At 67.7% G+C, this 55,770-nt stretch carries 51 protein-coding genes (2 of these 51 cut by a window edge); 30 read left to right on the top strand and 21 right to left on the bottom strand.

Features of this window, described 5'->3' with window-relative positions:
• From KUV62_RS11325 to KUV62_RS11365, 9 genes are all read right to left on the bottom strand, one after another.
• Positions 1 to 621, bottom strand: the 5' end (the start) of a protein-coding gene (locus KUV62_RS11325; protein WP_222603797.1) for a nitrate reductase. It extends 2,010 nt beyond the left edge of the window; only the first 621 of its 2,631 coding nucleotides appear in the window; its start codon is at positions 619 to 621; the stop codon falls past the left edge of the window.
• Positions 621 to 953, bottom strand: a complete 333-nt coding sequence (gene nirD / locus KUV62_RS11330) for a nitrite reductase small subunit NirD (protein WP_222603798.1) — start codon at positions 951 to 953, stop codon at positions 621 to 623. The genes KUV62_RS11325 and nirD overlap by 1 nt, the downstream gene beginning before the upstream one ends.
• 103 nt (positions 954 to 1,056) lie before the next feature.
• The gene (nirB, locus tag KUV62_RS11335; protein WP_222603799.1) at positions 1,057 to 3,489 is read right to left on the bottom strand and encodes a nitrite reductase large subunit NirB; all 2,433 of its coding nucleotides are present in this window, start codon (positions 3,487 to 3,489) and stop codon (positions 1,057 to 1,059) included.
• Positions 3,490 to 3,503: 14 nt separating this feature from the next.
• Positions 3,504 to 4,445: a GAF domain-containing protein gene (locus tag KUV62_RS11340; RefSeq protein ID WP_222603800.1), complete on the bottom strand. Its 942-nt coding sequence runs from the start codon at positions 4,443 to 4,445 to the stop codon at positions 3,504 to 3,506.
• Between the two features lie 67 nt (positions 4,446 to 4,512).
• Positions 4,513 to 6,207, bottom strand: a complete 1,695-nt coding sequence (locus KUV62_RS11345) for an ABC transporter ATP-binding protein (RefSeq protein WP_222603801.1) — start codon at positions 6,205 to 6,207, stop codon at positions 4,513 to 4,515.
• A 64-nt stretch (positions 6,208 to 6,271) separates the two neighbouring features.
• Positions 6,272 to 7,354 (bottom strand): ABC transporter permease, encoded by a 1,083-nt coding sequence (locus KUV62_RS11350; RefSeq protein WP_222603802.1) that lies wholly within the window; start codon positions 7,352 to 7,354, stop codon positions 6,272 to 6,274.
• Positions 7,355 to 7,552: 198 nt separating this feature from the next.
• Positions 7,553 to 8,914: a CmpA/NrtA family ABC transporter substrate-binding protein gene (locus KUV62_RS11355; protein WP_222603803.1), complete on the bottom strand. Its 1,362-nt coding sequence runs from the start codon at positions 8,912 to 8,914 to the stop codon at positions 7,553 to 7,555.
• A 281-nt stretch (positions 8,915 to 9,195) separates the two neighbouring features.
• Positions 9,196 to 10,371 (bottom strand): ABC transporter substrate-binding protein, encoded by a 1,176-nt coding sequence (locus tag KUV62_RS11360; protein WP_222603804.1) that lies wholly within the window; start codon positions 10,369 to 10,371, stop codon positions 9,196 to 9,198.
• On the bottom strand, positions 10,368 to 10,952 hold the full coding sequence (locus KUV62_RS11365; RefSeq protein WP_222603805.1) for an ANTAR domain-containing response regulator: 585 nt from the start codon (positions 10,950 to 10,952) through the stop codon (positions 10,368 to 10,370). The genes KUV62_RS11360 and KUV62_RS11365 overlap by 4 nt, the downstream gene beginning before the upstream one ends.
• A 191-nt stretch (positions 10,953 to 11,143) precedes the next feature.
• Between KUV62_RS11365 and KUV62_RS11370 the strand changes: the two genes are divergently transcribed.
• A complete protein-coding gene (locus KUV62_RS11370) occupies positions 11,144 to 12,166 on the top strand; it encodes an Atu2307/SP_0267 family LLM class monooxygenase (protein ID WP_222603806.1) in 1,023 nt (340 codons plus the stop codon).
• Positions 12,167 to 12,311: 145 nt separating this feature from the next.
• Here the strand turns inward: KUV62_RS11370 and KUV62_RS11375 are convergent, their stop codons facing one another.
• Positions 12,312 to 13,373 (bottom strand): dipeptidase, encoded by a 1,062-nt coding sequence (locus tag KUV62_RS11375; protein WP_222603807.1) that lies wholly within the window; start codon positions 13,371 to 13,373, stop codon positions 12,312 to 12,314.
• A gap of 96 nt (positions 13,374 to 13,469) precedes the next feature.
• Positions 13,470 to 14,891, bottom strand: coding sequence for a hypothetical protein (locus KUV62_RS11380; RefSeq protein ID WP_222603808.1), 1,422 nt, complete (start codon positions 14,889 to 14,891; stop codon positions 13,470 to 13,472).
• A gap of 278 nt (positions 14,892 to 15,169) precedes the next feature.
• On the opposite strand from KUV62_RS11380, the gene phnC reads away from it, so the two are divergent.
• From phnC to KUV62_RS11410, 6 genes are all read left to right on the top strand, one after another.
• Positions 15,170 to 15,988: a phosphonate ABC transporter ATP-binding protein gene (phnC, locus tag KUV62_RS11385; protein ID WP_222603809.1), complete on the top strand. Its 819-nt coding sequence runs from the start codon at positions 15,170 to 15,172 to the stop codon at positions 15,986 to 15,988.
• A 57-nt stretch (positions 15,989 to 16,045) separates the two neighbouring features.
• Complete coding sequence (phnD, locus tag KUV62_RS11390) at positions 16,046 to 16,945, top strand: phosphonate ABC transporter substrate-binding protein (protein WP_222603810.1); 900 nt, start codon at positions 16,046 to 16,048, stop codon at positions 16,943 to 16,945.
• Between the two features lie 145 nt (positions 16,946 to 17,090).
• Positions 17,091 to 17,951, top strand: a complete 861-nt coding sequence (gene phnE, locus KUV62_RS11395; protein WP_222603811.1) for a phosphonate ABC transporter, permease protein PhnE — start codon at positions 17,091 to 17,093, stop codon at positions 17,949 to 17,951.
• Positions 17,951 to 19,270, top strand: coding sequence for a phosphonate ABC transporter, permease protein PhnE (phnE, locus tag KUV62_RS11400; protein WP_222603812.1), 1,320 nt, complete (start codon positions 17,951 to 17,953; stop codon positions 19,268 to 19,270). Before phnE (KUV62_RS11395) ends, phnE (KUV62_RS11400) begins: the two co-directional genes overlap by 1 nt.
• Position 19,271: 1 nt before the next feature.
• Complete coding sequence (locus tag KUV62_RS11405) at positions 19,272 to 19,883, top strand: DapH/DapD/GlmU-related protein (protein WP_222603813.1); 612 nt, start codon at positions 19,272 to 19,274, stop codon at positions 19,881 to 19,883.
• A gap of 148 nt (positions 19,884 to 20,031) precedes the next feature.
• Positions 20,032 to 20,925 (top strand): SHOCT domain-containing protein, encoded by an 894-nt coding sequence (locus tag KUV62_RS11410; RefSeq protein WP_222603814.1) that lies wholly within the window; start codon positions 20,032 to 20,034, stop codon positions 20,923 to 20,925.
• A gap of 84 nt (positions 20,926 to 21,009) precedes the next feature.
• Here the strand turns inward: KUV62_RS11410 and KUV62_RS11415 are convergent, their stop codons facing one another.
• The gene (locus tag KUV62_RS11415) at positions 21,010 to 22,191 is read right to left on the bottom strand and encodes an alpha-D-ribose 1-methylphosphonate 5-triphosphate diphosphatase (RefSeq protein ID WP_222603815.1); all 1,182 of its coding nucleotides are present in this window, start codon (positions 22,189 to 22,191) and stop codon (positions 21,010 to 21,012) included.
• A 47-nt stretch (positions 22,192 to 22,238) separates the two neighbouring features.
• Positions 22,239 to 22,994 (bottom strand): phosphonate metabolism transcriptional regulator PhnF, encoded by a 756-nt coding sequence (gene phnF, locus KUV62_RS11420; RefSeq protein ID WP_222603816.1) that lies wholly within the window; start codon positions 22,992 to 22,994, stop codon positions 22,239 to 22,241.
• A 113-nt stretch (positions 22,995 to 23,107) separates the two neighbouring features.
• On the opposite strand from phnF, the gene phnG reads away from it, so the two are divergent.
• The 7 genes from phnG (at position 23,108) to phnN (ending at position 28,161) form a co-directional block, all read left to right on the top strand.
• On the top strand, positions 23,108 to 23,563 hold the full coding sequence (gene phnG / locus KUV62_RS11425; RefSeq protein WP_222603817.1) for a phosphonate C-P lyase system protein PhnG: 456 nt from the start codon (positions 23,108 to 23,110) through the stop codon (positions 23,561 to 23,563).
• Positions 23,563 to 24,132 (top strand): phosphonate C-P lyase system protein PhnH, encoded by a 570-nt coding sequence (phnH, locus tag KUV62_RS11430; RefSeq protein ID WP_222603818.1) that lies wholly within the window; start codon positions 23,563 to 23,565, stop codon positions 24,130 to 24,132. Before phnG ends, phnH begins: the two co-directional genes overlap by 1 nt.
• On the top strand, positions 24,132 to 25,217 hold the full coding sequence (locus KUV62_RS11435) for a carbon-phosphorus lyase complex subunit PhnI (RefSeq protein WP_222603819.1): 1,086 nt from the start codon (positions 24,132 to 24,134) through the stop codon (positions 25,215 to 25,217). Before phnH ends, KUV62_RS11435 begins: the two co-directional genes overlap by 1 nt.
• On the top strand, positions 25,214 to 26,092 hold the full coding sequence (locus KUV62_RS11440; protein WP_222603820.1) for an alpha-D-ribose 1-methylphosphonate 5-phosphate C-P-lyase PhnJ: 879 nt from the start codon (positions 25,214 to 25,216) through the stop codon (positions 26,090 to 26,092). The genes KUV62_RS11435 and KUV62_RS11440 overlap by 4 nt, the downstream gene beginning before the upstream one ends.
• The gene (gene phnK / locus KUV62_RS11445; RefSeq protein ID WP_222603821.1) at positions 26,089 to 26,859 is read left to right on the top strand and encodes a phosphonate C-P lyase system protein PhnK; all 771 of its coding nucleotides are present in this window, start codon (positions 26,089 to 26,091) and stop codon (positions 26,857 to 26,859) included. Before KUV62_RS11440 ends, phnK begins: the two co-directional genes overlap by 4 nt.
• A 79-nt stretch (positions 26,860 to 26,938) precedes the next feature.
• Positions 26,939 to 27,622: a phosphonate C-P lyase system protein PhnL gene (phnL, locus tag KUV62_RS11450; protein ID WP_222603922.1), complete on the top strand. Its 684-nt coding sequence runs from the start codon at positions 26,939 to 26,941 to the stop codon at positions 27,620 to 27,622.
• Positions 27,619 to 28,161, top strand: a complete 543-nt coding sequence (gene phnN / locus KUV62_RS11455) for a phosphonate metabolism protein/1,5-bisphosphokinase (PRPP-forming) PhnN (RefSeq protein ID WP_222603822.1) — start codon at positions 27,619 to 27,621, stop codon at positions 28,159 to 28,161. Before phnL ends, phnN begins: the two co-directional genes overlap by 4 nt.
• On the opposite strand, the gene KUV62_RS11460 is transcribed toward phnN, so the two are convergent.
• Complete coding sequence (locus tag KUV62_RS11460) at positions 28,143 to 28,826, bottom strand: DUF1045 domain-containing protein (protein ID WP_261395574.1); 684 nt, start codon at positions 28,824 to 28,826, stop codon at positions 28,143 to 28,145. The two genes, phnN and KUV62_RS11460, sit on opposite strands and share 19 nt — an antisense overlap.
• A 56-nt stretch (positions 28,827 to 28,882) precedes the next feature.
• Between KUV62_RS11460 and KUV62_RS11465 the strand changes: the two genes are divergently transcribed.
• From KUV62_RS11465 to msrB, 3 genes are all read left to right on the top strand, one after another.
• A complete protein-coding gene (locus KUV62_RS11465) occupies positions 28,883 to 30,058 on the top strand; it encodes an alpha-D-ribose 1-methylphosphonate 5-triphosphate diphosphatase (RefSeq protein ID WP_222603824.1) in 1,176 nt (391 codons plus the stop codon).
• Between the two features lie 440 nt (positions 30,059 to 30,498).
• Positions 30,499 to 31,053, top strand: coding sequence for a fasciclin domain-containing protein (locus KUV62_RS11470; RefSeq protein ID WP_222603825.1), 555 nt, complete (start codon positions 30,499 to 30,501; stop codon positions 31,051 to 31,053).
• A 272-nt stretch (positions 31,054 to 31,325) separates the two neighbouring features.
• On the top strand, positions 31,326 to 31,790 hold the full coding sequence (gene msrB / locus KUV62_RS11475) for a peptide-methionine (R)-S-oxide reductase MsrB (protein WP_222603826.1): 465 nt from the start codon (positions 31,326 to 31,328) through the stop codon (positions 31,788 to 31,790).
• A gap of 305 nt (positions 31,791 to 32,095) precedes the next feature.
• On the opposite strand, the gene KUV62_RS11480 is transcribed toward msrB, so the two are convergent.
• Positions 32,096 to 32,725, bottom strand: a complete 630-nt coding sequence (locus KUV62_RS11480; protein WP_222603827.1) for a DnaJ domain-containing protein — start codon at positions 32,723 to 32,725, stop codon at positions 32,096 to 32,098.
• 74 nt (positions 32,726 to 32,799) lie between these two features.
• On the opposite strand from KUV62_RS11480, the gene KUV62_RS11485 reads away from it, so the two are divergent.
• Positions 32,800 to 33,057: a BolA family protein gene (locus KUV62_RS11485; protein WP_222603828.1), complete on the top strand. Its 258-nt coding sequence runs from the start codon at positions 32,800 to 32,802 to the stop codon at positions 33,055 to 33,057.
• A gap of 9 nt (positions 33,058 to 33,066) precedes the next feature.
• Here the strand turns inward: KUV62_RS11485 and KUV62_RS11490 are convergent, their stop codons facing one another.
• The 3 genes from KUV62_RS11490 to KUV62_RS11500 form a co-directional block, all read right to left on the bottom strand.
• Positions 33,067 to 33,567, bottom strand: coding sequence for a DUF4177 domain-containing protein (locus tag KUV62_RS11490; protein ID WP_222603829.1), 501 nt, complete (start codon positions 33,565 to 33,567; stop codon positions 33,067 to 33,069).
• Between the two features lie 478 nt (positions 33,568 to 34,045).
• Positions 34,046 to 34,210: a hypothetical protein gene (locus KUV62_RS11495; RefSeq protein WP_222603830.1), complete on the bottom strand. Its 165-nt coding sequence runs from the start codon at positions 34,208 to 34,210 to the stop codon at positions 34,046 to 34,048.
• A gap of 15 nt (positions 34,211 to 34,225) precedes the next feature.
• On the bottom strand, positions 34,226 to 35,581 hold the full coding sequence (locus KUV62_RS11500) for an ammonium transporter (protein ID WP_222603831.1): 1,356 nt from the start codon (positions 35,579 to 35,581) through the stop codon (positions 34,226 to 34,228).
• A gap of 315 nt (positions 35,582 to 35,896) precedes the next feature.
• Between KUV62_RS11500 and KUV62_RS11505 the strand changes: the two genes are divergently transcribed.
• Together KUV62_RS11505 and KUV62_RS11510 are read left to right on the top strand one after the other, a co-directional pair.
• On the top strand, positions 35,897 to 37,366 hold the full coding sequence (locus tag KUV62_RS11505; protein WP_261395576.1) for a glutamine synthetase family protein: 1,470 nt from the start codon (positions 35,897 to 35,899) through the stop codon (positions 37,364 to 37,366).
• Complete coding sequence (locus KUV62_RS11510; RefSeq protein ID WP_222603833.1) at positions 37,363 to 38,565, top strand: cytochrome P450; 1,203 nt, start codon at positions 37,363 to 37,365, stop codon at positions 38,563 to 38,565. The genes KUV62_RS11505 and KUV62_RS11510 overlap by 4 nt, the downstream gene beginning before the upstream one ends.
• A 320-nt stretch (positions 38,566 to 38,885) precedes the next feature.
• Here KUV62_RS11510 and KUV62_RS11515 read toward each other — a convergent pair whose 3' ends face one another.
• From KUV62_RS11515 to KUV62_RS11525, 3 genes are read right to left on the bottom strand one after another with little or no spacing between them, the layout of a single operon-like run.
• Complete coding sequence (locus tag KUV62_RS11515; protein ID WP_222603834.1) at positions 38,886 to 39,038, bottom strand: hypothetical protein; 153 nt, start codon at positions 39,036 to 39,038, stop codon at positions 38,886 to 38,888.
• Positions 39,035 to 40,576 carry a GMC family oxidoreductase gene (locus tag KUV62_RS11520; protein WP_222603835.1) on the bottom strand — a complete coding sequence of 514 codons (1,542 nt, stop codon included), beginning with the start codon at positions 40,574 to 40,576 and terminating at the stop codon, positions 39,035 to 39,037. The genes KUV62_RS11515 and KUV62_RS11520 overlap by 4 nt, the downstream gene beginning before the upstream one ends.
• The gene (locus tag KUV62_RS11525; RefSeq protein ID WP_222603836.1) at positions 40,573 to 41,592 is read right to left on the bottom strand and encodes an alpha/beta fold hydrolase; all 1,020 of its coding nucleotides are present in this window, start codon (positions 41,590 to 41,592) and stop codon (positions 40,573 to 40,575) included. The genes KUV62_RS11520 and KUV62_RS11525 overlap by 4 nt, the downstream gene beginning before the upstream one ends.
• A gap of 245 nt (positions 41,593 to 41,837) precedes the next feature.
• Here KUV62_RS11525 and KUV62_RS11530 point away from each other — a divergent pair, with 245 nt between their 5' ends.
• The 10 genes from KUV62_RS11530 to glnT form a co-directional block, all read left to right on the top strand.
• Complete coding sequence (locus KUV62_RS11530; RefSeq protein WP_222603837.1) at positions 41,838 to 43,187, top strand: flavin-containing monooxygenase; 1,350 nt, start codon at positions 41,838 to 41,840, stop codon at positions 43,185 to 43,187.
• Positions 43,188 to 43,190: 3 nt separating this feature from the next.
• Positions 43,191 to 45,554 (top strand): DUF1989 domain-containing protein, encoded by a 2,364-nt coding sequence (locus KUV62_RS11535; protein ID WP_222603838.1) that lies wholly within the window; start codon positions 43,191 to 43,193, stop codon positions 45,552 to 45,554.
• Positions 45,551 to 46,429, top strand: coding sequence for a choline/ethanolamine kinase family protein (locus KUV62_RS11540; protein WP_222603839.1), 879 nt, complete (start codon positions 45,551 to 45,553; stop codon positions 46,427 to 46,429). The genes KUV62_RS11535 and KUV62_RS11540 overlap by 4 nt, the downstream gene beginning before the upstream one ends.
• The gene (locus KUV62_RS11545) at positions 46,426 to 48,861 is read left to right on the top strand and encodes an FAD-dependent oxidoreductase (protein ID WP_222603840.1); all 2,436 of its coding nucleotides are present in this window, start codon (positions 46,426 to 46,428) and stop codon (positions 48,859 to 48,861) included. The genes KUV62_RS11540 and KUV62_RS11545 overlap by 4 nt, the downstream gene beginning before the upstream one ends.
• A gap of 77 nt (positions 48,862 to 48,938) precedes the next feature.
• Positions 48,939 to 50,090: an iron-containing alcohol dehydrogenase gene (locus tag KUV62_RS11550; RefSeq protein WP_222603841.1), complete on the top strand. Its 1,152-nt coding sequence runs from the start codon at positions 48,939 to 48,941 to the stop codon at positions 50,088 to 50,090.
• Between the two features lie 138 nt (positions 50,091 to 50,228).
• The gene (locus KUV62_RS11555) at positions 50,229 to 50,867 is read left to right on the top strand and encodes a helix-turn-helix domain-containing protein (protein WP_222603842.1); all 639 of its coding nucleotides are present in this window, start codon (positions 50,229 to 50,231) and stop codon (positions 50,865 to 50,867) included.
• A gap of 515 nt (positions 50,868 to 51,382) precedes the next feature.
• Positions 51,383 to 52,270: a class II glutamine amidotransferase gene (locus KUV62_RS11560; protein ID WP_222603843.1), complete on the top strand. Its 888-nt coding sequence runs from the start codon at positions 51,383 to 51,385 to the stop codon at positions 52,268 to 52,270.
• A 51-nt stretch (positions 52,271 to 52,321) separates the two neighbouring features.
• The gene (locus KUV62_RS11565) at positions 52,322 to 52,987 is read left to right on the top strand and encodes a protein GlxC (RefSeq protein ID WP_410000855.1); all 666 of its coding nucleotides are present in this window, start codon (positions 52,322 to 52,324) and stop codon (positions 52,985 to 52,987) included.
• A gap of 10 nt (positions 52,988 to 52,997) precedes the next feature.
• Positions 52,998 to 54,323: an FMN-binding glutamate synthase family protein gene (locus KUV62_RS11570; RefSeq protein WP_222603844.1), complete on the top strand. Its 1,326-nt coding sequence runs from the start codon at positions 52,998 to 53,000 to the stop codon at positions 54,321 to 54,323.
• A 190-nt stretch (positions 54,324 to 54,513) separates the two neighbouring features.
• Positions 54,514 to 55,770: the 5' portion of a type III glutamate--ammonia ligase gene (gene glnT / locus KUV62_RS11575; RefSeq protein WP_222603845.1), read on the top strand. The gene runs 60 nt beyond the window's last position; 1,257 of the gene's 1,317 nt are visible here — the first part of the coding sequence; it begins with the start codon at positions 54,514 to 54,516; the stop codon falls past the right edge of the window.

Genomic DNA, 55,770 nt, shown 5'->3' on the forward strand with positions numbered 1-55,770 from the left:
GCCGTCGCAGGAGGCGGTGCGGCGCGGGTCGATGACGACGAGCTTGGTGCCGCGCCTTTTGCGGGCCGCGAGGATGCGCTGGTAGAGCACCGGGTGACACCAGGCGAGGTTGGAGCCCACCAGCACGATCAGGTCGGCCTCCTCGAGATCCTCGTAGGTGCCGGGCACGGTGTCGGTGCCGAAGGCGCGGCGGTGGCCGGCCACCGAAGACGCCATGCAGAGCCGCGAATTGGTGTCGATATTGGCGGCGCCGATATAGCCTTTCATCAGCTTGTTGGCGACGTAGTAATCCTCGGTCAGCAACTGGCCGGAGACGTAGAAGCCGACGCTCTCCGGGCCGTGCTGCGCGATGGTCTCGGAAAAGCGCCGGGCGACGAGATCGAGCGCCTCGTCCCAGCCCGCCTCGCGGCCGTGGATGCGGGGGGCGAGCAGGCGGCCGTCCAGCCCCACGGTCTCGCCAAGGGCCGAGCCCTTGGAACAGAGCTTGCCGAAATTCGCAGGGTGCTCCGGGTCGCCCCGGACCTCGAGCCCGCCCTGACCATCGGCCAGCAGGCGCACGCCGCAGCCAACGCCGCAATAGGGGCAGGTCGAACAGATCTCGGGGGCGCCCTGGTCCTTCATCACGCCGCACTCCGCGTCGAGACCGCCTCGCCGTCGAGCAGGATGCGCCCGTCCTCGAGCCGCACCGGGTAGGTGGTGATGCGGCCCTCGTCGGCGCCCTGCGCCTCGCCGGTGTTGAGGTCGAAGACCCAGTTGTGCAGCGGGCAGGTGACCTTCTGGCCATGCACGATGCCCTCCGACAGCGGCCCCTGCCTGTGCGGGCAGGTATTGGAGGCGGCGAAGACCTCGGCCTCGTCGGTGCGGAAGATCGCCACGCAGCCGACCTCCGTCTTGACCAGCCGGGCGCCGCGCAGCGGCACGTCGTCGATATGTCCGATGTCGATCCAGCTCATGTCCCTGGCTCCGCTTGGGGGGTGGGGTGGCAGCCCCGGAGGGCCCGGGACTGCCGGTCTTGGGGATGCTCCGGGGTGGGCCCGGAGCCGGAGGCGGCGGCGATCACTCCGCCGCTTTCAGGGTGAGATCGGCCAGAGGCTGGAAGCGGCGCGCCGCCTCCGGCTCGGCCCGTTCGGCCCAGGGATCCTTCTGGTAGACGCTCTGCGAGATGTCGAAGCGTTCGACCAGAGCCTGGCGCTCGGCATCGTCGGCAAGCACCTCCTTGACCCAGTCGAGCCCGACCTTGGCGACCCACTTGTAGGGCCGGTCGAGATACTTGGCGTGCTCGCGGTAGAGCTGGATGAAGGCGGTGGTCCATTCGATGGCCTCCTCCTCGGTCCGCACGTCGACGAGGCGCTCGGTCTCCTTCACGTCCATGCCGGCGGCACCGGCGACGCTGACCTGATAGCCGCTGTCGACGCAGATGATGCCGACATCCTTGCAGGTCGCCTCGGCGCAGTTGCGCGGGCAGCCCGAGACCGCCAGCTTGACCTTGTGCGGCGTCCACGAACCCCAGAGCTTCTTCTCGAGCTTGATGCCGAGCCCGGTGCTGTCCTGCGTGCCGAAGCGGCACCAGTCGGAGCCCACGCAGGTCTTCACCGTGCGCAGACCCTTGGTATAGGCGTGGCCCGAGACCATGCCGGCCTCGTTAAGATCGTACCAGATCGCCGGCAGGTCTTCCTTCTTGACGCCGAGCAGGTCGATGCGCTGGCCGCCGGTGACCTTGACGGTGGCGCCGTATTTCTCCGCCGCCTGCGCAATGGCGATGAGCTCCTGCGGGGAGGTCATGCCGCCCCACATGCGCGGCATCACGCTATAGGTGCCGTCCTTCTGGATATTGGCGTGGTTGCGCTCGTTGACGAAGCGGCTCTGCGGATCGTCGGTATAGTCGAGCGGCCAGTCCGCCAGCAGGTAGAAGTTGATCGCCGGACGGCAGACATGGCAGCCGTTGCGGCTCTTCCAGCCGAGCTCCTGCCAGACCGCCTCCTGCGATTTCAGTTCCTGCGCCTTGATCAGGCGGCGCACGTCCTCATGGGGCAGATCGGTGCAGCCGCAGACCGGCTGCGCCGTGGGCAGCACGAACTCGTCGCCCAGCGTGACCGACAGCACCTGCTCGACGAGCCCGGTGCAGGTGCCGCAGGAAGCGCTGGCCTTGGTGGTGGCCTTGATCGCGCCGAGATCGGTCGCGCCGGCCTCGATGGCGGCCACGATATCGCCCTTGCATACGCCGTTGCAGCCGCAGATCTCCGCCTCAGGCGGCAATGCTGCAACGGCTGACAGAGGGTCCACGGAGGCCCCCCCCTGGTAGGACGGCCCGAAGATCAGCGTCTCGCGCATCTCCGAGATGTCGGTGCCGTCCTTGATCAGCCCGAAGAACCAGTTGCCGTCGGCGGTGTCGCCGTACATCACCGCGCCAACAAGCTTGTCCTCCTCGATGACGAGGCGCTTGTAGATACCGCGGGCGGGATCGCGGTAGACGATGTCCTCGCGGCCCGGGCCGTCTGCGAAATCGCCCGCAGAGAACAGGTCGCAGCCGGTGACCTTGAGCTTGGTCGAGAGCTCGCGCATGGCGAAGGTCTCTTCCTGCCCGAGCAGGGTCTTGGCGAGCACCTTGGCCTGATCGTAGAGCGGGGCGACGAGGCCGAAGAGGTTGCCCTCGAACTCGACGCATTCACCCACGGCGTAGACGTCGGGCGTCTCGGTGCGCATCTGCGCGTCGACCTTGATGGCGCGGCCGCAGGCGATGCCGCTGTTCTGCGCCAGCTTCACCGCCGGGCGGATGCCCACCGCCATGCAGACGATGTCGCAGGGCAGCTCGGTGCCATCGGCGAGGTTGACCTGCTCGGCCTTGCCATTGCCGACGATCTCCTTGGTCGAGGCTTCGAGCAGCACGGTGATGCCGCGGCGCTCGAGATCCTTCTTCAGCAGGTAGCCCGCCGCCGGATCGAGCTGGCGCTCCATCAGGTGCGAGGCGATGTGCAGCACGGTCACCTCCATGCCGCGCAGGCGCAGCGCCGCCGCCGCCTCGAGCCCGAGCAGGCCGCCGCCGATGACCACCGCCCTGGCGCCCGGCTTGGCCGCGGCCTCGGTCATTGCGGTGGTGTCTTCGAGATCGCGGAAGGCGACGACGCCGGGCAGATCGTGTCCGGGGCAGGGGATGATGAAGGCCGAGGAGCCGGTGCCGAAGACCAGCTTGTCATAGGCCACTTCGCCCTTCTCGCCGACCACCACCTTGCGCGCGGTATCGACGCTCAGGACCTTTTCGCCGAAGCGGCAGGTGACCTTGTTGGTGGCGTACCAGTCGTCGTCGTGGGTGACGATTTCCTCAAAGCTCTTTTCGCCCGAAAGCACCGGCGAGAGCATGATGCGGTTGTAGTTGCCGCGCGGCTCGGCGTTGAAGAGCGTGATCTCGAAGGCGCCGGGATCGGCGTCGATGAGCTGTTCGAGCAGCCGGCCTGAGGCCATGCCTGCTCCGATGACGACGAGTTTCTGCATCTCTGTGCCTCCTCTCAGACGTACCAGGCGACGATGTGGGCGATCTCGCCCGCGTCGTAGATCGGCAGGGCGACGAGGGTGTCGTAGCCCTCGGTCAGGCCCGGCTTGCCGGTGACGATCAGCGGCAGGCCGGTGGCGAGCACCTTGCCGATATTGCCCTGATTGATGTGCACCCGGCGCGGCGGCTCTTCGTTGTCATCGGTCCAGAGCGGGCCCTCGCGCTCGCAGATGCCGTCGGTGCGCACGGCGGCCACCTCGCGGCCGACCTTCACCGGGCGCGAGTCCCAGATCTCGAAGCGGCGGGCGATCGGCGTGCCGCGTGCCGAGAGCAGGGTGAGCACGAAGGTCTTGTCCTGCGGCACCGGGATCGGCAGGCCAAGGCCGGTGGTGAGCCCGGCCTTGCCGGCGCTGTCGGCGCGGATGAAGCGGTAGCCCGAGCCCAGATCGCGGAACAGCATCGGCGTGTTGGCCGACCAGACGCCGCCCGGCAGGCCCTGTCCGCGCGGGAAATGCGTGTGCTGGGAGACCCACTCGAAATGCCGCGCGGCGCCGTAGTAGCCATCGTCGAGCATCAGGAAGCCGTCGGCCTCGTGCCAAACCTCGATGGCACCGGTGCGGTTCTCGTCATCGCCGCAGAGCACCACGAGAACTGCCTTGAGCTTGGCGTCGTTGAACACCGGGATCGCCACGGCCGAGGTCAGACCGGCCTCGGCGGCAGCCTCGATGCGCTTGAAATACGAGCCGTCGAAGCCCTTGAGCACCACCGGGCGCTCCTCGGCCCAGGCCTTGCCCGGCAGGCCCTCGCCCTTGCCGAAGCTCATCGCGCGGGTGGCCTCCTCGAAGGCGGAAAGCTCGCCGTAATTGCCCGTGGCGAGGACCAGGCGGTCCCCCTCGGGCACCCAGATCTCGGTGACCTGAATGAAGGTCTTCACGGCGGCGTCAAGAACGGTGTCCATGATCGTGCCCCTTGTGCTCTAGGGTTGCATCTGTCGCGCTCCGGCATCAGGCCGGGGCGCCTGCCTTTCAGGCGGCTTTCTTCTTCGCAGGCTTGGGCTCGGACTTTCCGTGCTTGCCGTGCTCGTACTCCTCGAGGAAGTTCAGCACCTGCTCGCGGTAGAGGTAGTAATCCGGGTGCTCGAGCAGCGCCTTGCGGGTGCGCGGGCGGGGCAGGTCGACATCGACGATCTTGCCGATGGTGGCCTGCGGGCCGTTGGTCATCATCACCACGCGGTCGGCCAGCAGGATCGCCTCGTCGACATCGTGGGTGACGCAGATCGCGGTCACCTTGGTGCGCGACCAGACCTCCATCAGCACCTCCTGCAGCTCCCAGCGGGTCAGGCTGTCGAGCATGCCGAAGGGCTCGTCGAGCAGCAGCAGCTTGGGCGAGAGGGCGAAGGCGCGGGCGATGCCGACGCGCTGCTTCATGCCGTTCGACATCTCCGCCGCGCCCTTGTCCATCGCATCGGCGAGGCCGACGCGCTCGAGATAGTATTCGACCACCTCCTGGCGCTCGGCCTGGGAGGCCTTGGGATAGACCTTGTCGACGCCGATGGCGCAGTTCTCGCGGGCGGTGAGCCAGGGAAAGAGGTTGGGCGACTGGAACACCACCGCGCGCTCGGGATCGGCGCCCTCGACATGGCGGCCATCGAGACGGATGCCGCCCTTGGAGATGCTGTTGAGGCCGGCGGCCATGGTCAGCACGGTGGACTTGCCGCAGCCCGAATGGCCGATCAGCGAGATGAACTCGCCCTTGTTGACCTTGAGGTTGAAGTCCTCGACCACGGTGAGCGGGCCCTTGGGGGTGGGGTAGATCTTGTGCAGCTGCGAGAAGTCGAGGAAGCGCTCCTCGATCATGCCTTCCTGCGCCTTGGCGACCGCCGCCGGCACATCCGCCGCGATGCCGTGGATCGGGGTCACGTCGGGCAGGTTGCGGCTGCCCTCGGTCTTGGCCTCGATGCCCACGTCCATCAGGTAGGTGGTGACCTCGGCGCGCAGGCGCTTGAAGGTCTCGTCATGGTTCATCTCGCCGCGATCGCGCGGGCGCGGGATGGTCACCGGGAACTCGGTGCCGAGCGTGCCGTCGGGGTTCAGCGCGATGATGCGGTCGGCCAGCATGATGGCCTCGTCGACATCGTTGGTGATCAGCACGCAGGTCTTCTTGTCCTGCTCCCAGATCTGCTCGATCTCGTCGGCGAGATTGGCACGGGTCAACGCGTCGAGCGCCGAGAGCGGCTCGTCGAGCAGCAGCACCTCGGGGCTCATTGCCAGCGCCCGGGCGACGTTGACGCGCTGGCGCATGCCGCCCGAGAGCTCCGCCGGGCGGCGGGTGGTGGCATGGGAGAGGCCGACCATCTTGACGTATTTGGCGACGGTGGCTTCCTTCTCGGCCTTCGGCATCTTCGGGAAGACACTGTCGAGCGCGAGCTGGACGTTGCCGTTGACCGTGAGCCACGGCATCAGCGAGTAGTTCTGGAAGATCACGCCGCGCTCGGGGCCGGGGCCCTCGATCTCGGCGCCCTTGAAGGTGACCTTTCCCTTGGTGGGCTTTTCCAGCCCGGCCATCAGGTTGATCAGCGTGGTCTTGCCGGTGCCCGAGAAGCCGAGGAGCACGAGGAACTCGCCTTCCCGGACTTCGAGATCGATGCCCTTCAGCACGTCGGTCTTGTGGGTGCCTTCGCCGAAGCTCTTCGAGACGTTTTCGAACTTGAGAATGCTCATGAATTTGTCCTTTCGCGCTATCGCTTCGCTACTTGAGCGCTCGCGGTCTCCTGACGGGCCCGGTTCAGCGGTTGTTCGAGAAGGTGAAGAGCGACTGCAGGGCAAACATCACGCGATCGAGCAGGAAGCCGATGATGCCGATGGTGAAGACCGCGACCATGATCTTGGCGAGCGACGAGGAGGAGCCGTTCTGGAACTCGTCCCAGACGAACTTGCCGAGGCCGGGGTTCTGGGCCAGCATCTCGGCGGCGATCAGCACCATCCAGCCAACCCCGAGCGACAGGCGCAGGCCGGTGAAGATCAGCGGCAGCGCCGAGGGCAGCACCAGCTTGGTGATCTTGGTCCAGGTGTTCATCTTGAGCACCTTGGAGACATTGACGAGATCCTTGTCGATCGAGGCCACGCCAAGCGCAGTGTTGATGAGCGTCGGCCACAGCGAGCACAGCGTCACGGTGATCGCCGAGATCAGGAAGGACTTGGAGAACAGGCCATCGTTGGTGGCCACCGCGGCGGAGATGATCATCGTCACGATCGGCAGCCAGGCCAGCGGCGAGACCGGCTTGAAGATCTGCACCAGCGGGTTGATGGCGGAATTGGCGTAGGGCGAGAGGCCGGCGAGGATGCCCAGAGGGATCGCCACGCAGGAGCCGATCAAGAAGCCAAAGAACACCGTCTTGATCGAGGTCCAGATCTGCTCGTAGTAGCTCGGCGCGCCGGTATAGGCGACGTCCTTGACCTGGTCGGCCTTGCCTGCGGCGATGAGCTTCTCGTTGCGCGCCGCCACCATGGTCTCGAACTTGGCCTTCTTGGCGGCCTTGGCCTGCGCGTCCTCGTGCAGGTTGACCGCCTCTTCCCAGACCTGCGCCGGGCCGGGGACCGCCCCGAGCGAGGTCTGGACCTTGGGCGCCAGCGTGCCCCAGAGCAGCAGGAAGCCCGCGATGGCCAGCAGCGGCACGCCGAGCAGCAGCCAGATGTCCTTCATCTGGGCCTTGGGATTGTCGCCGGCGGCGGCTTTCAGGATCGGGGTGATCCAGGCGAGGCCGAGGACGCGGAACCACGCGTCGGCCTTGTTGATGCGGGTGAACAGGCGCGCCCGGCGGGCCTCGCGCTCGGCTTCACGGGCGTATTCGGGATCGACGGTTGTCATCTGAGGAGTCCTCGGCGGTTGGATGGATCGGTCTGGTGAGCGGCGCTCGCGCCGGGGGCGCATCGCCCCACCCACCGTCCCGCAGCCTGTCTGGGAGTCTGTCTCGGGAGGAGGGGACGGAGGCATCCGGAAGATGCATCCGCCAGTCATGTACCGTGTCCTCAGGGTGCGCCCGGCGGGCACAACCCCGAAGAGAAATCAGCCCTGGATCTCGTTTCCGACGACCTTCTGCTCACCTTTCAGGCCGATCGGCAGGCTTTCGAGGTAGGCGTTGGGGGTGCGGCCATCGTAGGGGATGCCGTCGATGATGTCGGCGGCCGGGGTCGCTTCCTTGTAGCCGTCGCTGTCCCAGGGGAAGTCGGCCTCGTTGGCGAGACCCTCGTCGACCAGCGCGCGGGCGGCCTCGAGGTAGATCTCCGGCTTGTAGACCGACTTGGCGACCTCGTCGTACCACGCGTCCGACTTGGCCTCGGGGATCTGGCCCCAGCGGCGCATCTGGGTCAGGTACCAGACCGCGTCGGAGTAGAACGGGTAGGTGGCGTTGTAGCGGAAGAACACGTTGAAGTCGGGAACCTCGCGCTTGTCGCCCTTCTCGTACTCGAAAGTGCCGGTCATCGAGTTGGCGATCACCTCGGCATCGGCGCCCACATATTCCGGCTGCGACAGCATCTCGACCGCTTCCATGCGGTTGGCGTTGTCGTTCTCGTCGAGCCAGATGGCGGCACGGATCAGCGCCTTGACCACGGCTTTGGTGGTGTTGGGGTTCTCTTCCGCGAACTCGGCAGTGATGCCGAAGACCTTCTCTGGGTTGTTCTTCCACAGCTCGTAATCGGTGATCACCGGAACGCCGATGCCCTTGAACACCGCGGCCTGGTTCCACGGCTCACCGACGCAGTAGCCGTAGATCGTGCCAGCCTCGAGGGTGGCGGGCATCTGCGGCGGCGGGGTGACGGAGAGCAGCACGTCGGCGCCGATCTGGCCGGTGACGTTCTCGGGCGAGTAGTAGCCCGGCTCGAGACCACCGGCAGCAAGCCAGTAGCGCAGCTCGTAGTTGTGGGTCGAGACCGGGAACACCATGCCCATGTTGAAGGGCTTGCCCTCGGAGCGGTACTTCTCGACCACCGGCGCCAGCGCGGAGGCGCTGATCGGGTGCTGCGGCAGGCCGTCGGCATTGGTCGGGATGTTGGGCTTCATCTCTTCCCAGACCGCGTTCGACACGGTGATGCCGTTGCCGTTCAGGTCCATCGAGAAGGGGGTGATGATATGCGCCTCGGTGCCGTAGCCGATGGTGGCGGCCAGCGGCTGGCCGGCAAGCATGTGGGCGCCGTCGAGCTGGCCGCCGATCACGCCGTCGAGCAGAACCTTCCAGTTGGCCTGTGCCTCGAGGGTCACGAACAGGCCCTCGTCGAGAAAATAGCCCTGCTCATAGGCCACGGCCAGCGGCGCCATGTCGGTCAGCTTGATGAAGCCGAAGGTCAGTTCGTCCTTTTCGAGATCCTGCGCGAGCAGGGGAGAGGAGAGCGCCGTGGTGGCGGTCAGTGCGAGGAGAAGGTTCTTCATTCGTCCGTTCCGTCCCTTGGTGGTGCCCGGTGTAACCTCCGGGCGAAAAACAAAAAAGCCGCTCGACCGATCGCGACTCTGGAGGAGGTCGCGGCAGTCGAGCGGCTTTGCTCGGATATCCCAAACATTGGGAAAAATTTCGGGAGCGGCGCGCCATTGCGCTGCTCGTGGACCTTCTATGCCGGTGACTCGGCACGGCGATCAATGGAAAAGGTCATGCATGGGTCATCTTTGACCGGCTGGTCGAGTTTTCGATGCTGCATCTGCACAAAAAATCCGCGTCAGTGCTTCGACGGCTCGAAAATACGGCCATCGAAGAACGAATCCGGCCCGAGAAAGAGCCGCCCCGAGACCGAGGCCACGGCGGTCTGCTCCGACAGCGCCCCCTCCATCTTCGACGACGCGCCAGGCAGATCGGCCCGGGTCGGCGCCAGCGCCTCGCGGTAGAGATCGCTGCGGAACACCGCGCGGGCGGCCCTGGCGGCGGAGGGCCGGTCGAGCCCGGTGCGGGCGGCGAGCTGCAGGCCGATCCATTCCGCCTGGCTGCGCCACGGGAAGCTGGCGGCGCCGTGGTGGAACTCGACAAAGCCCGGCACGTGCCTTTCCTCGCCCTGCGACGAGATCACCAGCCGGCCGTTGAGCGCGCGGTCGAGGATCTCGGCCGGCAGGTCGAGATATTTCTTGCGGCTGAGCAGCTCGGCGGCGAGCGTCGGTGAGCCGGGCTCGGCCAGCCAGCGCCCGGCACGCCAGACCGCGCGGATCAGCCGGCCCAGCAGGTCGGGCTCGGCGCCGGCCCAGTCGCTGCGCACGGCGAGCACCTTCTCGGGCGCGAAGCGCCAGATCGCGTTGCAGGGCAGCAGGAGCGTGCCGACGCCATTCTCCACCGCGATCGACCCCCAGGGCTCGCCGACGCAGAAGGCGTCGATTTCCCCGGCCTGCATGGCATCGGCCATCAGCGAGGGCGGCACGGTGCGGATGTCGACGCTCTGCGGCGCCGGCAGACCCAGCGCCGAGAGCCAGTAGTAGAGCAGCTCCGCGTGCATCGAGAACGGGAAGGGCACGCCCAGCCGCAGCGGCTGCTCGGCCACGGCGATCAGCGCCTCGCCGGCGGCGCGGGCATCGTTGAAGGCGAAGTCATGGCCATGGTCGCGCAGCCGGGCAGCCAGCGCATTGCTCACCCCGATGACATTGCCGTTCACCCCCAGCACCGAGACCGCCGAGAGCGGCGTGCCGGTGCCGCCGAGCCCCAGCGCCGACGCCACCGGGACCGGCGAGAGCATGTGCGCGGCCTCGACCCGACCAAAGCTCAGCATGTCGCGCACCGAGGACCACGACGGCGCCCGGCGCAGCTCGAGCGCGATGCTTTCCTCGGCGGCGAAGCCCATCTCATGCGCCACGATCAGCGGCGCGGCATCGATCAGGGGCAGGAAGCCCACGGACAGGGTGGCTGCGATCATCCCAGCAGCCCCGCCGCCGTCACCAGCGCCGCGGCGACCTCGGCCACGCGCTTGCCCTGGTCCATCGCGGTCTTGCGCAGCAGCGCATAGGCCTCGTCTTCATCGACCCCGCGCGCCTTCATCAACATGCCCTTGGCGCGGTCGATCATCTTGCGCTCCTCGAGCGCGCGCTTGGTCTCGGCGAGCTCGGTGCGCATGCGCTGGAACATGCGGAAGCGCGCGATGGCCGCATCCATGATCGGCTTGACCCGCTGCGGCTTCATGCCGTCGACCACGTAGGCCGAGACGCCCGCCTCGATGGCGGTGTCGGTCAGCCCCTCGCCGTCGCGGTCGACGAACATCGCCACGGGCCGGTCGAGCGGGCCGGAGGCCAGAGCCAGCTCCTCGAGCGTGTCGCGCGACGGGCTTTCGACGTCGATCAAGACCACGTCCGGGCTCAGCGCCTGGATCTTGCGGGCAAGCCCGGTGGGCTCGGAGATGACGTGAATCTCGTAGTTGCCGGCGTCGCGCAGGCTGTCCACGATCAGAAGGGCGCGGTCGCGGTCGGGCTCGACGACGACGATGGAGAGGGAGGCACTCATGGGCTCAGGAACAGCAGCAGCGGGCCGGGAAGTAAAGCGCGCTTTTGGTGCGGGTGCCGCTCAAATTGGCGCCGTGCCCATTTGCTGGGCAGACCTGACCTGCACATGCCCTGTGCGGGGGCGCGGCTTCCGGTCGATGCGGCGCGGGTTATGTTGCGAGGCAATTCGGACGCGCGGACAGGAACGCAGAGATGGAACTCGGACTCTACACGTTTGGCGATATCGGCACCAACCCGGTGACCGGTGAAAAGGTCGATGCGCGCAAGCGGCTCAACGACCTGATCGAGGAGATCCGCCTTGCCGACGAGGTGGGGCTCGACATCTTCGGCCTCGGCGAACACCACCGCCCGAACTATGCGATCTCCTCGCCCGCCACGGTGCTGGCCGCCGCTGCCTCGGTGACAAAGAATATCCGCTTGAGCTCGGCCGTCTCGGTGCTGAGCTCGGACGATCCGATCCGGGTGTTCCAGCAATTCGCCACGCTCGACAACCTCTCCGGCGGACGCGCCGAGCTGATGGTGGGGCGCGGCAGCTTCATCGAGAGCTTCCCGCTCTTCGGCTACGATCTCGACGATTACGGCGAGCTGTTCGAGGAAAAGCTCGCCATGATGCTGGCGATCAACGAGCGCGAAAAGCTCAACTGGCCGGGGACAACCCATACGCCGAAGGTTTCGGGGCTCGGGGTCTATCCCCGCCCCGTGGAGGAGGCGCTGCCGATCTGGATCGCCGCGGGCGGCACGCCGCAGAGCATGGTGCGCGCCGGCGCGCTGGGCACGCCGCTGGCGCTGGCGATCATCGGCGGAGAGCCGCGCCGTTTCGCGCCTTTGGCCGATCTCTATCGCCGCGCCGCCGAGCAGGCGGGCAATGCCGACAAGGCCCGTGTCTCGCTCAACGTGCATGGCTTCGTGGGCGAGGATGGCAAGGCGGCGGACCTGTTCTACCCGGCGCAGAAGGCGGTGATGGACCAGCTTGGCCGCGAGCGCGGCTGGGGGCCGCAAAGCCGGGCGCAGTATGACGCCTCCTGCGGCCCGGAAGGCGCGATGTTCGTCGGCTCGCCCAACCAGGTCGCCGACAAGATCCTCGGCCTGCGCGAGGATCTGGGCTTCGACCGGGTCACCATTCAGATGGCAATCGGGGTGATCGATCACGCCGAGATGCTGAAGGCGATCGAGGTGCTCGGCACCAAGGTGGCGCCGCTGCTGCGGCAGGGCTGAGGCAGGTCCACGCCCGACGCCGCATTTCGCGGCTCTGTTCGCGGAGACGCGGTGTTGCTCGCGGGGCCGGGAACACCCAAGAGCGGCGAGCGCGATGCGCGGGGACGTCTCCGGCCCCGCAGCGCTGCGACGCGATCACCGCGCCTCAGTCGCCCCAGGTCTTGCGCAGCACCCGCATCCAGTTGCGCCAGCAGAGCTTCTCCATCAGCGCATCATCGATACCGTGCGAGCGCATCGCCGCACGCAGGGCCGGCAGGCCGGCGCAATCGGCGATGCCGTCGGGCACCAGCGCGCCGTCGAAATCAGAGCCCAAGCCGACCCGGTCCTCGCCGAGGATGCCGATCAGGTGGTCGATGTGGCGCATCATCTGCTCGAGCGGCACGTCGCTCTTCATCTGGCCGTCGCTGCGCAGGAAGGCGGAGGCGAAGTTGATCCCCACCATGCCATCGCTCTCGGCGATCATCGCGAGCTGCCGGTCGGTGAGGTTGCGGCTGTGCGGCGTCACCGCCCAGGCGTTGGAGTGGGTCGCCACCAGAGGCGCATCGCTGATCGCCGCGACATCGGCGACGCCCTTCTCGTTCAGGTGGCTGAGATCGACCATGATCTTCAGCGCGTTGCACTCGCGGATCAGCCGCTTGCCGTGATCGGTGAGGCCGGGCCCGGTGTCGGGGCCGGAGGGGAAGGCGAAGGGCACGCCGTGGCCGAAGATCGTCGGCCGCGACCAGACCGGCCCGAGCGAGCGCAGCCCGCGCGCGTGCAACGCGTGCAGCCGTTCGAGCCCGGGATCGATGCCCTCGGCGCCCTCGACATGCATGATCGCCGCCATGGTCGGGCCAAAAAGCGCCTCCTCGAGCGCGTCCACCGTGCGGCAGAGCGTGACGGCGCCGGCGCGCTCCAGCGCCTCCAGCGCGGCGACCCCCTGAAGCGTCACCTCGCGGCCTTCCTCCTCCGGCACCATCAGCGGCATCGGCAGATCGTATTCCGGCTTGATCATGTCGTCGGGGTTGGCGCCGGGCTCGGGCGGGGAGGGCACGAAGATCGCGAAGAAGCCGCCGCCAAGCCCGCCAGCCTGCGCCCGCGGCAGATCGATATGGCCGTCGGGCAGCCCCGCCGTCACGCCCTCCGGGGTGACATCGCCGCGCAGCAGGCGCAGCACGAGGTCGTTGTGGCCGTCGAAGATCGGGGGCGTCTTGGGGGCGTCGGTCATGCGGGGAGGGGCTCCGGTCTGGGATCAGGCCGAGATGACACCGGATGCCCGCGGGGTGCAAGCGCAGGGCCGACCTACGATCGCTGGAAACCGTTGTCAGCCCAGCAGATAGGCGTAGGCCAGCACCCAGAGCGGCAGCACCACGAGGCAGACCAGCATGTAGCCGCCATTCCAGCGCAGCCCCACATGGCGCGCGCTGACATTGCCGAAGGAGCCCACCAGCAGGGTGGTGGCGGTGAAGGGCGAGCTGATGCCGCCGAGCGCCCAGCCGGCGGTGATCGCGGTGACCAGCGCCACTGGCGAGACCTCGAGCTGCTCCGGTGTCGGCAGCAGCGGCGCGATCAGCGTCACCGCGAGGATCGGGTTCATCGCGAATTGCCCGGCGAGCGGGATGATCCAGACCAGCGCCGCCAGCACCAGCCAGTGCGGCAGGTCTTCCGGGTGGAAGCCCGAGGCCTTGACGATGGGTGCCAGCAGCGGCGCGCCGACGGTGCCGATATAGCCCGCCATCATCAGCAGCAGCACCTCGCTGCGATAGCCCGGCATGTCGTGGAAGGCATAGGTCCTGAGCCGCGCGCCCAGCGGTGCGCCACCGCCGCGCGCCTGCAGCGCCGTCCAGCACAGGGCCATGACCGGCACGATCAGCAGCACCAGCCCGATCACCCGGATCCCGGTCAGCGCCCCCATGACCAGCACGCTGGTCACGAGGATCGCGAGGAGCCCGAGCAGCGGCAGCATCAGCGCCCAGCTGCCATCGGGCTTGCCGCGCGGGCGCGGCGGGTGCGAGAGGCGGGGCTTGAAGATCGTGTCGAGCCCCCAGCCGAGCCCGGTCATGATCAGCGCCGTGCCGAGTGCCGGCAGCACCACGGTCTCCCAGCTGGTGCCGGGGATCAGCGCCGTCGAGATTGCGATGGCGAAGGACAGCGGCGACCACGGCAGCGAGGTCACGAAGCCGCGCTGGATCGCCAGCAGCATGCGGCGGCGGCGGTGGTTGCGGATCTCCTCGTCGGGCTCTTCCTGTGCTGCGGCGGTGGCGAGGCTGCCGAGCAGCGCGATGGCGCCGTAATTGAGCAGCAGCGCGAAGGCGGTGCCGCCGGTGGTGAGCGCGAGATAGCGCCGACCGGGTGGCTGTTCGGCGAGGAAGGTGCCGCTGGCGCGGATCGCCGCCGAGGGCTCGGCGGCGCTGCGAAGCGTGGCGAGCGCGGTGAAGAAGGCGGCGATGAACGAGGCCTGGTGGAACGCCCGGGCGACGGTGCCTTGCCAATCGCCGCCCGCCCAGACCAGCGCCGCGGTCAGCGCCATCGCGGCGAAGACGAAGGCCTTGCGGTTGATCTTCACCCGCAGGAACAGCACCACCACCAGCGCGACCATCAGCGCGTCGACCAGCGGCTCCTGGAAGGTAGTGCCCAACCATTCCCGGATGATGACGAGGCCGGTGACGAGGATCAGCAGCAGGCCAGCGAAGCGGTCGAGGCGGTGGGGGGCAGGGGCCGAGCTGTGCTCCTGGGGATGTTGCATGAGGCGGTCCGGGGCCTTCTGTCCTGCGTCGGTGGTCTTGCGTCGGGCGGGGCTCCGGGCGGCGCGGGTCTGGCGCATGCCCTCGGGGAAGCCTGAGCGTCATGTAGACCGGTTGCGGCAAAAATCGCAATTGCCGTGCCATGCGTTCCCCGCCGCCCCGCCATGCTCGCCTGTCATGAAAGCTTCATCGCCGGGTGATCTTTCCGTGATCCAACCGTCACGAAGCCGATACGCCCCGCGCCGTAAGACGCCCCCGGAACAGGACATCCGGGGGACACATGCTCGTCGTAGACCAGCTGACCAAGCGTTTCGGCGCGAACACTGCCGTGGACAACGCGAGCTTCACGGTCGACCGACCGATGATGATCGGCATCATCGGCCGCTCGGGCGCGGGCAAGTCGACCTTCCTGCGCATGATGAACCGCCTGACCGACGCCAGCGCGGGCGAGCTACGCTTCGAGGGCCGCAACGTGCTGACGCTGAAGGGCGCCGAGAAGCGCGCCTGGCAATCCGATTGCGCGATGATCTTCCAGCAGTTCAACCTCGTGCCGCGCATGGACGTGGTCTCCAACGTGCTGCACGGCACGCTGGCGAAGCGCCCGGCGCTGTCGACGGTGTTCAACCTCTACCCGCGCGACGACATCCACCGCGCCATCGACATCCTCGAGCGGCTGGGCATCGCCGATCATGCGGCCAAGCGCGCCGAGGCGCTCTCGGGCGGGCAGCAGCAGCGCGTCGCCATCGCGCGCGCCCTGATGCAGGATCCCAAGGTGATCCTCGCCGACGAGCCCATCGCCTCGCTCGACCCGATGAACGCGCAGGTGGTGATGGAGGCGCTGCGCCGCATCCATGACGAGGATGGCCGCATGGTCATCGCCAACCTGCACACGCTCGACACCGCGCGGCGCTATTGCGACCGGGTGATCGGGATGCGCGACGGGCGCATCGTCTTCGACGGCACGCCCGACCAGCTCACCACCGGCGTCGCCCGCGACATCTATGGCGCGGGGGCGGATTTCTCCGAAGACGCCACCTCCACCGAAATCCGCGAGCCCGTGGCCGTGACGGAGATCCGTCAGGCCGAGGTCGCGGTCTAAGAGCTTCCAACGGGCCCACGGGACGGGCCTTTCAATCCGAAAAAGGGGAAGAACATCATGAAAAAGCTCATCGCGGCCGCCCTGGCCACCACCGCGCTCTGCTCCGCTGCCTCGGCACAGGAGATCTCCGAATTCCGTCTCGGCATCCTCGGCGGCGAGAACGCCCAGGACCGTCTGGCCTCCAACCAGTGCTACGCAGAGAAGATCGCCGCGGCGCTCGGCGTCGAGGTGAAGATCTTCACCCCGGCCGACTACAACGGCGTCATGCAGGGCCTGCTCGGCGGCACCATCGACGCGGCGTGGATGGGCGCTTCCTCCTATGCCGGCACCTTCATCGCCGACCCGGAAGCGGTCGAGCCGGTGCTGGTCAAGCAGAACGAGGACGGCTCGATCGGCTATTACTCGATCGGCTTCGCCCGCGCCGACAGCGGCATCACCTCGCTCGACGACCTGCAGGGCAAGGAGTTCGGCTTCGGTGATCCCAACTCGACCTCGGGCTACCTGATCCCCTCGATCGAGATCGCCGATGCCGGCTACTCGATGCAGCCCGGCGACTACTTCTCCGACGTGGTGTTCACCGGCGGCCATGAGCAGACCATCGTCGCGGTCAACAACGGCGACGTCGACGCCGGCGTGACCTGGGCCGACGGCCAGGGCGCCTGGGAAGACGGCTACAATTCCGGCGCCCTGCGCCGCGCCACCGATGCCGGCCTCGTCGACATGAACGACCTGGTGCAGATCTGGCAGTCCAACGTCATCCCCGAGGGGCCGTTCGTGCTGCGCAAGGCGCTGCCGCAGGACGTCAAGGACGCCGTCACCGAGCTGACCGCGAACCTCTGGGAAGAAGATCCCGATTGCGCCTATGGCGTGGCGGCGGGCGACGCCAAGGATTTCATCCCGGTGACCCACAAGGAATACGAGTCGATCGTCTCGGCCCGCCGTTCCAAGATCAACTGATCCTCTGATCGGTTCCGGGCCCGCGTCATCGCGGGCCCGTTTTCCATTCCCCCCCGAACTTGGCCCCCGACATGGCTGTGCCGCCCGCTTTCGGCGCGAGGGCCGCGGCGCGGTGACGGCCATCCGTCAGGCAGGACACGACCCCATGATGCACACCGACCCTCCCTTCGACACCCGCGCGCATTACATGGCGCTGATGGCGCGCAAACGCCTCTATGGCGGGATCGTGCTGGCGATCTTCGTGGCGCTCATGGTGTCGGGCTTCATGCTCGCCAACGACCGCAACGCGGGTGGCTTCTGGGACGGTCTGCCGCAGATCTTCGATTTCCCCGCCGCGGTGCTGGCCGACACGCTCCCCAAGCTCGACCGGCTGCCGGGGCACCTCCTGCGCTACTTCCCGTCGCTCATGGAGACCATCAACATCGCCGCCGTCTCGACCCTGATCGGCGCCGGGCTGGCGATGCTTCTGTCGCTGCTCTCGACCCGCGGGCTGGCGCGCTGGCCGCGGCTGATCCCGCTTTTCCGCCGCATCATGGACATCATGCGCGCCGTGCCGGAGATCGTCATCGCGCTGGTGCTGATCTTCGTGCTGGGCGGCGGCCCGGTGCCGGCGATGATCGCCATCGCCTTCCACACCGCCGGCGCGCTGGGCAAGCTGTTCTCCGAGGTCAACGAGAATGCCGATCTGAAGCCCGTCGAGGGGCTGCAATCGGTCGGCGGGACCTGGTTCCAGCGCATGTGGCTCGGCGTCGTGCCGCAGGTGGCGCCGAACTATTTCAGCTACGCGCTGCTGCGCTTCGAGATCAACATCCGCGCCTCCGCCATCCTCGGCTTCGTCGGCGCCGGCGGCATCGGCTACGACCTGCGCAACGCCATGGCCTGGGGGCAGGGGCGCTTCGACGAGGCCGCCGCGATCTTCCTGCTGCTGTTCCTGACCATCGTCGTGTTCGACCAGCTCTCGAGCCATGTCCGCAACGCGATGATCGCGAAGAAAGGAGGCCACTGATGGCCCAAGCCGCGTCCCAAGCCGCGCTCTACGCCTCGACCGAACGCCTGTTCGCCCGCAAGAAGATGTTTGCCTTCGCGCTGCCGGCGCTGGTGCTGGTCTATCTCGGCTATGTGGTCTTCGCCTTCGACATTCCCGGCCTCGCCGAGCGCGCCCGCATGGACAATGCCCGCACGCTGCTCTCGGATGTCTGGAGCTACAAGACCCACGTCACACAGGACAATCGCTCGGGCGAGCTGGTGGTCGCCATCGAGGGCGAGCGCCGCGGCACCTACGCCCCCGGCACCGAGCCCGAGTGGGTCTCGGTCGATCCCGCCGGCACGGTGGTGGATCTCGGCGACGGTCATTCTGTCCGCTTCCTGCCCGGCGGTGGCTTTGCCTATGACGTGCCCGGTTTCGGGCTGGTCGAGGCGCGTATGCAGGGCCGCGCGGTGGTCTCGAACCTCGAGGGCGAGGCGCTGCCCGACTGGGTCTCGGCCTCGCGCACGCGCTTTCAGGTCGAGACCTCGCATGGCCGCGTCTCGCTGACCCGCAACCGCACCGAGCTGTTCCGCTACTTCCCGGGCTGGGAGCTGTTCTTCTTCACCATCGAGAGCCCGTATCACGGCCACGGCCTCCTCGAGATCGCCTTCGGCCCCCGGATCGACTCGGAGCGCGGCAACTTCGCGGGCGCGTGGGAGGATTTCTGGGGCAACGGCATGTGGCGCCACGGCGATGTCGCCTGGGCGCTTTTCGAGACCATCCTGATGGCCTTCCTCGGCACCTTCGGCGCCGCCATCGTGGCGCTGCCGCTGGCCTTCCTGTCGGCGAGGAACTTCGCGCCGCTGATGGCCCTGCGCTTCGCCATGCGCCGGGTGTTCGATTTCCTGCGCGGGGTCGACGGGCTGATCTGGACCATCGTGCTTAGCCGCGCCTTCGGGCCGGGGCCGATGACCGGCGCGCTGGCGATCCTGCTCACCGACACCGGCTCCTTCGGCAAGCTGTTTTCCGAGGCGCTGGAAAACGTCGACGGCAAGCAGATCGAGGGGGTCGCCTCGACCGGTGCCCGCCCGGTGCTGCGCTACCGCTTTGGGGTGATCCCGCAGATCACGCCCGTCCTGATCTCGCAGGTGCTGTATTTCTTCGAGAGCAACACGCGCTCGGCAACCATCATCGGCGCCATCACCGGCGGCGGCATCGGCCTTTTGCTGACGCAGGCGATGATCACCCAGAAGGACTGGGAGGAGGTGAGCTACTACATCGTGCTGATCGTACTGATGGTGATGGCGATGGACAGCCTCTCGGGCTGGCTGCGCCGCAAGCTGATCCGGGGCGCCTGAGATGGCGCGCCTCTCTGACGAGCCTTTTATCCATCCTGACTGCGAGCTGACGGAGTGCCGCTTCGGGCGCTTCGTCGAGATCGGGCGGGGCTCCAGGCTCGCTCACGTGGAAATGGGCGATTACAGCTATTGCGACCGCTACGCCGATATCGCCAATGCCAGCGTCGGCAAGTTTGCCAACATCGCCAGTTTCTCGCGCATCGGGCCCACGGATCACCCGATGCAGCAGGCCTCGCTGCACCATTTCCTCTACCGCTCCGACGATTACTGGGACGAGGCTGACCGCGATGCGGCGTTTTTTGCGCATCGCCTGTCGCGCCGCGCGCAGATCGGGCACGACAGCTGGATCGGCCACAACGCCGTGGTGCGCCCTGAGGTGAGCGTCGGGCACGGCGCGGTGGTGGCGGCGGGCGCGGTGGTGACGAAGGATGTGGCGCCCTACATGATCGTTGCCGGCGTCCCGGCGGTGCCGCTGCGCGCGCGCTTTGCCGCCCCGGTGGCCGAGCGGCTGATGGCGCTGGCGTGGTGGGACTGGGATCACGCCACCCTGCGCGACAGGCTCGGGGATTTCCGCAGCCTGCCGATCGAGGCGTTTCTCGAAAAATACGAGTGATCTCAGTCTGGCGACGCGATCGCCCTGAATTTGTGCCAGTCCCGCGGGCCTCGGGAACGGGGCAGGATCGCGGCGTTATCGCCGGTGTTCGCAGGCAAGCCATCGTGGTAAGCCCGAAGCGATACACCCAAAGGATCGGAGATCCGAGATGACTGCGCTCACCGAAGACGGCAAGAAACTGGTCTCCGAGGCGGCGATCCGCCACGGCGTCTCGACCGAGACTGCCGAGGCCATGCTGATGGCGCTGGTTGCCGGCAACGGCACGCAGGCGCAGTTCAACATCGCCGAGCTCGGTGGCATGGGACAATGGTCGCAGGGCGGCATGACCATGGTCGGCGATATGTTCAACAACGCGCTGAAGGCGCGGGTCGATGCGCTCTGCACCGATCTCGCCAATATCCTCATGGTCGGCAACCTGTTCCGGAAAGTGGAGATGCCGGCCGCGACGGGCACACAGAGCCAGTCGCAATCTCAGGGCGGCGGCATGGGCTCGAGCCTGTTCATCAAGGGCGGGCTGGTGGGCGCGTCCTGGCCGGAGGAGCTCGGCGCGCCGTCCTCGACCGGCAGCCAGAACAACCTGCGCTACGCGGTGTTCCCGCAGATCCGGCGGCTGGCGATCGATTTCGGCGGTCGGATCGAGGTCTACGACACCGGCGATCACCAGATCTCGGGGGTGTCGCAGCAGCAGAGCGGCGACCAGTCGCTGACCTTCACCAGCCAGCACGGGCTGGTCTCGCTGCGCGATCTGCCGCGCGTCGGTGAGGCGACGCCGGACGCGTCCGAGACGCCTGCCGCTCTTGCGCCCGAGCCCGTCTCGGAGCCCGCACCCGCGGCCGTCGCGCCTGAAACCGTGCCGACGCCCGAGCCGGTCAGCGACACCGCCGCCGCTGCGGCCGAGCCTGCCGCAGCCTCCGAGAAGGGCCCGTCAGGGGCCGACGAGGTCATCGCGCTGATCCGCAAGCTGGGCGATCTGAAAGAGGCGGGCCTGCTCACGGAAGACGAGTTCGCCGCCAAGAAGCGCGAGCTGCTCGACCGGCTCTGATACGCCGTCCACAGTGTCGAGCGGCGCGGCCGAGCGCCTTACGGCGTCGGTGCGGCATCTTACCTTGGCTTCGAGTTCGCGCGCCTATTCCGCCGCCAGCCGCGCGCCGCGCATGGTGCCGATCAGCCGCGCCCCGGCCTCGCCCGAGAGATAGGCCAGCCGGCCGCCGCTCACCGTGGCCTCGATCTCGCGGGTGGCCGCGTTGACCACCACGAAATCCGCCCGCTTGCCGCGCTCCAGCGTGCCGCGATCGGCGAGCCCCATGATCTCCGCCGGCACCCGGCTGATCATCTCCCACGCGCCCGGCAGGTCGCGCACCTTGCGATCGACCAGCACCCAGGCGGCCTGCGCGAGGCAGGGGTAGTGGTAATCCGAGACAAGTGCGTCGCAGAGCCCGCGCGCCACGAGGTTCAGCGCCGAGACATTGCCCGATTGCGAGCCGCCCCGCACCACGTTGGGCGCACCCATCAGAACGGGATCGTTGCAGGCCCGCGCCAGCTTGGCAGCGGCGGCGGTGGTCGGGAACTCGGCGATGCGGGCGCCGATGATGCGGTAATATTCCCGCGTCTCGCCATCCGGATCGTCATGGCTGCCATAGCGCAGATCCATCGCGTCGAAGGCCTCGGCCAGCGCGCAGAGATGTCGCGGCACATCGCGGCCGCGCGCCTTGGCCTGCTGCAGCACGACGAGGAATTCGGCCAGCGTGCGCCCGCCGCGCTCGGCCCATTGCGTCACCTTGTGCGGCGCGCTGTCGGCGAGCTCGAGGGTCTCGGGCAGGTGGTTGTTGAAGATGACGTAGTCGATGCCGAAGCGCCGGATCGCCGCCAGCATCCGCTCGCGGGTTTCGGGCATGTGGGTCTCGCAGCGCAGCTGCAGCCGCAGGTCGGTGAGGGCGCGCGGCCGGTAAGCCTCGAGCGCCGCCATCACCGCTTCGGCGAAATCCGGGCCGCGCATGCCGCCCTCCCAGCTCCAGCACTGCGCCAGCCACGCGGTGGTGACGCCATGCGCCGCCGCCTCGCGGTCGGTCGAGCGCAGCCCGGCGGCGATCGGGAAGGGAGCGGAGGGGCGCGGCGCGATGTGGCGCTCGAAGGCATCGCCATGCAGGTCGATGATGCCCGGCAGGATCAGGTAGCCCGACATGTCGACCTCGGGCAGAGGGCCCTTGGTGATCACGCCATCCTCGATCACCAGCGACCGCTTCTGCAGTTCGCCATCGCGCAGGATGGTCGCGCCGACGAGGCGCAGGGGTGGAAGCAGTGCCGTCATGCGTGTGTCCGCTCGAGGTTTTCCACCGCTTCTAGCCCGCGAAAATGTCAGGGCGATGACGGTTGCGCGCCTGTCTGCGCCTGCGCGCTGCCATCCTCTGACGAAACCGTGAGGGCCACGCGATCCCCGGCGAACCATGTCAGCCCGTATTCCACCGGCTGGCCTGCGGGATCGACATTCACCCCCTCGGCGCGCAGCAGCGGCGCGCCCTCGCGCATCGCCAGGTGCAGCGCCTGCGTCGGCGTCGCGGCCTCGGCGGTGAGCCGGGTGTGGGCGCGGGTGTAATCCTCGATGCCGTTGGCCTTCAGCGCCTGCGTGACCGAGGAAACCTCGGTCAGCGTCGCGGCGAGGCCGGGAAAGCGGGCGGCGGGAAAGCAACTGATGAAATGCGCCACCGGCATCGCCTCGGCAAGCGACAGCCCCTCGTAGACGATGACCTCCGCCCCCTCGGGCAGCGCCAGCGCCGTGGCCTCGGCGCGGTCGGCGGGGCGGGTCTCGATGCGCAGCACGCGCTTTTCCGGCAGCCGCCCCGAGGCGCGCAGGTTCTGGGAGAAGCGCACGCGCTCGCCGATGGGGTAATCGAGCGGCGCGGCCTTCACGAACACCCCCGCGCCGCGCCGGCTGTGCACCAGGTCGCGCGCGGCGAGATCGGCCAGCGCCCGGCGCGCGGTGTGGCGATTGACCCCGAAGCGCAATGAGAGCTCGGCCTCGGTCGGCAGCTTGTCCCCGGCGCGGTAGAGGCCCCGGGCGATCTCGCCCTCGAGCTCGGCGGCGATGGATCTCCAGATCGGGCTGCGGGCCATGGCGGCGGTCCTGTCATCGAAACTTCACGCAAGTCCGCTTGCGCATTCGGGCGACTCGGCCCATGATTTGTCTAGTTGTATAGAGACCTAGACAAGTCGGCAAGGTTGTCCAGATGAATGTGACGGAAGTCGGAATCGAGGCGCGACAGCGCTGGATGGGGCTGCTGGCCCGGGCGCCCTCGGCGCGGCTGGCGGCGCTCTTCGAGGCGGCGGGCGAGGCCCCGGCGCATGACTGGCTGCGGGTGCCCGAGACCGGCGGCGTGATGCTGCGCGGACGCGCGGGCGGCACCGGCGCGGCCTTCAACATGGGCGAGATGACGGTGACGCGCTGCGCGCTGCGTCTGGAGAGCGGCGAGGTCGGGCATGGCTATGTGCAGGGCCGCGACAAGGCCCATGCGGAGCGCGCCGCGCTCGTGGATGCGCTGATGCAGGGGCCGCGGGCCAGCGCCATGCGCGCCGCGGTGATCGAGCCGCTGGCCGAGGCCGAGGCGGCGTCGCGCCGCGAGCGGGCGGCGAAGGCGGCGGCCACCAAGGTCGAGTTCTTCACCATGGTTCGGGGAGAGGATTGATGCGCGACGACGCACTGAGCGGCGGCTTCGCCGACACCCCGGTCGAGGCCGCGCGGGCCTTCCGCGCCGCGCTCGAGGCGATGGCCCGGCCGGGCAGCATTCACGCGGTTTCGGGCGCTGCGGCCCCGGAGCCGCTGAGCGTGGCGGCGGCGGTGCTGCTGCTGACGCTCTGCGACCGCGAAACCCCGCTCTACCTCGCGCCGGGCCACGATACGGAGGCCCTGCGCAACTGGCTGGCCTTCCACGTCGGCGCGCCGCTGGTCGGGCCGAGGGAGGCGATGTTTGCCATCGGGGGGTGGGACGCGCTCGCCCCGCATGACGCCTATGCCATCGGCACGGCGGAGTATCCCGACCGCTCGGTGACGCTGATCGTCGAGAGGACGGAGCTGAGCAATGCTGGCACCCGGCTGACCGGGCCGGGGATCGAGACCGAGGCGCATCTGTCGCTGCCCGAGACCGAGGCCTTCCAGCGCAATGCAAGGCGCTTCCCGCTCGGCTGGGATTGCTATTTCACCTGCGGAGACCGCCTCGCGGCGCTGCCCCGCACCACCAGAACGGAGGCGCTCTGATGTATGTGGCTGTCAAGGGCGGCGAGCGCGCCATCGACGCGGCGCATGAGTGGCTCGCCGAGGAGCGCCGGGGCGACCCGAAGGTGCCCGAGTTGTCGCTCGCGCAGATCCGCGAGCAGATGAGCCTCGCGGTGAACCGGGTGATGGCGGAGGGCTCGCTCTACGATCCCGATCTCGCGGCACTGGCGATCAAGCAGGCGCGCGGCGACCTGATCGAGGCGATCTTCCTGATCCGCGCCTATCGCACGACGTTGCCGCGCATTGGCCACTCGCGCCCTGTCGAGACCTCCGACATGCGCTGCGACCGCCGCATCAGCGCGACCTTCAAGGACGCGCCGGGCGGGCAGGTGCTTGGCCCGACCTTCGACTACACCCACCGGCTGCTCGATTTCGAACTCGCCGCCGAGGGCGCGGCGCCGGTGGCACAGACGGGCGAACCGCAGCAGGCGTCGACCCCGCGCATCACCGATTTTCTCAATCGCGACGGGCTGATACAGGACGAAGCTCACGGCGACGCGACCCCGCCAGACATGACCCGCCAGCCGATGGAATACCCCGCCGACCGGCCGCTGCGCCTGCAGGCGCTGACCCGGGGCGACGAGGGGTTCGTGCTTGGCATGGCCTATTCGACCCAGCGTGGCTACGGCCGCAACCACCCCTTCGTGGGCGAGCTGCGCATCGGCGCGGTCGAGGTCGAGATGGAGATCCCCGAGCTCGGCTTCGACATCTGCATCGGCGAGGTCACCCTCACCGAATGCGAGACGGTGAACCAGTTCATGGGCTCGAAGACCGAGCCGGCGCAGTTCACCCGCGGCTACGGGCTGGTCTTCGGCCAGACCGAGCGCAAGGCAATCTCGATGGCGCTGGTCGACCGGGCGCTGCGCTGGCAGGAGCTTGGCGAGGAGAATGTCGGCGCCCCGGCGCAGGACGAGGAATTCGTGCTCGCCCATTCCGACAACATCCAGGCCACCGGCTTTCTCGAACATATCAAGCTGCCGCATTACGTCGATTTCCAGTCGGAGCTCGAGCTGGTGCGGAAGATGCGCAGGGGCGCGCAGGGCAGCATGAAGGAGGCGGCGGAATGACCGCGATGCAGCACGACCCGGCCTACAATTTCGCCTATCTCGACGAGCAGACCAAGCGGATGATCCGCCGCGCGCTGCTGAAGGCGCTGGCGATCCCCGGCTACCAGGTGCCCTTCGCCTCGCGCGAGATGCCGATGCCCTATGGCTGGGGCACCGGCGGGGTGCAGGTCACCGCCGCCTGCCTGACGCCCGAGGACCGGCTCAAGGTCATCGACCAGGGCGCCGACGACACCACCAACGCGGTCTCGATCCGGAAGTTCTTCGAGCGCACGGCGGGGGTCGAGACCACCGAGCACACCGTGCAGGCCAGCGTGATCCAGACCCGGCACCGCATCCCCGAGGCGCCGCTCACCGAGGGGCAGATCCTGGTCTACCAGGTGCCGATCCCAGAGCCGCTGCGCTTTCTCGAGCCGCGCGAGACCGAGACCCGCAAGATGCACGCGCTCGAGGAATACGGGCTGATCTATGTGAAGCTTTACGAGGACATCGCCCATAACGGCGCGATCTCGACCGCCTATGCCTACCCGGTGAAGGTCGAGGGGCGCTACGTGATGGATCCCTCGCCGATCCCCAAGTTCGACAACCCCAAGCTCGAGAGCGCGGCGATCCAGCTTTTCGGGGCCGGGCGCGAACAGCGGATCTACGCGATCCCGCCCTATACTCAGGTGGTCAGCCTCGATTTCGAGGACCACCCGTTCGAGCCCAGCAAGGCGGATCACGATTGCGATCTCTGCGGCTGCGGCACCAGCTACCTCGACGAGGTGATCACCGACGACGCGGGCGGGCGCATGTTCGTCTGCTCGGACACCGATTTCTGCGCCGCGCGACAGGCCGAGGGCCATCGCGGGCGGCTTTCCGGGGAGGACGCGGCATGACGCCCCTGTTGCAGGTCAGGGATCTGACCAAGCGCTACGGTGCCCGGCTGGGCTGTGGCGATGTGAGTTTCGATCTCTACCCCGGCGAGGTGATGGGGATCGTGGGCGAGAGCGGCTCGGGCAAGTCGACGCTGCTGAACTGCCTCGCGGGGCATCTGGCGCCCGATGAGGGACAGGTGATCTTCGACACCCGCGCCGAGGGGCCGGTCGATACGCTGCGGATGTCGGAGCCGGCGCGGCGGATGCTCGGGCGCACCGACTGGGCCTTCGTGCACCAGAACGCCCGCGACGGGCTGCGCATGGGGGTGAGCGCCGGGGCCAATGTGGGCGAGCGGCTGATGGCCGTGGGGGCACGACACTACGGCGACATCCGCGAACAGGCGGTGGACTGGCTAGGCCGGGTCGAGATTGCTGAGGACCGTGTCGACGACCGGCCGCGCGCCTTCTCGGGCGGCATGCAGCAGCGGCTGCAGATCGCGCGCAACCTCGTCACCGGGCCGCGGCTGGTCTTCATGGACGAACCCACGGGCGGGCTCGATGTCTCGGTGCAGGCGCGGCTTCTGGACCTGCTGCGCGGGCTGGTGCGGGAGATGGGGCTGTCGGCGATCATCGTGACCCATGACCTGGCGGTGGTGCGGCTGCTGGCGGACCGGTTGATGGTGATGAAGTCGGGGGCCGTGGTGGAGACCGGGCTCACCGACCAGGTGCTGGACGATCCGCAGCATGGCTACACGCAGCTTCTCGTCTCCAGCGTTCTGCAGGTTTGAGGCGCCGGACCGGGGGCTGTCTGCCCCCGGACCCCCGAAGGTATTTGGAAACCAGAGAAGGACAGGGCGGATGGAAGCGATGATCCGGGTTTCGGACGTGTCGAAGAGTTTCGTGCTGCACAACCAGGGCGGCGCGGTGATCCCGGTGATGGCGGGGGCTGAGCTGTCTGTGCAGCCGGGCGAATGCGTGGCGCTGGTGGGCGATTCCGGTGCCGGCAAGTCGACGCTGATGCGGATGCTCTATGGCAATTATCTCAGCAATGGCGGGTCGATCTGCGTGGGCGGGCTCGACGTGGCGCGGGCCGAGCCGCGGGAGATCCTCGCGATGCGGCGCGAGGTGCTCGGCTATGTCAGCCAGTTCCTGCGCGTGGTGCCGCGGGTGCCGACGCTGGAGGTGGTGGCCGAGCCGGTCTTGGCGGCGGGCGGACGCCGCGAGGCGGGCGAGGCGCGGGCGCGGGATCTGCTGGCGCGGCTCAACGTGCCGGAGCGGCTGTGGTCGCTGTCGCCGACCACGTTTTCGGGCGGCGAGCAGCAGCGGGTGAACATCGCGCGCGGCTTTGCGCATGACTTCCCGGCGATGCTCCTCGACGAGCCCACCGCCTCGCTCGACGCCACCAACCGCGCCGTGGTGCTCGAACTGATCGAGGAGGCCAAGGCGCGCGGCGCGGCGATCGTGGGGATCTTTCACGACGCCGAGGCGCGGGCGCAGGTCTGCGACCGGGAGATCGACGTGAGCCGCTTCACCCCGGAGCGCGCGGCGTGAGCCGGCGTTTCTTCGCCGTGGTCGGGCCCTCCGGGGTGGGCAAGGACACGCTGATGGAAGCGCTGGCGGCGCGCGTGCCGGGGCTGCACCTGGTGCGCCGCGTGATCACCCGGCCCGAAAGCGCCGGTGGCGAGGCGTTCGAGGGGGTGAGCGAGGCGGATTTCGAGGCGCGCGTGGCGACGGGCGATTTTGCGCTGCACTGGCGGGCGCATGGGCTGCGCTACGGCGTGCCGGCCTCGGTGGACGCGGTGCTGGCGGAGGGGCGGCCGGCGCTGTGCAATCTTTCAAGGGCGGTTTTGCCCGAGGCCGCCGAGCGCTTCGCGGCGATGCGGGTTCTGCATGTCACCGCGCGGCCCGAGGTGCTGGCGAGGCGGCTCGCGGGGCGCGGGCGCGAGAGCGAAGACGAGATCGCGACGCGGCTGGCCCGGGCGGGTTTCCCGCTGCCGGGCGGGCTCGACGTGGTCGAGATCGACAACTCCGGCGCGCTGGAGGCGGCGGTCGCGGCCGCGCTCGCGGCGCTTCAGCCGGTGAGGGCGTAGCGGTGCAGCAGGTGGAAGCGGCCGGCCGCGTCCTCGCCGAAGAGGCAGAGCGCGTCGAGCCGGAACGGGCGCGGCGCGAGCGGTGCGAGCACCGGGGCGAGGGCGGCCATGGTCGGCTCCATATGCTCGCGCGGCAGGCGGCCTGTGAGCGTCAGGTGGAAGCGGAAGTCGTCCATCACGTAAGGGTAGCCCCAGCGCAGAAGGTTCTCTTCCTGTGTGGGCGTGAGGCTTGCCTTGCGGCGGCGGGCGAGCTCGTCTTCGGAGGGCGGGGCGCGGTGCGGATCGAGCGCGCGCACGGTTTCGGCGGCGATCTCGGCAAGACCGGTGGTGTCGCCCTCGGGGGTGAGCGCGAGGAAGCTGCCGAGGCGGGTGAGCGCGAGGCCCGGCATCTCGGCAGGCCGCAGCATGGCGGCGAGGGCGGCGAGATCGGCCTCGAGCGCGGCACGGCTGCCGCTGAGGCGGAAGGGCGGCTTCAAGGTGCCGTGGAAGCCGTATTTGCGCGGCGTGGCGGTGATCTCGGAAACCGGCAGCGGCAGGCCCGGAACCTCCGGGTGCTCGCGTGCGCTGCCCGCGCTCGCATCCCAGCCCAGCCACTGGGCGGTGAAATCGGCGAACGGCCCCGGTTCGGGGGCGTAGTAGACGGCGTAACGGCTGTAATGTGTCATGGGCGCGGGCATAGGCCGGTCTTGTCACGGAATCATGACGACAGAAAGGGCAGAGCATGGGCGAGATGAGCCTGGGCCATATTCAGGCCAGCGGCGAGATGGTGCTCGCGAACGCGCGGATCGTTCTCGAGCGCGAGGTGATGCGCGGCAGCGTGCTGGTGCGCGACGGGCGCATCGCGGCGGTGGAGCCGGGCGCGGTGGCGCCCGCGGGTGCGATCGACTGCGGCGGTGATCTGCTGATCCCCGGGCTGATCGAGCTGCACACCGACAATCTCGAGCGCCACATCCAGCCGCGCCCCAAGGTCGACTGGCCGCACGCGGCGGCGATCCAGGCGCATGACGGCGAGCTGGCCTCGGTGGGGATCACCACGGTGTTCGACGCCATGCGGGTGGGCTCGGTGATCTCGGGCGGGCGCACGGATTACCGCAAGTATGCCCGCGCGCTGGCGACCGAGCTGATGCAGGCGCGGGCCAAGGGCATGCTGCGGATCAGCCATTTCCTGCATCTGCGGGCCGAGGTCTGCTCGGAGACGCTGCTGGAGGAACTCGAGGAATTTGGCGAGGCCGACCGGGTGGGGATCCTGTCGATCATGGACCACACGCCGGGGCAGCGGCAGTTCCGCGACCTCTCGAAGCTGAAGGAGTACGTCTGCGGCAAGCACGGGCTCTCGGAGGCGGGCTTTGCCGATCACGTGGCCAACCTCACCGCGATCCACGACCGGCTGGGCGCGGCGCATGAGGCCGGGGCCGTGGTGGCGGCGCGGCGTCTGGGGGCTGTGCTGGCGAGCCATGACGACACCACCGCGGAGCACGTTGCGGTGAGCGCCGGGCACGGCGCGCGGCTGGCGGAGTTCCCGACCACGGTGGAGGCGGCGGAGGCCTGCCACGCCCATGGCATCGCGGTGATGATGGGCGCGCCCAACCTGATCAGGGGCGGCTCGCATTCCGGCAACGTGGCGGCGGCGGAGCTGGCCGAGCGCGGCTGCCTCGACATCCTGTCTTCGGATTACGTGCCCTCGGCGCTGATGACCTCGGCCTTCCAGCTGGCCGAGATCTGGGACGACCTGCCGCGCGCCATCGCCACGGTGACGGCGGCCCCGGCGCGGGCCACCGGGCTCGACGATCGCGGGGTGATCGCGGAGGGCCTGCTGGCCGACCTTGTGCGGGTGGCGCATATCGAGGGCGTGCCGGTCATTCGCGGCGTCTGGAGCCACGGCCGCCAGGTGGGGTGAGCCGGCTTCCCGGAAACGCTCCGGGGGAGCGTTTCGCCGGCTCACGGGCGGAGCCCCGGGGTCGGGCCGGCTTCCCGGAAACGCTACGGGGGAGCGTTTCGCCGGCGAACGGGCGGAGCCCCGGGATGGAGCTGGCTCCCCCGGAAGCGTTCTGGCATTTGTGGTTGGCACAGGCATAAGGGGTGACAGCTCGCGGCGCCCCGCGGGCAGGCTCCGGCGTGGCTTGCTCGAGAGAGGCGACGCCTAAGGGGCATCCACAGCACTTGGCTGCGCCGGTCATTGCCCAGCCACGCCGGGAACTGACGTCCCGCCTCCGGCTCGTCCAGGCGATCACGACCACGTGATCGCTTTTCCTGAAACTCCCCCGAAACACCCTTCGTGGCTGTTGGCATACCCGGTCCGGTTGGGGAGCGGGGAGAGCCAATATGGAGGAGTTAAACATGACCATTCTCAAGAGCACCATCGTCGCATCCGCCCTTGCTCTTGCCGCCGCTCCGGCGCTGGCGCAGGACAACCCGATGGTCGGCGGCGCGCCGATGTATGCCGACAAGAACATCGTCGAAAACGCCGTGAACTCGGCCGATCACGAGACCCTCGTGGCCGCGGTCAAGCAGGCCGGCCTCGTCGATACGCTGATGGGCGAGGGCCCGTTCACCGTCTTCGCGCCGACCGACGCCGCCTTCGACAAGATCTCCGACGACAGCCTGTCGCAGCTGATGATGGATCAGCACAAGGACCAGCTGGCGCAGATCCTGACCTGCCACGTGGTCGCGGCCAATGCCATGTCCGACGCGATTGCCGGCATGATCGCCGATGACGGTGGCATGCACCCGGTGCCGACGGTCGGCGGCTGCACGCTGCAGGCCAAGATGGAGGGCGGCACGATCACCCTGACCGACGAGCAGGGCCGCAAGGCGAACGTGACGATCGCCGATGTGCGCCAGTCGAACGGCGTGATCCACGTCATCGACCGGGTTCTCCTGCCGGCGATGTAAGAACCCCCTGTCGCCCGGTCCTTTTCCCGACAGACCGGGCGGCGGCCCCTCCGGGCCGTGAGCAGACGGCGCGGAGGGGCATCTATCTTCGAACCGGCCGGCGGCTGCCGGTCACCGTGACCGCCCGGCGCTCTCGCGTGCGGGCGGCTCTGCGCGAGGGCCCGTCGTGTCCCCCCATGGTACGGGATCCTCGCGCAGTGTTGTCCGGGCGTGGCTGGACCGGCCAGCCCGGAGGGATCATCTTGATGGGGGAGACGCCGAGGAGGACAGACATGACCCGCAGAGGATTTCTTGCCACCAGCGCCGCGATGCTCGGACTGGGCAGCGCTGCAACCGGCGCGGAGCATTTCGAGATCACCCGCAGCAAGGCCGAATGGCGCGCCATGCTCAGCGATCTCGAGTACAAGGTGATGCGCGAGGAGGCCACGGAGCGCGCCTTCACCTCGCCGCTGAACGACGAGAAGCGCGCCGGCACCTTTACCTGCAAGGGCTGCGACCTGCCGCTCTATGCCTCGGAGACGAAGTATGACAGCGGCACAGGCTGGCCCTCCTTCTACGAGGCGCTGCCGAATGCCATCGGCACCAAGGCCGACCGCTCGCTCTTCATGACCCGCACCGAATGCCATTGCCGCCGCTGCGGCTCGCATCTCGGGCACATCTTCGACGACGGCCCGCCGCCGACCGGCAAGCGGCACTGCATCAACGGCGTCTCGCTGAGCTTTCGCCCGGCGGCATGAGCGCGGATTGAGATCCTTGGGGGAGGGGGCCGGAAGGCCTGTGCGTCCAGGGGATTGACGCACAGGCCTGGCCGGTCCGTGAGTGCCCGGGTCAGGGAAACCCCGGGAACCATGCGACGGAAAATACCATCGACACCTTTTTCGTAGCACAACCTTTTGGTGTGTGTCTATCGAGTCGTTGGCGTTTTTGTAGAACTTCTTTCTAACAGCCCGATTTTTCACCCGGGCGAAGCTGCGCCGCGATTTCAAGCACTTCCGTGGGCGCGACCGGGCGGCAAGGGAGGCTGCCGCCCAAGGCGTTTGGTCTACTTGAAGTTGCGGCTGTCCTTGATCTGGTCCCAGGCCCAGACAACTTCCTGAAGCTGCTCTTCCTGGCTGCGATCGCCGCCGTTCATATCGGGGTGCAGCACCTTGATGAGCTTCTTGTAGGCCTTGCGGACATCGGCCTTGGTCTCGGCGCGCTCGACCTCGAGGATCTCCAGCGCGCGCTTCTCGGTGGGCGGCAGGCGACGGCCGCCGCCGGTGGCCGCGGCGCGGCCCGGGTTGCGCGTGGCGTTGTCGCCCAGAACCTGGTGCGGGTCCTCGATGCCAAGCCGCGCCCAGGCGCGGGCCTCGGGATCGCGGTAATCCTTGGTCTTGCGCTCCCACACCTTGTCGGAGCTCTGCTGGGCGTTCATCTCGGCTTCGGTCTTGCCGTCGAAGAAGCTCCATTGCGCGTTGTATTCGCGCACGTGGTCCTTGCAGAACCAGTAATACTCGTCGAGCACGTCCGGCGCCTTGGGGGCGCGGAACTTGCCCGGCTCCTGGCAGCCTTCGTGCTCGCACAGGCGGGTGGAGGTCTCTTGTTCGCCGGACATGCCGCGGCGTCCGCGCGGATTCTTCTTTTTCGAAGTCTTCACCGACATATCGAAACCGAAGGGGTCAGGTCTGCTCATGGTCTCACCTTTTCGACTCGGACGAGGGAGTTTAGACAATCCCTGACCAGATTGAAGAGGGCAGGAGTCGAAATTTGTCACGGTCGGCGGAAATCGAAACACGGCTGCGCGAGGCGTTCACGCCCAGCGAGCTGGAAGTACGGAACGACAGCGGTCGTCACGCGGGGCACGCGGGCGATGACGGCAGCGGAGAGAGCCATTTCCACGTGCGCCTGCGGGCGCCGGAACTGGCCGGCAAGAGCCGCATCGCCCGGCACCGCGCGGTGCATGCGGCGCTGGGCGCCGAGCTCACGACAGCGATCCACGCGCTGTCGCTCGATCTCGACGGCTGAGGCCGGGCGCTAGTCCTGCCGCATGCGCGCGGCCCGCTCGGCGAGCGCGCTGTTTGGGCCGTCGAGCGAGGTCTCGTCGTCCTCGTCCTCCGGGGCTGGGGGCTCTGTGGTCGGGGCCTCGTCCTGCGCGTCGTCCTGCGCGGTCTGCTCCGCACCGGGGGAGGCCAGCTCCGCCGCCGAAGCGAGCTTGCGGCCTTCGAGCTCGGGATCGCTCTCCGGGCTGGCATCCGCGGTCGCGGGCGGCGCGACCGGGGCAGGGGCCTCGATCGTCGTACTGTCGGCGGGCCGGCGGAACACCAGCAGGTTGCGCCAGATCGTCTGGCTCGAGGTGAGGCCGCTGCGCTCCTCGCTGGGCAGGAGCTCGGCGCGCTGGAATTCCCAGCCCTCCGCCGCCATCTCGTTCATCAACCGCTCGATGGCGAGGGCGAAGCGGTCTTCTGCCGCCTTCACGCCGCGGATCTTCTCGCCCTTCGCCGGGGCGGGAACGACCTTGTATTGAAACTGTGTCATGGAAAGCCTGTATGTCTGCGTCGCGCCATCCTAGCAACGCGGGCGGCGGGCGTCACCCGCAACAAAATAGCCGGGAGACCCCTGCGGACCTCCCGGCTGTCATGGTAAAATCCCTGTAGCGGCCGAGGCCACTTCAATCGGTTGATTGCCACTGCCGATCTATGCTGACAGCGGAGCCGAGCGTCTCACGGACCCGGTAAATGAATAACTACCAACTCCGGGAAAGTTTCCAAAATTTCTGCACATTTAGGCCATCTTTTTGAGAAAGGTCCGGGGCTCTCCGCGAAACTGTTTCCGCGACCGGGATAAAGCCGAATCTTCTGCCGAGATTTTGGACGGAACGCCGGGGAATCGCGGCGGCGCGCCGATGTGCTCTTGGTGAACGGGCCCGATGCGGCACCAGATCCGATCCGACATGTGAAAGGGGGCGAGCCTCGCGGCCCGCCCCCTTCCTGGTTCTCACAGACTATAAGGGACGTCAGTGATTGTTGTAGGCGTGCTTCTCGTGCACCGCGGCGATGATGATGGTCCCGGCGGTGATCGCAACGGCGAGCAGCAGGAAGAGCATCATGATCGCGGGCTTGTCGGCAAAGGTGAAGTACGCTTCGGCGCCCTCCCAGCTTTCGATCGGAGAAGTGTTCATCTTTGAGATCCTTTCTTACTCGGCCGGAGTGCCGGCGGCGGCGGGGGTCGCGGTGTTGACCGGGCCCGGGGTGTAGCTTTCCGGGTAGGCCGAGACCGGCACCTTGACGATGTCGAGGCCCTTTTCCTGGATGTGATCCGGCACCCGCAGCAGGCCGAAGACCTTGAGGATGTAGGACACCACGTAGCCCGGAACGAAGCCCAGCACGGCCATGGTCGCGGCGCCGACGATCTGGCCCCAGAGCGAGACCGGCGGCATGCCGTCGACATTGGGGTAGCCGGCGGCGAAGATACCGCAGGAAACCACGCCGATCAGGCCGCCGATGCCGTGCACCGGGAAGGCGCCGACGGCGTCGTCGATGCCCATCTTTTCGAGCCAGACGGCGACCATCGGGACGACGAAGCCGCCGAAGGTGCCGAGCACGAAGGCCACCGGCGGGTAGTAGACGTCGAGGCCGGAGGCCGCGGCGAAGATGCCGATCAGGGCGCCGGACATCATCCAGAACGGATCGCGGGTCTTGACCCAGGCGCCGATGATGCCGCCTGCCATGCCCATCAAGGTGTTGAAGGCAAAGGCCGAGAGCGTTGCGGGCTGGCCGTAGATGTTGATCCACTGCTCACCGGGCATGTAGATGATGCAGCCGCCGAGGAAGCCGAAGAAGCCCACGATGATCAGCATCAGGCCGGTGATGGTGAAGGGGATGTTGTGCGCGAGGATCGCGTTGGGCGAGCCGTCGGCGTTGAACTTGCCGACGCGCGGGCCGAGGTTGATCAGCACGCCGAGCGCGAAGAAGCCCGCGACCATGTGCACGACGCCGGCAGCGCCCACGTCATGGTAGCCGAACTTGACGGTCAGCCAGCCGGTCGGGTGCCAGCCCCATGCGCCGCCGAGGATCCACACGACCGAGCCCAGCAGGATGGCGAGGATCAGGAAGCCCGCGGTCTGGATGCGCTCGATCACGGCGCCCGAGAAGATCGAGGCGGTGGTCGCGGCAAACAGCGTGAAGGCCGCCCAGAAGATGCCGGTGGCGTTGTCGGCGAGGTTCGGGCCCATCGACATGTCCCACGGCAGGCCGGCTGCGCCGTCCGCGGCCGGGATCAGGCCGTTGTAGAAGGCGAGGTAGATGTACCAGCCGAAGAAATAGAAGGTCGGCACCATGAAGGCGAAGGCGAGGATGTTCTTGATCCCCGAGGCCAGCACGTTCTTCACCCGGCTCGCACCCATCTCGTAGGCGAGGAAGCCGGCGTGAATGGCGATCATCAGTGCCGTACACCACCAGTAGAAGATTTCCGAGTTGATCGTGCCCGACATCGCGGAGGCGCTCTCCAGAGCCGCCAACCGCTCTGTCAGCGCGGCAAGTTCCTGTTCCATTGTCCTTGGTTCCCCATTGCGGATGTTATTGTCAGGGCTTTCTCGCCCCTGCACTCAGAGTGAATAAAGTTTCCTGACGGCAAAACGCGGCGGAGACCCGATCCCGGGGAATACCGATGTTTGTCTATTCCGAGGCGCTTTTCGCCAATAGGTGCCTATGGCTTGTGCAGGCTGAGAACGGTGACTGCCATTTAGGCGGGCGATTCCACCGTTGAGAATAAAAATTTCCCCTGAGTAATAAGTTTCGCTGGACAGACGCCGAGTCGGTCGGGCTGTCTTGAGCTCGAAAAACACAAAACCGCAGGGATGGACTTCATGGATATCGAACGCTTCGTCGAGGAACCGGGACGCGACGAGAAGATCAAGGCGGTGCGCGAGAAGATCGACGCGCTGGGCATCGAGTACCTCTACCTCCAGTTCGTGTCGGTCACCGGCAAGATCATGGGCAAGGGCATTCCCGCCGATCACTGGGAGAGCGTCGCCAAGAAGGGCTTCCAGCTGGTCTACGGCGCCACGGTGAACCTGTTCACCAACCGCGCCGGCGAGTACATGGGCTATGGCCCGGAGGCCGCCGAACTGGTCGGCATCCCCGAGCCCGAGACCTTCATGCAGCTGCCCTGGGCGCCCGAGATCGGCCGCATGTACTGCACACTGTTCCGCAACCGCGAGGAAAAGGTCGATCCCGGCGCCTACCTGACCGCCGATTGCCGCGGCAACCTGCGCCGCATGCACGAGGCCTTCCAGAAGAAGCACGGGCTGCAGCTGCGCATGGGCACCGAGCCCGAGATGATGTGGCTGAAATACGATGAGAACGGCAAGCCGACCGACGGCATGTCGAAGCCCTACTGCTACCATATCGACCAGTTTGAATCGCTGCGCCCGGTGTCGATGCAGGTGATCCGCTACGCCCGCAAGATGGGCCTCGACATGATCCAGGGCGATCACGAGGACGCGCCGGGCCAGCTCGAGCTGAACTGGACCTTCGACGACGTGCTGCGCAACGCCGACCGCCTGACCACCTATCGCCAGCTCTGCGCCCAGGTGGCGCGCGAGAACGGCATCTTCGCCTGCTTCATGACCAAGCCCTTCATGGGGGTCTCGGCGAGCGGGTGCCACCACAACATGTCGCTCTGGACCGCGGGCGAAGACGTGTTCAAGCGCACCGGCAACGATCCCGAGAACCTGCCGGGCAGCCCGGAGAACTACATGTATGTCTCGGGCGGCGACAACACCTTCATGCCCGATACCGACGATCCGCAGATGCCCGGCAAGACCGGCCTCAAGGCGATCGGCGGGGTGGTGCATCACCTGCAGGCGCTGACCGCCATCGGCGCCTCGACGGTCAACTCCTACCGCCGGCTCTGGGATACCGGATTCTGGGCGCCGGTGTTCTCCGACTGGGGCTTCCAGAACCGCACCACCGGCCTGCGGGTCTCGGCGCCGGGCCGCTTCGAGTACCGCTCGGTCGACTCGATGGTGAACCCCTATCTCATGGGCTCGGCGCTCTTGGCGGCGATGGATGACGGGCTCGACAACGATCTCGATCCGGGCGCGCCGGAAGAGCGCAACATCTACGACGCCATGGCGCAGGGCAAGAAGGTCAAGAAACTGCCGATGTCGCTTGGCGAGGCGCTGGCGCATCTGGAAAACGACGAGGTCGTGCAGCGCGGGCTTCCGGGCGAGATGTATCGCCTGTACCATGAGTACAAGTCGGACGAGTGGGCGCGCTTCATGTCCACCGTCACCGATTGGGACAAGGACACCTACATGGAGTGCCTGCCATGAGCCTCGAGGCCCAGTTTCCCGACGCGCCCTTTCTCGACGTCGCGAACCCGGCCTTCTCGCTCCGGTCCGAACCGGTGCGGGAGGCCCGCGCCAAGAGCTGGTATGCCCGCACGCCCTATGGGCTCGCGGTGCTGCGCCATCAGGAGATGGGCCAGCTGCTCACCCACAAGGCGCTGATCCAGGGCAGCCACGCCTGGCCGGCGCTGAACGGGGTGACCGAGGGGGTGTTTGCCGACTGGTGGAACAAGTCGATCCTCGTCACCGAGGGCGACGACCACTGGCGCCTTCGCAAGCTGGTGAACCCGGCCTTCTCGCCCAAGGTGGTGAAGGCGCTGATGCCCGAGTTCGAGCGCATCGCCAACGATCTGGCGGATCAGTTCATCGCCAAGGGCGGCTGCGATTTCATGGCCGAGTTCGCCGATCCCTATGCCGCGCGGGTGCTCTGCCTGCTGCTCGGCCTGCCGGAGAGCGAGGCGCCGTTCATCCTGCGCACCTCGGCCACGATGGGGCTGGCGCTGGGGGTCAACTTCCCCAATCTCGTCGATGAGATCGAGGCGGCGACGGTGGAGCTCGGCGACTATATCAGCGAGGTGCTGAAGACGCGCGAGAGCAACCCGGGCGATGACATCCTGTCGATCATGGTGCAGGCGCGCGAAGAGGGCGACCGGCTGAGCCACGAAGAGCTCTGGAACCTCGCGCTGATGCTGGCCTTCGCCGGCGTCGACACCACGCGCAACCAGCTCGGGCTCGGCATGTCGATGTTTGCCGCGCATCCGGAGCAATGGGAGGCGCTGGCCGCGGATCCCTCGCTCGACATGGCGGCGGCGACCGAGGTCATGCGGATGCGCCCGACGATCACCTGGGTGTCGCGCGAGGCGATCGAGGATTTCGAGTATGGCGGCATCACCATCCCCAAGGGCACGGTGCTGCATCTCTACTCCGAGAGCGCCGGCACCGACCCGCTGGTGATGGCCGACGCGCCGTTCGACATCACCGCCAAGCGGGCACGCAATTTCGGCTTCGGCGGCGGGGTGCACCATTGCCTGGGCAACCTCGTGGCGCGCAACGACATGGCGGTGGCCTACCGGGTGCTCTCGGCCCGCATGGGCGCGCCGGTGGTGGGCGAGGGCGCGACCTGGCTTGCCGACAGCGGCAACACCGGGCCGATCGCGCTGCCGATCACGTTCGCGGCGCGGTAGGGGCTGGTTAGGATCCTGCTTTGGAGGGGCTCGCCAGTGGCGGGCCCTTTTCGCATTCCAGGCTCCCCGTTCGATCCCCGCTTTGGCGCGGAATCAAGGCCGCAGGCCGCCGCGCCCATCGCCGGCCCGCCCCCCGGGCTGGCGATTTGGTGAGGTCAGCGCTGCATTGCGAGGTCCTTCGGACGTGAGCCAGATAAATCGAGAGGCTCAAGGCGCTGGATCGCCATCCCGCGGGCCGGCGACGGGCGCGGCGGCGTCACCTGTGCGAACGTCGGCCTGTCCGGGGCGGCGAGGCAGCCGCCGGAGAAACGCAGCCCAACTCACAGCCCCGCCGCGATCTTCTCCGCTCCCAGCGCCCCGATCAGGATCGAAGGCGCGTTGGTGTTGCCGCCGACGATGCGCGGCGGCCTTCGGCCTTGTCCCGCGCCTGCTGAGGTCTGGTCGTGGCGGCTCTGGCAATGAACCCAGCTCACAACCCCGCCGCGATCTTCTCCGCTCCCAGTGCCCCGATCAGGATCGACGGCGCGTTGGTGTTGCCACCGACGATGCGCGGCATCACCGAGGCATCCGCCACCGACAGCCCCGCCACGCCATGCACCCCCATCGTCGCGGGGTCGACCACCGAAAGCGCATCCGTTCCCATCTTGGCCGTGCCCACCGGGTGATAGATCGAATCCGCCGTCGCGCGCACCACCGCGTCCAGCGCGGCATCGCTCGTCACAGCCGGCCCCGGGCGCAGCTCCTCGCCGGTAAACGCTGCCATCGCAGGTTGCTTGCAGAGGTCGCGCAGCATCTTCAGCCCCTCGCGCAGCGCCACGCGGTCGGTCTCTTCCGCAAGGTAGTTCGGGTCGATCAGAGGCCGCTCGCGCGGGTTGTTCGAGGCGATGGTCAGCCGGCCCCGGCTCTCGGGCTGCAGCTGGGTCACGTCGATGGCGAAGCCGTGGCCGCGGTCGTCCGCCGTCGCGCCGTCGAAGGCCAGCGCGTTGATGAAATGCAGCTGCGTGTCCGGCGCGCCGTCGCCTTCGCCAAGACGCAGGAACGCCCCGGCCTCGAGCCCCTGCTGGGTGCCCACGCCCTTGCCGGTGAACAGCCATTGCGCTCCTACCGCGAGGTTGTTGGGAAACTTGGCATGATCCCAGAGCGACAGCGGCTCGGTCATGCGGTGCTTGACCTTGACCTCGAGATGATCGTGCAGGTTCTCGCCCACGCCCGGAAGATCGGCGCGCAGCGGGATGCCCAGCGGGCGCAGCTGCGCCGCCGGCCCGATGCCCGCGTGCAGCAGCAGGTGCGGCGTGCCGATGGCGCCGGCGCAGAGCACCACGTGGCCGGCAGACAGTGTCTCCTCGCCAGAGGGCGTCATCACCAGCAGCCCGTCGATGCGGGCGCCGTCTCCGGTCAGGCGCAGCACCTCGACGCCGGTCTTGACCTCGAGATTGGCGCGCCCTTTTGTGAGCCCCAGATAGGCGCGGGCGGTGCTGTGGCGCTTGCCGTCCTTGACGTTGACCCGGAACAGTCCGAAGCCCTCTGCCTGGCCCTCGACGGCCTGGTGCACCGGATAGCCCATCTGCCCGCCGGCCTCGACGAAGGCATCGTAGGAGGGGCCGCTCTCGGGGATCGCCGGGGCCATCACCCGCGTCACCTCGTCGAGCACCGGCTTGACCTCGGCCCAGGACCAGCCGTCGCAGCCTGAGGCTGCCCAGTGATCGTAATCCGAGGCGTGGCCGGTGACCCAGACCATGGCGTTGATCGAGGACGAGCCGCCCAGCACACGCCCACGCGGGACGTAAAGCCTGCGGCCATCCATATGGGCCTGCGGCACGGTCTCGAAATGCCAGTTGAAGTGAGGCGAGGCGATGGCCTTGGCGACGCCCGCGGGCATCGAGATGAACGGGTGGCGCCCGGGCGGGCCGGCCTCGAGCAGCAGCACCCGGCAGGCAGGATCGCGCGACAGGCGCTCGGCCACGGCGCAGCCGGCGCTGCCGGCACCGACGACGATGACATCCCAGCTCATGCCAGCAGCTCGCGCAGGGCGGTGTCGATCATGTCGGTGTCGGGCTGGTTGCGCCCGCCGCCGGCATAATGTCCCCAGACCGAGTCGATCACCCGCAGCTCGGCATTGGGCATCAGGGCCACCTCGCGGGCGTTGTCCTCGGGCGGGAAGTAGAAATCCGTGCGGCAGGGCAGCACGATGGATTTCGCGGTGATCGCCTTCAGCGCCGCCTCGCGGTCGCCATTATAGAGCGGGTTGGCCGAGATGTCGCAGGCCTGCCACGTGGCGATGAGCGAGAGCATGTCATTGGCGTCGAGCCCGTAATACATCGCGTCCCAGACGTTCTTGAGGTAGTCCTCGACGCTCACGTAGCCCATGCCGCGCCACAGCTCCTCGCGGAACCATTCCTGGCTCAGCACCCAGCCGGCCCAGACCCGGCCCTTGGCGGTCAGCCCACGCCACGGCGGCTCTTTATAGCGCCCCTGCATCCACGCCGGATCGGTGATCAGCGCGTGCTTCACCCCCTCGAGGAAGACATAGGTGTGGCCGGCGGTGATCGCCTGCCCGCAGAAGCAGGCCATCGCTTCGACCCGGTCGGGGAACAGCGCCGCCCAGTGATAGGCCTGCTGCCCGCCCATCGACCAGCCGCAGGCGAGCCGTACCTTGGTGATGCCGAACACCTCGCGCAGCAGCCGCTCCTGCAGCATGACGTTGTCATACTGGGTGATGCGCGGGAAATCCGGCCCGGCCAGCGGGACGGGCGTGTTGGACGGCGAGGAGGAGACGCCGTTGCCCAGCATGTTGGGCACGATGATGAAGTACTTCTCCGGATCGAGCGCCATGCCGGGCCCGATCAGGAATTCATTGTCCGCATGGCTGCCGCCGTAGCGCGTGGGATAGACGACGACGTTGTCGAGCGCCGCGTTGAGCCGGCCAAAGGTGGCATAGGCGAGCTTCGCCTCGGGCAGGGTGATGCCGCATTGCAGATGCACCGGGCCTGCCTCGAAGATCTCGTAAGGGGTCAGTTCCGCGCTCATGCTCTCGCCTCCGTGCCGTGCCGCTTCACGCGGCCTGATGTGGTGTCCCGCGTCACCGAACCACGCCGGCACCGGGCTCCGGCGCAGCGTGAGAGGGTGGCTCCGGAGGCTGCCTCATCCTTGGGCAGAGCGCCTCCGGTCCCGGTCAAATTCCCATCCGTCCGCTCAACCCACAAGAAAATTTGTTGCGCGAGAGTGAATATTTGGAACCATGAGGAAAACTTGCCCAAAGGGAGAACAGGGACATGAAGATTTGCGTGATCGGCGCCGGCCCGTCGGGTCTGGCCCAGCTTCGGGCCTTCCAGTCCGCCAAGGAAAAGGGCGAGGCGATTCCCGAGATCGTCTGCTACGAGAAGCAGCCCGACTGGGGCGGGCTCTGGCGCTATGACTGGCGCACCGGCGTCGACGAATACGGCAACCCGGTGCATGGCTCGATGTATCGCTACCTGTGGTCGAACGGGCCGAAGGAGGGCCTCGAATTCGCCGATTATTCCTTTGACGAGCATTTCGGCAAGCCGATCGCCAGCTACCCGCCGCGCGCCGTGCTGTTCGATTATATCGAGGGCCGGGTGAAGAAGGCCGGGGTGCGCGACTGGATCCAGTTCTCCACCGTGGTGCGCGATGTTTCCTATGATGAGGCCTCGGGCAAGTTCACCGTCGTGGCGCGCAATGGCGAGACCGACAGCGAGAGCCGAGAGGAGTTCGACCACGTCATCGTCGCCTCGGGCCACTTCTCCTTCCCCAACGTGCCCTATTACCCCGGCTTCGAGAGCTTCAACGGCCGCATCCTGCACGCCCATGATTTCCGTGATGCGCGCGAGTTCGAGGGCAAGGACATCCTCATCCTCGGCACCTCCTACTCGGCCGAGGATATCGGCTCGCAATGCTGGAAATACGGTTGCGCCTCGGTGACCGTGGCGCATCGCACCGCGCCGATGGGCTATGACTGGCCCGACAACTGGAAGGAAGTGCCGGCGCTCGAGCGGGTCGAGGGCAAGACCGCCTATTTCAAGGACGGCACCGAAAAGACCGTCGACGCGATCATCCTCTGCACCGGCTACAAGCACCACTTCCCGTTCCTGCCCGACGACCTGCGCCTCAAGACTGCGAACCGGCTGGCGGCGAGCGATCTCTACAAGGGCGTGGTCTACGTGCCGAACCCGAAGATGTTCTATCTCGGGATGCAGGACCAGTGGTTCACCTTCAACATGTTCGACGCGCAGGCCTGGTGGGTGCGAGATGCCATCCTCGGCAAGATCGCGCTGCCCGGCACGGCGGCGATGGAGGCCGACTGGCAGAAGCGGCAGGCCGACGAGGATGCCTATGACAGCGACCACGACGCCATCGTCTACCAAGGTGATTACGTGAAGGAGCTGATCGCCGAGACCGATTACCCCTCCTTCGACGTGGACGGCGCCAACCAGGCGTTCTTCGAGTGGAAGAAGCACAAGAAGAAGGCGATCATGTCGTTCCGTGACAATGGTTATGTCTCGCCGATCACCGGCACCATCGCGCCGCCGCACCACACGCCGTGGCGCCACGCGCTGGATGACAGCCTCGAGGCCTATCTGCAGACCTCGGAAGCGGCCGAGTAAGCCATGGGCCTTGGCTTCGAGAGCCGCGAGGCGCGGGCCGGGGTGATCACCCCCGGCCTGACCCTGCCCAAGGGGGTCGAACGCCACCCGGTGCCGGGCGGCGGCTCGCGGGCAGTCGAGATCCGTGCCGGCGACGAGATCACCGTGCAGGACCGCGAGGGCGGGCAGCTGGCCGAGATCGTCGCCTTCACCCCGGCGGGCGTCGGCGATCCGGGGCTGATCGGGGCCAAGGGCTCGGTCGGGCCGGAGGGGCTCAAGGCCACGCTGACCTCGAGCCGCTCGGGGCAGGGGGTGGCGCGGGCGCTCTCGGCGGCGGGGTTCGATCTCGGCAAGGCGCGGGCGGTGCGGCTCTTTGCCGAGGGCTCGCGCCCCGGCGACAGCGCCGTCTTCACCGCGCAGGGCGACGGGCTCTTGATCGTCGCCGCGCCCGGCGGGCCGATGGAGCCCGGCGCGCAGGATACGCCCACCGACTTGCTCTTGTGGATCCGCCGCGCCGACCTGCGCGATTTCAAGGGTGCCCACCGCGCCCCCGATCCGCTGGCCGATCCGCTCATCGATCAGAACATCCGCCCCGGCGAGGCCCATGTCTACACCGTCCCCAAGGGCGGCTTCATCCAGATCCTCGACGTGCAGGGGCGCGAATGCTCGGACTTCCAGGCCTTCTCGGCGCGCTCGCTCGATGCCGGGCTGACCCGCGAGATCGACCCGACCGCCACCCGCTCGCAGACCGGCACGATCTATCCCAAGCCCGGGCTGGCGGCGAAATACTGGAATGTCGATTTCGAGCCGCTGATCGAGATCGTGCAGGACACCTGCGGGCGGCACGACACGTTCGGGCTGGCCTGCACCAGCCGCTATTACGATGACCTGGGCTATTTCGGCCACGTTAACTGCACTGACAACATCAACGCCCAGCTCGCGCCGTATGGCGTGCGCCCGCGCGCCGGCTGGCCCGCGATCAACTTCTTCTTCAACACGCTGATCGACGCCGAGCACAACATCATCACCGAGGAGCCTTGGTCGCGGCCCGGAGATTACGTGCTGCTCAGGGCGCTGACCGATCTGGTCTGCGTCTCGACCGCGTGCCCCGACGATATCGACCCGGCCAATGGCTGGAACCCCACAGACATACAGCTCCGCACCTATGGTGCGGGCGAAGACTTCCGTCGCTCGATCGGCTGGCGGAAGAGACCGGAGGACGACGTGGAGCACACTAGGGAGACGGGCTTTCACGCCAGCTTCGCCAGACACACCCGCGATTTCGTGGAATATAACGGCTACTGGCTGCCTAACAGCTTTCCCGGCGAGGGCACGCTCGGCGAATACTGGGCCTGCCGCGAGAAGGTCGCCATCATGGACCTCTCGCCGCTGCGCAAGTTCGAGGTCACCGGCCCGGATGCCGAGAAACTTCTGAACCACTGCGTCACCCGCAACATGGAGAAGCTCGCCGTGGGGCAGGTGGTCTATACCGCCGTCTGCGCCGCGCATGGCGGCATGATCGACGACGGCACGGTGTTCCGGCTCGGCGAGCACAATTTCCGCTGGATCGGCGGCTGCGACGGCTCCGGCATGTTCATGCGCGAGGAGGCCGAGCGGCTGGGGCTCGACGCCCATGTGCGCAGCTCCACCGACCAGCTCTGCAACGTGGCGCTGCAGGGACGGCACGCGCAAGCGATCCTGTCACAGCTGTTCTGGACCGCGCCCGACCGGTCCAGCATCGACGAGCTTGGCTGGTTCCGCTTCACCGTGGCGCGGCTGGGCGATTTTCAGGGCACCCCGGTGATGATCTCGCGCACCGGCTATACCGGCGAGCTGGGCTACGAGATCTTCTGCCACCCCAAGGACGCGGGCGAGGTGTTCGATGCGATCTGGGAGGCGGGGCAGCCCTATGGGCTGAAGCCGCTGGGCCTCGCCGCGCTCGACATGCTCCGCATCGAGAGCGGGCTGGCCTTTGCCGGGCACGAGTTTGACGATCAGACCGACCCGTTCGAGGCCGGCATCGGCTTCACGGTGCCGCTGAAATCCAAGGAGGCTGATTTCTCCGGCCGCGCCGCTTTGGAAGAGCGCAAGGCGCATCCGCAGCGCAGGCTGGTGGGGCTCGAGATCGACGCCACCACGGTGCCCGCGCATGGCGATTGCGTGCGGCTGGGGCGCGTGCAGGTCGGCGTGATCACCTCCGGCACGCGCTCGCCGATCCTCGGCAAGACCATCGCGCTGGCCCGGGTGGAGACGCCCTATACCGATGTGGGCACCGAGCTCGAGATCGGCCAGCTCGACGGCCACCAGAAGCGGCTTACCGCCCGCGTCGTGCCGTTCCCGCATTTCGACCCGACCAAATCGCGCGCGAAAGGGGATTACGGCGCATGACCCCGGAAGACCGCGTCCGGGCTATGGGCTTCTGGTCCGGCCCGGTGACCATCGCGCCGCTCTCGGGCGGCATCACCAACCTCAACTTCGTGGTGACCGATGCGGGCCGGGAATACGTGGTGCGGCTCGGGCGCGACATCCCCGAGCATCTGGTGATGCGCTGGAACGAGCGCGCCCTCACCGAGGCCGCCGCGGATGCCGGCATCTCGCCGGCGTTGCGCCATGCCGAGCCGGGCATCATGGTCACCGATTTCATCACCTCGCAGGCGCTGGCCGAGGCCGATCTGCATGATGCCCAGACCCTGCACGACGCGGTCGCGCTGCTGGGGCGCGTGCATCGCGAGCTGAGCCGGCAGGTGGCAGGCCCGGTGCTGACCTTCTGGGTCTTCCACGTGCTGCGGACCTATGCCGCATGGCTCGAGGAGAACGGCTCACGCCACATCGCGCGGCTGCCGGGGCTGATGGTGCAGGCGGGCGAGCTTGAAGAGGCGGTGGGCAAGGTCGGGCTGGTTCTCGGCCACAACGACCTGCTGCCGCAGAACATCCTGCGCGCCGAGGACGGGCGGCTCTGGCTGGTCGACTGGGAATATGGCGGCTTCAACTCGGCGCTGTTCGATCTCGGCGGGCTGGCTTCCAACGCCGGCCTGCCGCCCGAGGCCGAGGCCGAGATGCTGCGGCTCTACCACGGCCACGATCCCGATACCGCCTACCTGCGCCGCTACGGCGCGATGAAATGCGCCTCGCTCTTGCGCGAGGCGATGTGGAGCATGGTCTCCGAGATCAGCTCCGAGATCGAGTTCGACTACGCGGGCTACACGGCAGAGAACCTGTCGCGCTTCAACGCCGCGCTCGACGCCTGGAAGGAGGGCGCATGACCGAGTTTCCCACCACCGCGCAGGCGGTTATCGTCGGGGGCGGGATCATCGGCTGCTCGACGGCCTATCACCTCGCCAAGCTCGGCTGGGAGGTTGTCCTGCTCGAGCGCCACAAGCTGACCTCGGGCACCACCTTCCATGCCGCCGGTCTCGTGGGCCAGCTGCGCAGCTCGGCCAACATCACCGAGCTGCTGGGCTATTCGGTCAAGCTTTACGACACGCTCGAGCAGGAGACCGGGCAGGCGACCGGGTGGAAGCGCAATGGCGGGCTGCGGCTCGCCTGCAACGCCGAGCGCTGGACCGAGGTCAAGCGGCAGGCCACTACGGCGCACAGCTTCGGGCTCGACATGCAGCTGCTGACGCCGTCCGAGGCCAAGGAGCTATGGCCGCTGATGGATGTGAGTGACGTGGTGGGTGCGGCCTACCTGCCGACCGACGGGCAGGCCAACCCCTCCGACATCACGCTTTCGCTCGCCAAGGGCGCGCGCATGGCCGGTGCGCGGATCATCGAGGATTGCGCGGTGCGCTCGGTGACGCGCGAGAAGGGCGTCATCACCGGGGTCGAGACCCAGCACGGCTTCATCAAGACCGGCATCGTCGTCGCCTGTTGCGGCCAGTGGACCCGTGAGTTTGCCGCGCCGCTCGGCGTAACCGTGCCGCTCGTCTCGATGGAGCATCAGTACATGGTGACTGAGCCGATCGACGGCGTCACCCGCGACCTGCCGACCCTGCGCGATCCCGACCGGCTGACCTACTGGAAGGAAGAGGTCGGCGGGCTGGTCATGGGCGGCTACGAGCCCAACCCAAAGCCGTGGGCCGTCAACGGCATTCCCGAGGGCTTCCACTACACGCTGCTCGACAGCGATTTCGACCATTTCGAGCAGATCATGGAGCTGGCGCTGGGCCGCGTCCCGGCGCTTGAGACGGCGGGGATCAAGACGCTGACCAACGGCCCCGAGAGCTTCACGCCCGACGGCAATTTCATCCTTGGCGAGGCCCCCGAACAGAAGGGCTTCTTCGTCGGCGCAGGCTTCAACGCCTTCGGCATCGCCTCGGGCGGCGGCGCGGGCATGGCGCTGGCCGAGTGGGTGGCGAAAGGCGAGCCGCCCTTCGATCTCTGGCCCGTCGATATCCGCCGCTTCGGTCGCCCGCATTTCGATACCGACTGGGTCCGCACCCGCACCATCGAGGCCTATGGCAAGCATTACACCATGGCCTGGCCCTCCGAGGAGCATGACAGCGGACGGCCCGGCCGCCGCTCGCCGCTCTACGATCGGCTGAAGGCGCGCGGCGCGGTGTTCGGCGAGAAGATGGGCTGGGAGCGGCCCAACTGGTTCGCCGCGACAGGCGAGCACGCGGGCGACATCTACACCTATGGCCGGCCCAACTGGTTCGACGCGGTGGCGCGCGAGCACAGGGCGGCGCGCGAGGCGGCGGTGCTGATCGACCAGACCAGCTTTGCCAAGTTCATGCTCAAGGGGCCGGATGCCGAAAAGGCTCTGCAACGCATCGCCGCCAACGATGTGAGCGGCCCGGTGGGCAGCCTGACCTACACCCAGATGCTCAACGATCGCGGCGGGATAGAGGCCGATCTTACGGTGGCGCGGCTGGCCGGGGATACGTTCTACATCGTCACCGGCACCGGCTTCGCCACGCGCGATTTCGACTGGATCAAACGCGGCATTCCCGAGGGCGCCAACGCCCAGCTCATCGACGTCACCTCGGGCTACGCCGTGCTGTCGCTGATGGGGCCGAAGGCGCGCGACATCCTTGCCCATGTCACCCGGGCGGACGTGTCGAACGAAGCTCTGCCCTTCGGCAGTGCCGCGCAGATCGCCATCGCCGGCGCGCCGGTCTGGGCGCTGCGCGTCTCCTACGTGGGCGAGCTGGGGTGGGAGCTGCACATGCCGGTGGAATACGCCGCCACCGTCTATGACGCGCTGCACATGGCCGGCGCCTCCCACGGGCTCATGGATGCCGGTTACCGCGCCATCGAGACCCTGCGGCTGGAGAAGGGTTACCGCGCCTGGGGCGGCGATATCGGCCCCGACAGCACACCGCTCGAGGCGGGGCTGGGCTTTGCGGTGGCGCTCGACAAGGGGGAGTTCCGCGGCCGCGCCGCCATCGCGGCACAGAAGGCGGCGGGCGTCAGCAAGCGGCTCGCGACCTTCACCGCCGCGCCCGAGGTTATCCTGCTGGGCCGCGAGACCATCTTCCGCAACGGCGAGCGCGTGGGCTATCTCAGCTCCGGCGGCTATGGCCACACGTTGGGGCAAGCCATCGGCATGGGCTACCTGAAGAACCCTCAAGGCGTGACCCGTGAGTGGATCCTCGAAGGCCGCTACGAGCTCGAGGTCGCCACCGAACGTGTTCCCTGCAACGTGAGCCTCGCCCCCCTTTACGATCCCAAGCATACGCGCTTGAAATCCTGAGCGGATTTCCCGCATCCCGGCTGAATGCCACGCTGAATACAGGGCTGGATGCCCGACTGAACGAAGGACGACCCGAAATGACTTTCTCCGCCAACTGGTCCTGGCCGAACCCGATCCGCTTCGGCGCCGGGCGCATCGCCGAGCTGGCCGACGCCTGCCACGCCGCAGGCATCTCCAAGCCACTGTTGGTGACCGACCGCGGCCTCGCCGACCTGCCGATCACCGCGCAGGCGCTCGACATCCTCAAGCGCTCGGGGCTCGATTGCGACCTCTTCGCCGATGTCGATCCCAACCCCAACGAGCGCAATCTCGGTGTCGGTGTCGTGGCCTTCAAGCAGGGGCGGCATGACGGCGTCATCGCCTTCGGCGGCGGCTCTGGGCTCGACCTGGGCAAGCTCATCGCCTTCATGGCCGGGCAAAGCCGCCCGGTCTGGGAGTTCGAGGACGTGGGCGATTGGTGGACCCGCGCCGATGCCGATGCCATCGCGCCGATCATCGCGGTGCCCACCACCGCCGGCACCGGCTCCGAGGTTGGCCGCGCCGCTGTGCTGACCAATTCCGAGACCCACGAGAAGAAGATCATCTTCCACCCCAAGATGATGCCGGCGCAGGTGATCTGCGATCCCGAGCTGACCGTGGGCATGCCGCCCTTCATCACCGCCGGCACCGGGGTCGACGCGCTGGCGCATTGCATCGAGGCCTATTGCGCGCCGGCCTATGCGCCGATGTCGGATGGCGTTGCGCTCGAGGGGCTGCGGCTCTGCAAGGAGTACCTGCTGCGCGCCTACAAGGACGGCAGCGATCTCGAGGCCCGTGCCCAGATGATGACCGCCGCCGCCGCCGGCGCCACCGCCTTCCAGAAGGGGCTCGGCGCGATCCACTCGCTGAGCCACCCGATCGGCGCCCATCACGACACCCATCACGGCACCACCAACGGCGTCGTCATGCTGCCGGTGCTGCGCTTCAACCGCCCCGCCATCGAGGAGAAGATCGCCCGCGCCGCAGCCTATCTCGGCCTCGAGCCCTCCTTCGACGCTTTCCTGCTCTTCGTCGAGGATCTGCTCACCGCGCTCGACATTCCCAAGACGCTCGACGCGCTGGGGGTCACCGATCCGGATTTCGATGCGCTCTGCGCCTCGGCCCTGAAAGATCCGACGGCGGCCTGCAACCCGGTGGCGCTGACGCCGGACAACATCCTGCCGCTCTACAAGAGCTGCTTTGCAAGCTGAGGTGTGAATGACGATCCATTTCCGGTCTCTCCCGTTCTGCGCGCCCGGCGGGCGCTGTCGGCCCTTCCGGACGGGAGGCTTGACATGAACCTGCCCGGACCTGCACCACGGGACACCCCGACCGGAAATGGAAAACGCATGAAGAACGGCTCGCAGTCGAAGCTCACCCAGAACCCGCATGCGGTGCGCGAGCAGCGCGAGAAGAACCTCGAGGTCGCCATCGGCCGCCAGGTCCGCGAGCTGCGCAAGCGTCAGCGCATGACAGGCTCGGAGCTGGCGCAGCAGACCGGGCTTTCGGTGGGGATGCTGTCGAAGATCGAGAACGGGGTGATCTCGCCCTCGCTCAACACCCTTCAGGCGCTGGCCAACGCGCTGCGGGTGCCGCTGGTGCAGCTCTTCTCGGGCTTCGAGGAGCCGCGCGGGGCGATGCATGTGAAGGCGGGGCAGGGGGTCGAGATCGAACGTGCGGGCACGCGGGCGGGGCACCAGTACAATCTTCTGGGCCATATCGGCTCGAACAACTCGGGCGTAGTGGTCGAACCCTACCTGATCACCCTCGACAGCGACAGCGACCGTTTCCCGGCCTTCCAACACGAGGGGATCGAGCTGATCTACATGCTCGAGGGCGTGCTCGACTACCGCCACGGCGACCAGCGCTACCTGCTCGAGCCGGGTGACTCGCTGTTGTTCGATTCAGACGCGCCGCACGGGCCGGAGGGGCTGGTCGAGCTGCCGGCACGGTATCTGTCGATCATCACCTATCCGCAGGCGCGGTGAGGGGGCGGGACAGGCTCCCGGCTCTCCGGCAAGGACACCGGCTGCGGCGGACCTCTCCAAGAGGGGCTGCGTGTGCGGTTCGAACCTGGCCTGCGCGGGATCAAGGCCGCAGGCCGCCGCGCATCGCCGGACCGCCCGCATGGGCCGGCGATTTGGTGAGACTTGGTACCACGCGTCGAGGTCTTTCAGACTTGGCTGGGATAAATCGAGAGGATCACAGCCGAGATCGCCACCCCGCGGTCCGGCGCTGCGCGGCGGGCGCCCGATGTTTCGGCCCTTGGCGGCATCCAGCGGCTCGATGCCCCGCCTTTGCCAACTGTTTGATGCCCCGCCTTTGCCAGCCGCTCAAAGCCCCCCTCTGCACAGAATCCCGGCATTCCCACAGCGTCATACCGTGGGATTCAACGACTTTTCCCTGAGTGAAGTTTTTTTCCTTGAAGTAAACTCGGCGACGGCGTTATCCAATCTACAGAGAACGCGGGCGCCCACCGCCCGGATGACGAACGGAGAAAACCATGTGTGGCATTGTTGGCCTGTTCCTGAAGAAGGACGACCTTCGCCCGAAACTGGGCGACATGCTGACGGACATGCTCATCACCATGACCGACCGCGGCCCCGACTCGGCCGGCATCGCGATCTACGGCGATGACAGCGACGGCCTGAAGGTGACGGTGCAGTCCGACACCCCCGAGAGCGATTTTGCCGGGCTCGACACCGCGCTCGGCGAGGCGCTGGGCGCCCCGGTCGCGATGAAGGCCATCGATACCCACGCGGTGCTGACCCTGCCCGAGGGCTCGCGCGACGCCGCCATCGCCTTCCTCGAAGCCCGCGGCCTGCGTATCATGGGTCTTGGCGAGGCGATGGAGATCTATAAGGAGATCGGCCTGCCGAAGGACGTCGCCGCTCGCTTCAACCTCCGCGCCATGGGCGGAAGCCACGGCATCGGCCACACCCGCATGGCCACCGAAAGCGCCGTCACCACGCTCGGCGCACACCCGTTCTCGACCGACGAGGACCAGTGTCTCGTCCATAACGGCTCGCTCTCGAACCACAACCAGATGCGCCGCATCCTGACCGAGAAGGGCTTCGCCCCGCGCACCGAGAACGACACCGAGGTCGCGGCCTGCTACATCTCATCGCGCATTGCCGAAGGCGCCAATCTCGGCGAGGCGCTGGAAGGCACGCTTGACGATCTCGACGGTTTCTTCACCTTCGTCATGGGCACCAAGACCGGCTTCGGCGTTGTCCGCGACCCGATCGCCTGCAAGCCCGCGGTGATGGCCGAGACCGACGATTACGTCGCCTTCGGCTCGGAATACCGCGCCTTCGCCAACCTGCCTGGCATCGAGGCCGCCCGCGTCTGGGAACCCGAGCCCGCCACCGTCTATTTCTGGGAGCGCTGAGCGATGACCGCAACCGCAACCGCCGCCACCACCGACGTGCAGACCCTCGACATGAGCGAGATGGAGCTGCGCGAGGTCAACGCCGCCCTGCAGGGCGCGCCCACGACCAATTACACCCAGTTCGAGATCCGCAACCCGCGCGGCAGCCATGCCGTGGCCGTCGGGCTCGATGCCGAGATCGAGGTCACCGTGAAGGGCTCGACCGGCTATTACTGCGCCGGCATGAACAAGCTCGCCACGGTGCATGTCGAGGGCTCGGTCGGCCCGGGCGCTGCCGAGAACATGATGAGCGGCACGGTGATCGTCGAGGGCGACGCCTCGCAATATGCCGGCGCCACGGGCCATGGCGGCCTGCTGGTCATCAAGGGCAACGCCTCGAGCCGCTGCGGCATCTCGATGAAGGGCATCGACATCGTGGTGCATGGCAATATCGGCCACATGTCGGCCTTCATGGCGCAGAAGGGCAATCTCGTGGTGCTGGGCGATGCCGGCGACGCGCTGGGAGACAGCCTCTACGAGGCGCGGCTCTTCGTGCGCGGCGCGGTCAAGTCGCTGGGCGCCGACTGCATCGAGAAGGAGATGCGCCCGGAGCATCTCGAGATCCTCAAGGATCTGCTCGAGAAGGCCGGCGCGGATGCGAAGCCCGAGGAGTTCAAGCGCTACGGCTCGGCCCGCAAGCTCTACAATTTCAACATCGACCACGCAGACGAATACTGAGGACGGCCCGATGAAAGACACGCCCCAAACCATGCCGCGCCAGTCCTGGACCTTCTCCAACGAGACGAATTCCGAGATCCGCCGCGCCGCCCAGACCGGCATCTACGACATCCGCGGCGGTGGCGCCAAACGCCGGGTGCCGCATTTCGATGACCTGCTGTTCCTCGGCGCCTCGATGTCGCGCTACCCGCTCGAGGGCTACCGCGAGAAATGCGAGACCGGCGTCACCCTCGGCACCCGCTTCGCCAAGAAACCGATCGAGCTGAAGATCCCGATCACCATCGCCGGCATGTCCTTCGGCTCGCTCTCCGGCCCCGCGAAAGAGGCCTTGGGCCGCGGCGCCACCATGGCCGGCACCTCGACCACCACCGGCGATGGCGGCATGACCGAGGAAGAGCGCGGCCATTCCGAGAAGCTGGTCTACCAGTACCTGCCCTCGCGCTACGGCATGAACCCCGACGACCTGCGCCGCGCCGATGCCATCGAGGTGGTGGTGGGGCAGGGCGCCAAGCCCGGCGGCGGTGGCATGCTGCTCGGCCAGAAGATCACCGAGCGCGTCGCCGGCATGCGCGACCTGCCGGTCGGCATCGACCAGCGCTCCGCCTGCCGCCACCCGGACTGGACCGGCCCCGACGATCTCGAGATCAAGATCCTCGAGCTGCGCGAGATCACCAACTGGGAAAAGCCGATCTACATCAAGGTCGGCGGCGCGCGCCCCTATTACGACGTGGCGCTCTCGGTGAAGGCCGGCGCCGATGTCATCGTGCTCGATGGCATGCAGGGCGGCACCGCCGCCACGCAGGACGTGTTCATCGAGCATGTCGGCCAGCCGACGCTGGCCTGCATCCGCCCCGCCGTCAAAGCCCTCCAGGATCTCGGCATGCACCGCAAGGTGCAGCTGGTGGTCTCGGGCGGCATCCGCACCGGCGCCGATGTCGCCAAGGCGCTGGCGCTGGGGGCCGATGCGGTCTCCATCGGCACCGCCGCGCTGGTGGCGCTCGGCGACAACGATCCCAAGTGGGAGGCGGAATACCAGAAGCTCGGCTCCACCACCGGCGCCTACGATGACTGGCACGAAGGCCGCGACCCGGCGGGCATCACCACCCAGGATCCCGAGCTGATGGCGCGTCTCGACCCGGTAGAGGCCGGCCGACGCCTGCGCAACTACCTCAACGTGCTCACCCTCGAATGCCAGACCCTGGCCCGCGCCTGCGGCAAGAGCCACGTGCACAATCTCGAGCCCGAGGATCTCTGTGCGCTGACCATGGAGGCCGCCGCCATGGCCCAGGTGCCCCTCGCCGGAACCGACTGGTACCCCGGCAAGCCGGGCTTCTGACCACCGCCCGGAGAAGCGCCCGCTGCTTCTTCTGGCCAGAAATATCCCGGGGGGAGTCGCGGAACGCGACGGGGGGCAGCGCCCCCCCCCCGCTCGGACCGGCCAGGCGGTCCGACAGCTCGCAAGGGGCCCGAAGAGGCCACCGGGGCCCGACCAGCGGCCCGATACAGATGACAGGGAACCGACAAGAATGACCGACCTCGCCGCCTTCGCCCAGGAAAAGGGCGTGAAATACTTCATGATCTCCTTCACCGACCTGTTCGGCGGCCAGCGCGCCAAGCTGGTCCCGGCGCAGGCCATCGCCGGCATGGCCGAGGAGGGCGCCGGCTTTGCCGGCTTCGCCACCTGGCTCGACATGACCCCGGCGCATCCTGACATGCTTGCCGTGCCCGATCCCGAGACGGTGATCCAGCTGCCTTGGAAGCCCGAAGTCGCCTGGGTCGCGGCCAATTGCGTCATGGAAGGCGAAGAGGTCGCCCAGGCCCCGCGCAACGTGCTGCGCAAGCTGATCAAGGAAGCCGCCGCCGAAGGCCTTCGGGTCAAGACCGGCGTCGAGGCCGAGTTCTTCCTGCTGACCCCCGAAGGCACCGAGATCTCCGACGAGGCCGACACTGCCGCCAAGCCCTGCTACGACCAGCAGGCGGTGATGCGCCGCTACGATGTCATCGGCGAGATCTGCGACTACATGCTCGAGCTCGGCTGGGGCCCCTACCAGAACGATCACGAGGACGCCAACGGCCAGTTCGAGATGAACTGGGAATTCGACGACGCCCTCGTCACCGCCGACCGCCACAGCTTCTTCAAGTTCATGGTGAAATCCGTGGCCGAGAAGCACGGGCTGCGCGCCACCTTCATGCCGAAGCCGATCGAGGGGCTGACCGGCAATGGCTGCCACGCGCATATCTCGGTCTGGGACACGAGCGGCACAACCAACGCCTTCGCCGGCGACGCCGGCGGCCAGATCGGCGAGGTGGGGCTGTCGGAGCAGGGCGGGCATTTCCTCGGCGGCATCATGAAACATGCCGAGGCCCTGGCCGCGATCACCAACCCCACGGTCAACAGCTACAAGCGCATCAACGCCCCGCGCACCGTCTCCGGCGCCACCTGGGCGCCCAACACGGTGACCTGGACCGGCAACAACCGCACCCACATGGTGCGTGTGCCGGGCCCGGGCCGCTTCGAGCTGCGCCTGCCCGACGGGGCGGCCAATCCCTACCTGCTGCAGGCGGTGATCATCGCCGCCGGCCTTTCGGGCATCCGCTCCAAGGCCGATCCCGGCCCGCGCTACGACATCGACATGTATGCCGAAGGCCACACCGTGAGCGGCGCGCCGCGCCTGCCGCTGAACATGCTTGACGCGATCCGCGGCTTCGATGCCGATGCCGAGCTGAAGGCGATGCTGGGCGAAGAGTTCTCGGCCTCCTTCATCAAGAAGAAGCGCGAGGAA

The sequence above is a fragment of the Salipiger bermudensis genome (assembly GCF_019801965.1).
Classification (GTDB): Bacteria; Pseudomonadota; Alphaproteobacteria; order Rhodobacterales; family Rhodobacteraceae; genus Salipiger; species Salipiger bermudensis_A.

What these genes read in the sequence shown, in the direction of transcription:
- phnD (WP_222603810.1), top strand. Translation starts at nt 16,046, where the DNA reads ATGAAAAAGCTCATCGCGGCCGCCCTGGCCACCACCGCGCTCTGCTCC.
- KUV62_RS11465 (WP_222603824.1), top strand. Translation starts at nt 28,883, where the DNA reads ATGGGCGAGATGAGCCTGGGCCATATTCAGGCCAGCGGCGAGATGGTG.
- KUV62_RS11510 (WP_222603833.1), top strand. Translation starts at nt 37,363, where the DNA reads ATGAGCCTCGAGGCCCAGTTTCCCGACGCGCCCTTTCTCGACGTCGCG.
- KUV62_RS11500 (WP_222603831.1), bottom strand. Translation starts at nt 35,581, where the DNA reads ATGGAACAGGAACTTGCCGCGCTGACAGAGCGGTTGGCGGCTCTGGAG.
- KUV62_RS11530 (WP_222603837.1), top strand. Translation starts at nt 41,838, where the DNA reads ATGAAGATTTGCGTGATCGGCGCCGGCCCGTCGGGTCTGGCCCAGCTT.
- KUV62_RS11410 (WP_222603814.1), top strand. Translation starts at nt 20,032, where the DNA reads ATGACTGCGCTCACCGAAGACGGCAAGAAACTGGTCTCCGAGGCGGCG.
- KUV62_RS11570 (WP_222603844.1), top strand. Translation starts at nt 52,998, where the DNA reads ATGAAAGACACGCCCCAAACCATGCCGCGCCAGTCCTGGACCTTCTCC.
- KUV62_RS11555 (WP_222603842.1), top strand. Translation starts at nt 50,229, where the DNA reads ATGAAGAACGGCTCGCAGTCGAAGCTCACCCAGAACCCGCATGCGGTG.
- KUV62_RS11470 (WP_222603825.1), top strand. Translation starts at nt 30,499, where the DNA reads ATGACCATTCTCAAGAGCACCATCGTCGCATCCGCCCTTGCTCTTGCC.
- KUV62_RS11520 (WP_222603835.1), bottom strand. Translation starts at nt 40,576, where the DNA reads ATGAGCTGGGATGTCATCGTCGTCGGTGCCGGCAGCGCCGGCTGCGCC.
- KUV62_RS11350 (WP_222603802.1), bottom strand. Translation starts at nt 7,354, where the DNA reads ATGACAACCGTCGATCCCGAATACGCCCGTGAAGCCGAGCGCGAGGCC.
- KUV62_RS11415 (WP_222603815.1), bottom strand. Translation starts at nt 22,191, where the DNA reads ATGACGGCACTGCTTCCACCCCTGCGCCTCGTCGGCGCGACCATCCTG.
- KUV62_RS11550 (WP_222603841.1), top strand. Translation starts at nt 48,939, where the DNA reads ATGACTTTCTCCGCCAACTGGTCCTGGCCGAACCCGATCCGCTTCGGC.
- KUV62_RS11460 (WP_261395574.1), bottom strand. Translation starts at nt 28,826, where the DNA reads ATGACACATTACAGCCGTTACGCCGTCTACTACGCCCCCGAACCGGGG.
- KUV62_RS11525 (WP_222603836.1), bottom strand. Translation starts at nt 41,592, where the DNA reads ATGAGCGCGGAACTGACCCCTTACGAGATCTTCGAGGCAGGCCCGGTG.
- nirB (WP_222603799.1), bottom strand. Translation starts at nt 3,489, where the DNA reads ATGCAGAAACTCGTCGTCATCGGAGCAGGCATGGCCTCAGGCCGGCTG.
- KUV62_RS11505 (WP_261395576.1), top strand. Translation starts at nt 35,897, where the DNA reads ATGGATATCGAACGCTTCGTCGAGGAACCGGGACGCGACGAGAAGATC.
- phnE (WP_222603812.1), top strand. Translation starts at nt 17,951, where the DNA reads ATGGCCCAAGCCGCGTCCCAAGCCGCGCTCTACGCCTCGACCGAACGC.
- KUV62_RS11495 (WP_222603830.1), bottom strand. Translation starts at nt 34,210, where the DNA reads ATGAACACTTCTCCGATCGAAAGCTGGGAGGGCGCCGAAGCGTACTTC.
- KUV62_RS11435 (WP_222603819.1), top strand. Translation starts at nt 24,132, where the DNA reads ATGTATGTGGCTGTCAAGGGCGGCGAGCGCGCCATCGACGCGGCGCAT.
- KUV62_RS11370 (WP_222603806.1), top strand. Translation starts at nt 11,144, where the DNA reads ATGGAACTCGGACTCTACACGTTTGGCGATATCGGCACCAACCCGGTG.
- KUV62_RS11490 (WP_222603829.1), bottom strand. Translation starts at nt 33,567, where the DNA reads ATGACACAGTTTCAATACAAGGTCGTTCCCGCCCCGGCGAAGGGCGAG.
- phnL (WP_222603922.1), top strand. Translation starts at nt 26,939, where the DNA reads ATGATCCGGGTTTCGGACGTGTCGAAGAGTTTCGTGCTGCACAACCAG.
- KUV62_RS11345 (WP_222603801.1), bottom strand. Translation starts at nt 6,207, where the DNA reads ATGAGCATTCTCAAGTTCGAAAACGTCTCGAAGAGCTTCGGCGAAGGC.
- phnE (WP_222603811.1), top strand. Translation starts at nt 17,091, where the DNA reads ATGATGCACACCGACCCTCCCTTCGACACCCGCGCGCATTACATGGCG.
- KUV62_RS11560 (WP_222603843.1), top strand. Translation starts at nt 51,383, where the DNA reads ATGTGTGGCATTGTTGGCCTGTTCCTGAAGAAGGACGACCTTCGCCCG.
- KUV62_RS11355 (WP_222603803.1), bottom strand. Translation starts at nt 8,914, where the DNA reads ATGAAGAACCTTCTCCTCGCACTGACCGCCACCACGGCGCTCTCCTCT.
- KUV62_RS11565 (WP_410000855.1), top strand. Translation starts at nt 52,322, where the DNA reads ATGAGCGAGATGGAGCTGCGCGAGGTCAACGCCGCCCTGCAGGGCGCG.
- phnF (WP_222603816.1), bottom strand. Translation starts at nt 22,994, where the DNA reads ATGGCCCGCAGCCCGATCTGGAGATCCATCGCCGCCGAGCTCGAGGGC.
- KUV62_RS11365 (WP_222603805.1), bottom strand. Translation starts at nt 10,952, where the DNA reads ATGAGTGCCTCCCTCTCCATCGTCGTCGTCGAGCCCGACCGCGACCGC.
- KUV62_RS11375 (WP_222603807.1), bottom strand. Translation starts at nt 13,373, where the DNA reads ATGACCGACGCCCCCAAGACGCCCCCGATCTTCGACGGCCACAACGAC.
- KUV62_RS11545 (WP_222603840.1), top strand. Translation starts at nt 46,426, where the DNA reads ATGACCGAGTTTCCCACCACCGCGCAGGCGGTTATCGTCGGGGGCGGG.
- KUV62_RS11360 (WP_222603804.1), bottom strand. Translation starts at nt 10,371, where the DNA reads ATGATCGCAGCCACCCTGTCCGTGGGCTTCCTGCCCCTGATCGATGCC.
- KUV62_RS11480 (WP_222603827.1), bottom strand. Translation starts at nt 32,725, where the DNA reads ATGAGCAGACCTGACCCCTTCGGTTTCGATATGTCGGTGAAGACTTCG.
- KUV62_RS11440 (WP_222603820.1), top strand. Translation starts at nt 25,214, where the DNA reads ATGACCGCGATGCAGCACGACCCGGCCTACAATTTCGCCTATCTCGAC.
- KUV62_RS11340 (WP_222603800.1), bottom strand. Translation starts at nt 4,445, where the DNA reads ATGGACACCGTTCTTGACGCCGCCGTGAAGACCTTCATTCAGGTCACC.
- phnH (WP_222603818.1), top strand. Translation starts at nt 23,563, where the DNA reads ATGCGCGACGACGCACTGAGCGGCGGCTTCGCCGACACCCCGGTCGAG.
- nirD (WP_222603798.1), bottom strand. Translation starts at nt 953, where the DNA reads ATGAGCTGGATCGACATCGGACATATCGACGACGTGCCGCTGCGCGGC.
- phnG (WP_222603817.1), top strand. Translation starts at nt 23,108, where the DNA reads ATGAATGTGACGGAAGTCGGAATCGAGGCGCGACAGCGCTGGATGGGG.
- phnC (WP_222603809.1), top strand. Translation starts at nt 15,170, where the DNA reads ATGCTCGTCGTAGACCAGCTGACCAAGCGTTTCGGCGCGAACACTGCC.
- KUV62_RS11535 (WP_222603838.1), top strand. Translation starts at nt 43,191, where the DNA reads ATGGGCCTTGGCTTCGAGAGCCGCGAGGCGCGGGCCGGGGTGATCACC.
- KUV62_RS11540 (WP_222603839.1), top strand. Translation starts at nt 45,551, where the DNA reads ATGACCCCGGAAGACCGCGTCCGGGCTATGGGCTTCTGGTCCGGCCCG.
- KUV62_RS11380 (WP_222603808.1), bottom strand. Translation starts at nt 14,891, where the DNA reads ATGCAACATCCCCAGGAGCACAGCTCGGCCCCTGCCCCCCACCGCCTC.
- phnK (WP_222603821.1), top strand. Translation starts at nt 26,089, where the DNA reads ATGACGCCCCTGTTGCAGGTCAGGGATCTGACCAAGCGCTACGGTGCC.
- KUV62_RS11405 (WP_222603813.1), top strand. Translation starts at nt 19,272, where the DNA reads ATGGCGCGCCTCTCTGACGAGCCTTTTATCCATCCTGACTGCGAGCTG.
- msrB (WP_222603826.1), top strand. Translation starts at nt 31,326, where the DNA reads ATGACCCGCAGAGGATTTCTTGCCACCAGCGCCGCGATGCTCGGACTG.